Here is a 57,671-nt window from a genome sequence, read left to right as displayed (position 1 = left end):
TCAGGCGCTGGAACCCGGCGAGGAAGCGGCCGGCGCGGGCCAGCTGCGCGACGGACATCGCGATGGCGCATTGGTGGAAATAGGCACCGAGGACAAGCTCGGGCGGGTTCGTCAGATTGCCGTGCGCGCGCAGGAAATGCGCCAGCGCAAAGTTGCGGTGGCCGGTTTCGGTTTCCGACCGGGCGACGGCGCGGTCGATGTGGATGTCGTCGTCGCCAGCGGCGGTGCGCAGGAAGGTCAGAAGCTCGGCCAGGTATTCCTTGGGCGGGCGATGGCCCAGGGCCGCGTCGGTGGTGACGATGGCGCCGGCGTTGATGAAGGGGTTGCGGGGGATGCCGGCCTCGTGTTCCAGCTGCAGGATCGAGTTGAAGGCATGGCCCGAGGGTTCGCGCCGGACGCGGGTCCAGAGCTGGTCGCCCATCCGGCCAAGCGCGATGGCCAGACCGAAGACCTTGGAGATCGACTGGATCGAGAACGGCGCAGCACTGTCCCCGGCAGAGTGCTGGCTGCCGTCGGCAAGGCAGACGGAGATGGCGAACTGGTCCGGGTCGATGGCCGCAAGCTGGGGGATATAGTCGGCCACCAGCCTCGGTCGGTGCGCGCCGCCATCTCGGCTCGGCCGCGATCTCGGCCAGATGCTGCGCGATGTCCTGGGTCACGGCGCCCAGCGGAGGAAATTGCCGATGAGGCGAAGGCCGGCGGCCTGACTTTTCTCGGGGTGGAACTGGGTGCCGAGGATGTTGTCGCGGCCGACGATGGCGGTGATCGGTCCGCCGTAGTCGCAGAAGGCGAGGCGGTGGGCCGGGTCGGTGACGCGGAAGTGGTAGGAGTGGACGAAATAGGCGTGGTCGCCGGTCTGGATGCCGTCGAGAACGGGGTGGGCCTGTTCCACGACAAGGTCGTTCCAGCCCATGTGCGGGACCTTCAGCGTGCGGTCCGCAGGTTCGATCCTGACGACGTCGCCGGGAATCCAGCCAAAGCCCTGGGTCGGGCGGTATTCGTGGCCGCGCGAGGCGAGCATCTGCATGCCGACGCAGATGCCGAGGAAGGGGCGGGCTTTGCGGGTGACCGCCTCTTCGATGGCTTCGAACAGGCCGCCATAGCTGCCAAGGGCCGCGCGGCAGGCCGGGAAGGCGCCGTCGCCGGGCAGGACGATGCGGTCGGCGCGGGCCACGTCCTCGGGGCGGGAGGTGACAAGGATGTCGCCGCCGCCCACTTCGGCGGCCATGCGCTGAAACGCCTTCTCGGCCGAATGAAGGTTGCCGGAATCGTAGTCGACGAGGGCGGTCAGCATGTCAGTATCCGGTGCGCGGGCGGAGGGGTCGGAGCCTCCGGCGGGGATATTTGGGCAAAGATGAAAGGCTAGAGCGCGCCCTTGGTGGAGGGGAGCGCGTCGCCGAGGCGGGGGTCGGGTTCGACGGCCTCGCGCAGCGCGCGGGCGACGGATTTGAACGCGGCCTCGGCGATGTGGTGGCTGTTGAAGCCGTGCAGCTTGTCGACGTGCAGCGTGATGCCGCCGTGGGTGGACAGCGCCTGGAAGAATTCGCGCACAAGCTGGGTGTCGAATGTGCCGATCTTGGGGGTCGGGAAATCGACGGTCCAGATGAGGTAAGGCCGGGCGGAGAGGTCGAGCGCCGTGGCGATCTGCGCATCATCCATCGCCAGCCGGAAATGGCCGTAGCGGCGGATGCCGCGCTTGTCGCCGAGGGCCTTGGCAAGGGCCTGACCGAGGGCGATGCCCACATCCTCGACCGTGTGGTGGTCGTCGATGTGCAGGTCGCCCTTGGCGCGGATGGTCAGGTCGATCAGGCTGTGGCGCGCGAGCTGGTCGAGCATGTGATCAAAGAAGCCGACGCCGGTCTGGCAGTCCTGCGTGCCGCTGCCGTCCAGGTTGACGGTGACCGATATCTCGGTCTCGGCGGTGGTGCGGGTGACGGTGGCCTGGCGCATGGGCATCCCCTTGGTGACGCAGGCGTTATAGGGCGCAGGGCGGGCGAGGGGAAGGCGGTTCCTGGCGGGCGTCCGGGGGTGGTGTGGCGCGGACGCACATCGCCTGGCGCGGCGATGGTTGCAATCGGAGGACAAATGATTATGCCCTTTGCCAGAATCCGGGCTTAATCTGGCCCAGACTTTCGCCAAGACATTGCTGATGCCAAAGTTGGAGTATGCGCAGGTCATGCCTGATATTTTTCCGGTTCTGTTGTGTGGCGGGTCGGGCACCCGACTGTGGCCCGTGTCGCGCAAGAGCTTTCCCAAGCAGTTTGTGCCGTTGGCCGGGCAGGAGACTCTGTTTCAGGCTGCGGCCGAGCGGATGCGGGGTGCCGCGGGCGTGGCGAGCCCGCTGGTGATCACCAACTCGGACTTCCGGTTCATCGTTGCCGAGCAACTGGCGGTGGCCGGGATCAAGCCCGGCGCGATCCTGATCGAGCCTTCGGCGCGCAACACGGGGCCGGCAATTCTGGCGGCGGCGCTGCACCTGGCGGCACAGGACCCCAAGGCGCTGCTGCTGGTGATGCCGACGGATCATTCGATCCCGGACGTCGTGGCATTTCAGGCGGCGGTGGCTGTGGGCATGCCCCGGGCAGAGGCCGGGCAGATCGTGACCTTCGGCGTGCGCCCGGACCGGCCCGAGACCGGCTATGGCTGGATCGAGGTGGCCGGAGCGGTGGTTGAGGGCGAGGCGCAGAAGGTGGCGCGGTTCGTCGAGAAGCCGGTTCTGCAGCGGGCCGAGGCGATGCTGGCCGAGGGGCGCTATCTATGGAATGCGGGGATCTTCCTGGCCTCGGCCTCGGTGCTGATCGCGGCCTTCGAGGCGCATGCGGCGGACCTGGTCGGGCCGGTGCGGGACGCGGTTCAGGGCGCGCGGAAGGATCTGGAGTTCCTGCGGCTGGCCGAGGGGCCCTGGGCGGGCGCGCGGGATATCTCGGTCGACTTCGCGGTGATGGAAAAGGCCGCGAACATCGAGGTGGTGCCGTTCGGGGCGGCCTGGTCGGACCTGGGTGACTGGAACGCGGTCTGGCGCGAGAATGGCAGCGGGACGGTCCGCCAGGGTGCGGTGACGGCCATCGACTGCGAGGGAACCCTCTTGCGGTCCGAGGTCGAGGGGCAGCATGTCGTCGGCATCGGTCTGAAGGATCTGGTCGTCGTGGCGATGCCGGATGCGGTGCTGGTGGCCGACCGGTCGCGGGCGCAGGACGTGAAGGCGGCGGTGACCGAGATGAAGGCCAAGGCGGTGCGCCAGGCCGAGGTCTTCCCGCGCGACCACCGGCCCTGGGGCTGGTTCGAGACGCTGGCCCTGGCCGACCGCTTCCAGGTCAAGCGGATCGTGGTCAAGCCGGGCGCGGCGCTAAGTCTGCAAAGCCACATCCACCGGGCCGAGCACTGGATCGTGGTGTCCGGGACGGCTCAGGTCACTGTAGGGGACGAGGTGAGGCTTTTGGCGGAGAACCAGTCGATCTATGTCCCCTTGGGCGCCATTCACCGGCTGGCGAACCCCGGCAAAGTGCCGGTCGTGATGATCGAGGTGCAGACGGGTGCCTATCTGGGCGAGGATGACATCATCCGCTACGAGGACATCTATGCCCGGGGCGACGAGAAGGGGCCGGCGCGATGACAGAGGTGGTGCGATGACGGGGGCTGCTCCCGCGCTGTTCGACCGGCTGGCCATCGTGATGGCGCACCCGGATGACGAGGTGCTTTGGGCCGGGTCGGCGCTGCGGGCGGCCGAGAAGATCGTGCTGGTCTATGGCGAGCTGCCCTGCGCGCCGGACCTGACCGAAGGCCGCAAGGCGGCGATGGCGGCGTTTCCACTGCCGACGCTGGATTGGTTGCAGATGGTGGAATCCGGGGTCTTCGACAGCGCCGCGTGGCCGACCCCGCTTGAGACGGACTATGGGGTCTACCCCCACCGGGCGCTGCGGGTCCTGAACAGCTTCGATCCCGACCGCTACCGGCGGCAGTTCGACGAGATGCGCGCGCTGCTGCGCGGGCGGCTGGCCGGGATCAGGAATGTCATCGCCCACGGACCCTGGGGCGAATATGGGCACGAGGACCACATCCAGGTCTTTCGCGTGGTGGCAAGCCTTGCTGGCGAGATGGGGTTTCAGCTGTGGGTGCCGGGCTATGTGGCACCCAAGGCCGAACCGCTGATGGCGAGGAACCTGCGGTACCTGGGCCGACCGACCCAATCGCTGCCGATCGATGCGGGCCTCGCCGATGACATTGCGCAGGTCTACAAGCGCACGAAGACCTGGACCTGGTTCGACGACTATGTCTGGCCCGCGACCGAGCAGTTCTTTCCCTGGCATGCCGAGGGCGCAAGACAAGGTGAGGCGGCGCGGGACGAAGAGATCCAGCGCATCCGTTTGCCCGCCGATTTCGAGAAGAACCGTCGGGCCTGGGAAAGTCGCAAGCGCAGATTTGTGCGCCTGATGCTGGCGTGGCTGAACGGGCGCAAGGCAAGCTAGGTGGAGCTTCTTCAGACGACGCTGACCTGCGCCTTTGCCCGGTGGAGCCCCGGACTTGGCGACAATCATCCGGTGGGTTGGTTAACGGTGCTGGTCTATCTGGCGGCAGGACTTGCGTCGGCCCGCGCAGCCCTTGGCTGCGGGCGCGAGGGCGCCGAGACGCTTGAGCGCCGCTTCTGGTGGGTCACTTCGGCGATCCTGCTGTCCCTGGCAGTCAACAAGCAGCTGGACCTCCAATCGCTGCTGACGATGGTGGCGCGCTGCCATGCCTCGCTGGCCGGCTGGTATGGCGAGCGTCGCGGGTTCCAACGCGCCTTCATCTGGCTGGTTGCCGGGGGAAGCATTGCCTTTCTGGGCCTGTTGGCGCTGCTGCTGCGCCGAATTCTGGGCCGGATCTGGCTGGCACTGGCCGGCCTGGCCTTTGTCTGCAGCTTCGTCCTGATCCGCGCCGCCAGCTTTCACCAGATGGACGGCCTGATCGGCAGCGTCGCGCTGGGGGTGAAGGTGAACTGGCTGCTGGAACTGCCGGGGCCGCTTTTGGTCCTTGCTGTCGCCTGGCACCGTGGACGGGGCGGAAATCCGGCCTGAGTGTGGCGATGACGAATCGCCAATACGGTCTTCGGAAGGCCTCGGATGCATCGGATGCCTTCGGTTCGGGCGGCTCGGGTGGTTAACGGACCACGTTAACAAAAAATTCACCGTTTCGAGATTCAGCATAATTTCGTGCTTAGAACGAGTGTGCAAATGCGCCTTCACCGCGGTTGCATGCCGCACTGCAGCAGCGGCGGCCAGGCCCGCCCGCCAAAACGCGTGGAAAAACATGGCAATGCTGTGGCGAAACTTCGCTTTGTTGCCAAAATCCTCTGGACTCGGGTTCCGAGGACCCGTTTCCAACCGGTGCTCTGCTCGGCTTGGAATACAACCATAGCGTGTAAGCTGATGAGAAGTAACCACTTTCTGTGCGTTTCGTCACTTATGGCGACATTGCGGCACTGGAACCAGAATGGTAGAAGCAGGTTGTGAAGTAGACGGCGTTGCGAGTGTCAGGTTGAGACCGGGTCGGCAGTATAGGGCCGGTTTGGCAGGATTTCGCTCAGCGATTATACCCTTTCGGAGGCGTTGCAGATGGATGTTCGTTCTGAACTAAGCGAGCCCAATTTCGAGCGACCTTCGATCACTGTCGGTCAGGGTTGGGTGCGGGTCCGGAAGGAGCCGCTGTATCGTCGGGTTCTCAAGCGCTGGATGGATGTGGTCCTGGTTGTCATGGTCGCGCCGTTTGTTGTGCCGGTCGTGCTGATCCTTGCGCTTGTCCTGAAGCTGACCGGCCATTCGCCGTTTTTCTTTCAGGACCGCGTTGGCAAGGATGGCCGCATCTTCAAGCTATGGAAGCTGCGCACCATGGTTCCCGATGCTGATGCCCGGCTACGGGCCTATCTGCAAAGCGACGAGGCCGCGCGCCAGGAATGGGACTCCTTCCAGAAACTGTCGTCCGACCCCCGGATTACCGAATTTGGCCAATTTCTTCGCAAAAGCTCGCTTGATGAGCTGCCGCAGCTCTGGAACGTGCTGATCGGCGACATGAGCCTGGTCGGTCCCCGCCCGATGATGGTGGACCAGCAGGAACTTTACCCCGGCAATGCCTATTACGCCCTGCGGCCCGGCCTGACCGGCACCTGGCAGATCTCCGAGCGCAATCAGTCGACTTTCGCGCAGCGCGCCGAGTTCGACGCCGAGTACGAGCGCAACCTGACCTTCTTCAAGGATTTGAAGATCCTGCTGGCGACTGTGGGTGTGGTGCTGCGGGCGACTGGGAAGTAAGCGGCGGTTGCGTCTGCGCATCACGCGGGCTGTTCTTGATCCAGGCGCAAAGGGCGACCCCCGGCAACAGGATCATGGTTCCGGTCGCGGGATAGGCGAGGAGCACAGCCCAGATGGGAAAATCGTAAAGAAACAGGACCACCGAAACGCTGGCAGCGCCAATCATAGCGATCAGTACCAGGCCCAATGCCATCCGTGTCTCCCCGCTCGGAGCAACATCGTTACATAACCCCGATCAATTCTACAACCTAGGCTTCTCGGGGCATAGCGTCGAGAAATTAAGCGTGAATGAAATTGCGACGAATGGGTATTGTGTCTGCGATTGGCAGGACTTGGCCGATCATCTTCCGCCTTGTGAGGCCGTTTCCGCCCGATCAGTCTCGCGAAAGACGCTTTGTGGCGGGTCAGGCCTGGGTGCGGAGCGCCCGCTGATCCGGGGCGGACTGACGGGACCGGATGCTGAACAAGGCGGCTGTCATCAGAAGCGTAAGGCTGCACACGGCCGGGTAGCTCATCACGACGGCCCAGGTCGGAAGCGACAAGGCCATTGTCATCGCCACGGCCCCCATACCGACCACTGCGGAAACCAGAACCATCCCTGCCATCATCTCACGCATCCCTTGTGCGGTGTGTGCTGTCAGGGTGTTGGTGCGCCGTGGCAAGATTATGTCCATGAGTTGGAAAATCTGCGTCGCCTTCAGATCGCCGATCTGGCGCATATCGCGACGGCCGGGATCGTTCCGGGGCTGGCTTCCATAACGCGAGCGGGTGGCGGCAGAGTTCGGCTTCAGGTTGAGGCGCGCAGGTATTGCGGGCGGGTGGAAGTCAAGCTATTGGCATCGCAGGGGAATTCGTATTCCCCCGGCCCGCCTGCCCGGTGTTTGTCGCCAGGTGGCGGCGGGAGGATCAGGGGGCGACCGGCAGGCGCGGCGACATGTCGCAAGGCCAAGGCACTGTCTTGGCAGACAAATTCGGAAGTTGCCGAGGAATGCCTTTCTTTTGTCATTCCGGGACAGCAAGGTGGGCCCGGAAATCGGGGTGAAGTGCATTGATCGCGACATATCGCAAGCTTTTCGCATTATTTGACCGGGTCGAGCGCAAGCGATTCTGGCTGCTTACGGCGCTGATGGTCATGGTCGCGGTCGCCGAGATCATGGGTATTTCGGCGGTCATGATGCTGCTGAATGTCCTGTCTTCGCCAGATATGGTGCAGACCAACGCCCGTATGGCGGCTGTTTACGATTGGGTCGGTTTCGACAGCACCTTCTCGTTCCAGGTCTGGCTTGCCGTTGGTGTCCTGGTGGTGGTCATGGCCGGATTGGCGGTGAAGGCGCTTGGGACCTACGCACTGATTCGCTTTTCGACCATGCGCGGTTACACGGTATCCACGCGTCTCTTGTCGGCCTATCTTAGCCAGCCCTATCCCTGGTTTTTGGACCGCAACAGTGCCGAACTTGGCAAGAATGTCCTGAACGAGGTCGATGGCCTGGTGGCCCGCGTGATCCAGCCCTGCCTGCGCCTGGTGGCCAACAGCCTGCTGGTTCTGGCGATTCTGTGCTTCCTGATGGTGGTGGACCCCTTGGTCACGGTGTTCTCGGCCCTGTTGCTGGGTCTGGGCTACGGGCTGATCTATCTGCGGTTCCGCGGCCGGCTGCACGGCCTGGGCGAGGACATGATGAACGCCTTCGAGGACCGCTTCGTCGTCGCGCAAGAGGCGACTGGCGGGATCAAGGATGTCAAGGTGATGGGCCTGGAGGCGACCTATGTCAGCAGCTACGCCACCGCCGCATACAAGGCCGCACATTCCGGCGCGACGATGGGGGTGATGGCGGAACTGCCCCGCTTCATCCTGGAGGCGATCACCTTTGGAACGCTGCTGGGGCTGATCCTGCTGCTGTTGTTCCGCAACGAGGGCAACATCACGGCCATCGTCCCCACCCTGGGGGTCATCGCCTTTTCGACGATGCGTCTTCTGCCGTCGCTGCAGCAGATCTATCACTCGCTGGTGTCGATCCGCGGGGCGACCCCGATTCTGGACACGATCGTGCAGGACATCGCGGCAACGCCGCCGCGGCCGATCCTGGAGGCGCCCACGCCGAAACCGATGGCGCTGGAACGCTCGCTTGAGCTGTCGAAGATCAGTTTCGCCTATGCCAATGCCGAACGGCCAACGCTGCGGGGCGTGGACCTGGCGATTGGCGCGCGCACCACGGTGGGGATCGTCGGAGGAACGGGGGCGGGCAAGACGACGCTGGTTGACCTGGTATTGGGCCTGCTTACGCCGGATGAAGGGACGATCCGGGTGGACGGGGTCCCGATCACCGACGAGAACCGGCGCGCCTGGCAGATGACCCTGGGCTATGTGCCGCAGGCGATCTTCCTGACGGATGACACCATTGCCGCCAACGTCGCCTTCGGCGTGCCCAAGGACCAGATCGACATGGCGGGCGTCGAGCGGGCGGCGCGCACGGCCGCGCTGCATGACTTCGTCATGTCCGACCTGCCGCAGGGCTATCAGACCCTGGTGGGCGAGCGTGGCGTACGCCTGTCGGGCGGCCAGCGCCAGCGGATCGGCATCGCGCGGGCCCTGTATCGCGACCCGACGCTTCTGATCATGGATGAGGCGACCTCGGCCCTGGACAACATCACCGAGCGTGTGGTGATGGAGGCGGTGCAGAACATCCGCGCCGACAAGACGATCATCCTGATCGCGCACCGGCTGAGCACGGTGAAAAGCTGTGACACGATCTTCCTGATGGAGCGTGGCAAGCTTTTGGCCCAAGGCAGCTATGACGAGCTTCTGGCCGGGAACGAGGTTTTTCGGCGGATGGTTTCCGGCGGGGTGGAGGAAGCCCATGCCGAAGTTTGAACGTTCCACCATTTATCCACACCCGGGCTGCCTTCCGGCCCGCGTGTCAGACTAGACTGAGAGGTTATCATGTCCGTCAATTCCCTGGTCATCGACCCTGAAACGCTGTTGATCTCGGCCGATGAGGCGCGCGAGTTCGGCAAGGCGGCTGCTGCCGAGTATCGGAGCCGGACCCCCTATCCCTATGGCTGCTTCGACAACTTCATGCCGCCCGAGATCCTGGACCGGGTCCGCGAAGAGCTGCGCAACCTGCCTGCGGCCGAGAGCTTCTTCAACCGCCCGCAGGAAAAGCTGAAGGCGGCCTACATGCCCGAGCGCCTGGGCCCCTATACGCGCGCGTTGTTCCATTCGCTGAACTCCAAGGCCTTCCTGTCGTTCCTTGAGGAGCTGACCGGAATCGAAGGGCTGATCCCCGACCCCTATTTTGCGGGCGGCGGCATCCATGTGGTGTCGAACGGCGGGCACCTGGATATCCACGCCGACTTCAACCACCACGGCAAGCTGAACCTGGAACGCCGGATGAACGTCCTGATCTACCTGAACAAGGACTGGAAAGAAGAATACGGCGGGTCGTTCGAGGTCTGGAACGACGACATGACCGCAAAGGTCGCGGGCTTCGTGCCGCTGTTCAACCGGATGTGCTGCTTCAACACCGGGTCAAGCACCTGGCATGGCAACCCCGAGCCGGTGAACCACCCGAACGGCGAGCCGCGGATGTCGATCGCGCTGTATTATTACACGGCAACCTGGGATTCATCGCGGGAGTCGCACACCACGCTGTTCAAGCCGCGCCCCGGCACCAAGGACAAGAAGGACCGGCTGGAGGCGCGGCACCGCTTCCTGAGCAATGCCTTGCCGCCCTTCATCTGGCGCCGCCTGGACGGACGGCTGCGCAGGCTGGGAATCTGAGCCTTAGCTGCGGCAGATCCGCGCGAGGAAGGTCGCAACCTCGCGCGCGATCACCTCGGGCGTGAAGCGTTTCTCGACATCGGCCCGGGCAGCCTGGCCCAGGCGCAAGACCAGAGCGGGATCGGTCAGCAGGCGCAGGCAGGCATCGGCCATTGCGGCTGCATCTTCGGACGGCACCAGAAGACCCGTCTCGCCGTCGCGCAGAATCTCGGCGCAGCCCCCGGCCCGGGTGGCGACCACGGCGGACCCCGCCGCCAGGGCCTCGATCAGGGCGACGCCGAAGGTTTCGTAGCGCGAAGCAATCAGTGTGATCGGGTAGTGCCGCCGAAGTTCGGCGATTTCGTCCCGGGTGCGATGTCCCAGGACCTCGATCCGGTCACGGGTTGCGACGGGCAGGCGCGCAAGGGCCTGCGCCAGGTGCAAGCGGGACCCGTCTGGCTGCGGGATACCGATGTCGGGGCCGACGAAGGTCAGGCGGGCGTCCGGGCGGGTTGCGGCGATGCGGGAGAAGGCATCCAGAAGGATGTCGGCGCCCTTGATCCGGTCGAAGCGCCCGATGAACAGCAGCCGGGGTTCGGTGGACTGCGCCGCAGGCCGGTCCAGTGCGGGAAGTGCCACGGCATTGCCGATCACAGTGGTCGGGACCTCCGGCAGGCCCCATACCGCCCGCGTCCGGTCAAGCACATCGCGCGAGGGCGAGATGATCGCGTCGACGCGTTGCAGTCCGGCCTGCTCCCAGCTTTCGCGGCGGGCTTCAGGTCCGCGCCGTTGCGGGGCGGGCGAGACACGGTGCAGCCATTGCGGCCCGTGCAGGGTCGCAACGACCGGGATCTGAAGGGCCGCGCGGACTGCTCCGGCCCAGCCGTAGGATTCCTCCATCAGCAGGACCTCGATGTTGTGGTCGGTGATCGCCTGCTGCGCGCCAAGGATCAGTTTGCGGATGTTCACCCCGCGCAAGCCCCTGTCCGGGAAGAAGCGGCCGGTAAGCCGTTCGGGCAGGCTGAAGGGCAGGGGCGCAAGCTGCACTACCCGCGGATGCCGGTGCGGCCCGTCGATCAACCCGGTCAGGATCGTGACTTCGTGTCCGATCGCGCCAAGGCCCTGTGCAAGGTGCGCAGTGGCAGAAGCGATGCCGTTGGCGGTGGCCGTGCCGGGCCAGGCCGGGGTCAGAAGCCCGATCCGAAGCGGTCGGGCGGCAGGGGGGAGGCTCATCGCGCGGTTCCCCGAGGCTCCGACCGTTTCTGGCGCAGGGGTGGGGCCGTTTCTTCGGTCATCAGCCAGGCCGCCCGGAAGTTGGCCCCGGCAGACGAGCCGACAAGCGCGTCGCCGTCTTGTGGTTCGCGCCAGAGCACATGGCCAAGAATGGCCCCGGCCATGAGCCAGACATAGTTCACCAGCCCCGCGTTGGGCAAAAGGTCGATCAGGTTCGCCGCCAGCACGATCATCAGGCCGGGAGTGATGAGCGAGGCGCCAAGTTGTCGATGGCGCAAGGCGAAGAACAGGATCGGGGCGGTCAGAAGACCGAAGCGGCCGATGTAACCGATCCAGCCGAACATGCCGATGAAGATGATCCACATCCCGTCGGTCGTGCTGATCATCTCGCCGCTCGCGGGATCGTAAAGCTGATTGCGACCCCAACTGCCCCATCCAGACAGCGGCTTCTTGTTGGCGTGTTCAAGCAGCGCGTCTTCATTGTCCAGCCGGAACCGCAGTGAGGCGGCGCGATCCTCGCTGATCGACAGGGCGAAGTTGTAGACCGTTTCCACCGGAATCCAGCCGGCGCCGCGCAGCATCGGGTAGAACATGACGACGACCGCCACGACGACGGCCAGCATCACCTGCAGCCGACGACCGAGGAACAGCACGGCCGATCCGAAGATCACGGTCAGGATCAGCGCCGAGAGGGCCTTGGACAGGACGAGAACGCCCGCCAGCCAGAGCATCGCGATGAACCATTTCCAGGACGGGCGGCCTTCGCGCCGGGTTTCGCGGAACAGGACCGCCGCCGAGATGACCCCAATGCAGAAGTAGATGCCGACCATCAGCCCGTGGTTCAAAAAGACCACCGGACGGAAACCGCCGTCGCGGATATGCTGGACGAAGTCATGCGGGAAGAAGCCGTAGATCCAGCTGTGCAACTGGGGGCTGAGACGGATCTCGATCAGTGCCGGGAAGGTATAGAGCACGGCAGAGATCACGAAGGCTTCCAGGAGGGCCCGGTGACCGTCGCGCGTGTTTAGGTAGCGCAGGCCCAGCCAGAGCGGGATCAGGGTCGCCAGGATCGTCGAGATCATGCTGAACGCGTCGTAAAGGCTGAGACCCGGCAGGTAGCTGCGGCCCTGGATCAACGGCTCGGTGTTCTGAAGTACGGTCAGGAAGGGCGTCAGCAAAGTCATCGCCAGCAGAACGAAGATCACCTGCCTCCCGAAGCGGGCTTGTAGATTGGTGGCGATCTGCTGCCGCGGCGCCATCAGGGCACAGAGGACCAGCGCCGTGACGGCGGGCACCAGCGCCCGGTCGATCAGCGGCACCATCGGAATCTTGATGTGCATCGACGAGGGCAGCAAGAGGTGGCCCGAGATCATCGTCCAGATCAGGGCGCGCTGCAGCGGCAGAAGCCGGAACAACACCACTGCGAACAGCGGGAAACTTAGAAGAACCAGATAAGCAAATGCGTTCGGCATCCGGGCCCGTTCGGCAGCGGTTGGAATGACCTCTTCTAGCCGGTCTGGCCAGCGAAGGAAAAGGCCAAGTCAGCCCCTGGGGCATATCCTGAGCAATTTTCGCAGTCTGCCTGCCTTGGAAGCCCGCTGGATTTCCGTCAGTGTGCCGCCATGACCGCCCCGGATCCCGAATCCCGCCTGTGACCGACACTGAACGTACGCCTGGCCGTGTGGGTGCGGTGGTGATTGGCCGCAACGAAGGCGCGCGACTCATCGCCTGCCTAGCCTCGTTCCCGGTCTGGGTGCGCCCCCTGGTCTATGTCGATTCCGGTTCGACCGACGGCAGTGCCGCGGCGGCGCGGAAGGCGGGTGCCGAGGTGGTGGCGCTGGACATGAGCCAGCCCTTTACCGCGGCGCGTGCCCGGAACGAAGGCTTCGCCCGCCTGCGGGAGCTGGGCGCGCCCGAGTTTGTGCAGTTCGTTGACGGGGATTGCCGGATGCAGCCCGGCTGGCTGGAGGCGGCGGTAGCCTTCCTTGCAGCCCGCCCGTCCGTTGCTGTCGTCTGCGGGCGGCGGCGCGAGGTCCATCCCGAGGCTTCGGTCTGGAACCGGCTTTGCGACGCGGAATGGGATACTCCGCCCGGTCAGGCCAAGGCTTGTGGCGGCGATGCCTTGATGCGGGTAACGCCGGTGGCGGAGGTGGAAGGCTACGATTCAAGCCTGATCGCCGGCGAGGAACCGGAGCTTTGTATCAGGTTGCGCCGGGCCGGGTGGGAGGTCTGGCGGATCGACCAGGAGATGACCCTGCATGACGCGGCGATGACGCGGATCGGCCAATGGTGGAAGCGCACACGGCGCGGCGGGCATGCCTTTGCGGAAGGGGCTGCGATGCACGGAGCGGCGCCGGAACGGCACTGGGTGGCCGAAACCCGGCGGGCAGTCCTGTGGGGGGCGGTCCTGCCGCTGGTCACAGGGCTGGGGCTGGTTTTGACGCCGTGGGCCGGGAGTCTGCTGCTGGCCTATCCGCTTCAGATCCTGCGGCTGTCTCCCAGTCTGGGCTGGGAACGTGCGACCTTTCTGGTGCTTGGCAAGGTCCCGGAAGCGCAGGGCGTGCTGGAATTCCATCTGAACCGCCTGCGGCGGCGGCGGGCCGGGCTGATCGAATACAAGTAGCGACTGCTCCTCGTGCGACTTCGTCTTCTCGTCGCGAGATCTGGCGACAGCAAGGAGCGGCGGAAGCGACGCCTAAGGCCGCAGTCGACCCTCTGGCCCACCCTGACGAAAAAGCTGTGCCAGCCAGGCGCCTTCCCGGGCGATGTCGAACTGTTGCTCGACCGCGCTGCGTCCGGCGAGGCCCATGTCGCGGGCGGCGTTCGGGTTGTCCATCAGCCGGATGATCCGGTCGACCAGCGTCGGCAGGTCACCCGGCGGGACGGCATAGCCGGTCACCCCGTCCTCGACCAGTTCCTGCACCCCGGCCACGCGGCTGGCGACGACGGGGATGCGCGAGGCCAGCGCCTCCATGTAGACCACCGGGAGCCCTTCGGCGAAGGAGGGCAGGACCAGCATGTCGGAGTTGGCGAGGAGGTCCGCGACCTCACCCTGGGTCAAGAAGCCTGCGAAACGGACCGCGCCGTCGATGCCAAGCGCCCTGGCCCGTGCTTCGGCCCCCGCGCGCGCGGGTCCGTCTCCGGCGAGTGTGAGGGTCGCGTCGGAGTGGACCTTTAGCACCTCGGCCATCGCCTCGATCAAAAGGAGCGCGCCCTTGACCGGGTCCAGCCGTCCGACGAAGGCCACCCGCTTGCCATTGCCGCCGGGATCGCGCCGGTAGGCCGAGGGGGTCACGCCGCAATGGACGATGCCGATCTTCGGCCAGTCCGCGGGTTTGGAGAAAAGCATCAGCTGCGCCCGGCAGAAATGGGTGATCGCCACGACGAACTTGGCGCGCGCGATCTTTTCCGGCAGCGACCAGCGGTCGACCTCGAAGAAGATCGCGGGGCCGTGTTCGGTGAAGCTGAAGGAGATGCCCGCCAGTTTCGCGGCCAGAACCGCGACCGAACAGCTGGAGTTGGCGAAATGGTTGTGCAGGTGACGGACGTGATTGCGCGCCAGGTGGTCGGCGAGCACCCCGGCTTCGAGGAAATAGAAGACCTGCCAAATCAGCGCCTTGAGCCCGGGCGAGCGCATGCGAACCGCCAGCGCCAGGGTCGCTGCCCAGGTGCCGGGGCTGCGCAAGAGCGCGCGGCCATGCGCGCCCAGCAAGCGGAGCGGGTTCTTTGCGGTCTTGATGACGTAGAAGGTTTCGGCCCTTGCGGCGATTTCTTCCTGACCCTTGAACTCCGATTCCGGAGGCTGACGGATCGAGCAGGTGAGGACCTTTAGTCCACTGTCCCGGACGGCCTGCACTTCGCGCTGGATGAACGTATGCGAGACCTTGGGGTAGTCGCCAGTCAGATAGGCGATGGGGCCGGACATCGGGGTTTCGGTCATGCGCGCACCTTTCGCCACCACCACAGAAGCTTGCCCGCCCCGCCGGTAGCCGCCAGGCGATAGCGGATGGACCGGGCCTGCGCGAAAGGGCGGGTCAGAATCGCTGCCAGTCCAAGAACGACGAGTTGCGTCGCGCCAACCGCCATCCATAAGGCGACACGGCCTGCGGCCCGAAGTCCCCCGGCATCGCTTTCGACCAGGCAGCGCAGCTGGCCGTCACTGAACCGCCGATGGCGCAGGAAGGACAGGGAAGCCCGGTGCGGTGGAACGATTTCGTGCACAAGAGCGTCCGGTCGCCAGACCATCGGCACGCCGTGGCGATCCACCAGTTGCCGGAAGAGCCAGACATCCTCTCCCCCCGCGTTGAAGGCGGTATCGAAGGGCGGATCCACCAGCGCCAGCGTTGCGCGCGAGAACATCGAATTGCCCGATCCCAGATAGGCACGCAGGTGCTGCACCTCGGCGCCCGGAGCGGCAGACAGGCGACGGCTGAAGACCCGGTCAAGCGGAGCGCGCAGGGCAGGTGGCGGATCCTGGGGATAAAAGGGCTCGACCGCGCCGAAGGAAGCGCGGATGCCATGAGCGGCGGCATCCGCAAAGGCCACCAGCCAGCCAGGGGCCGGCGTCTCATCATCGTCAAGGAAGATCACATGGCCGCCCCTTGCTTCGGCCACGCCCCGATTGCGGGCATGGGCAACGCCGGAGCGGGGTTCGTGGATATAGCGGACGAAGTCAGGGGCGGGGACGGCACGCGCCGACCCTTCGGGCGAATTATCGACCAGCACGAGTTCAACCGGAACGGCGACCGTCCCGATCTGCGCTGCGACGGCCTGAAAGAGCGGGGGCAGGAAATCCTCGCGTCGAAAGGTGGGTACAACGATGGACAAGGCTGGGGCATGGGCAGTGGAAAGGTCCGGTCGCTCCGGTGTCCCTTGAAATGCCTCATCCGCGAATGTCACGAAAAAACCCTGCCAATCCTGTCTTGCAGGAGACTATCCGCTTGACGCGGAATGGACAATCGCCTGCAAGTCTGGATCATGATCAGAGACTTGTGACGACAGAATGGCATAGGGAGAGCAGGATTTGAACGACCGTGCCGACGCAGGTGCCGACGCTCTGGCACTGGTCAATTTCCCGACAGAGGCCGCCTTGCTGGCCGATGTCGAGGCGCGACTGACTGCGGGGCGGGGCTTCGCCATCGCGACGCTGAACCTTGACCATGTGGTCAAGATGCGCCGCGATTCCGGGTTTCGCCGGGCCTATGGGGCGCATAGCCATGTGGTGGCGGATGGCAACCCTATCGTCTGGCTTTCGCGGTTGGCGGGGCGCCGTCAGGTCGCGCTGGTGCCAGGGTCGGAGTTGATCGAGCCGGTGGCGGCGCTTGCGGCGCGGCTGGGGACTCCGCTCGCGTTCCTGGGGTCGACCGAGACGGTGTTGCAGGCCGCCGCGGCGCAGTTGAAGACGGATCATCCGGGGCTGGAAGTCGCAGCCTGCCTCGCGCCGCCCTATGGGTTCGATCCTGAAAGTGCGGCGGCGGATGCGCTGCTGGACCAGGTTGCGGCCTCGGGTGCGCGGATCTGCCTTCTGGCGCTGGGGGCGCCCAAGCAGGAGGTGCTGGCGGCGCGCGGGCTGGCGCGGCATCCGCAGCTTGGGTTCCTGTCGATCGGCGCGGGGCTGGATTTCATTGCCGGGCACCAGGTTCGAGCGCCGGTCTGGGTGCGGAAGATCGCGATGGAATGGCTGTGGCGGATGCTGAGCAATCCCCGGCGGCTGGCGCGGCGCTACCTGGACTGCGCCTTGGTGCTGCCGTCGCTGACCGGCGCGGCCCTGACGGAGCGCAGGCGGAAATGACGGGGGCAGGGATGACAGGTGGACCGACCGTCCTGACGGTGCTGCTGAACTGGCGCACGGCGGAGATGACGCTGAAGGCGGCAGAGTCGGCCGAGCGCGCGATGGAGGGCATCGCGGGCGCGATCGTGGTCGTGGACAATGATTCCGGCGATGGGTCCTTTGAACGGATGTCCGAAGCCCTGGGCGACCGTCCGCGCTTTCGCGTGGTGCAGTCGGGCTGGAACGGCGGGTTCGGGGCGGGCAACAACGTCGGTATCCGGCTGGGCCTGCCGGATGGCAGCCGGCCAGATTATGTCTACATCCTGAACTCTGACGCCTTCCCGGCCCCGGACGCGATCCGGCTGTTGCGGGACTATCTGGAAGCGCACACCAAGGTCGGTTTTGCCGGCAGCTACATCCACGGCCCGGACGGCGAGGCGCATCAGACCTGTTTCCGCTTCCCCTCGGTCGCGTCCGAGCTGGAGGTGGCGGCGCGGACCGGCCCGATCTCACGTCTGCTGGCGCACCGGACGGTTGCCCTGCCGGTGCCTGAGGCGACGGGGCCGGTGGACTGGCTGGCCGGGGCCAGCATGATGATGCGCGACAGCGTGTTGCGCGACATCGGCCTGTTTGACGAGACCTTCTTTCTGTACTTCGAGGAAACCGATCTTTGCCACCGCGCGGCCCAGGCCGGGTGGCCCACGCATTTCGTCCGCGAAAGCCGGGTGGAGCATATCGGGTCGGTGTCGACCGGCATGAAGGCCTGGCGCCGGGTGCCGGGATACTGGCTCGACAGCCGCTGGCACTATTTCAGGAAGACCGGCGGCACGTCGCGCGCAGTTGCGGCGACGCTGGCGCACGTGACTGGAGGGCTGATCCTGCGGCTGCGCCGCCTGGTGCGACCCAGCATCCCGCCAGGGGCGCCACATTTCCTGCGGGATCTGATGGGGCATGCGGCCCGCCAGCTGATGCGGCCGACCCGCAAGGGGTAGGGGTCAGGGGCGAACCTGGAACTCGCGGCTGAGCGCGACAAAGACACCGGGTGAGCGCGCCCGACCATCGGCATCATCGCGCACCCGATATTCGACGCCGGTGTCAAGGTTCCAGTCCTGGGTCAGCTGCTGGCTGTAGCCCGCGCCGAACGAGACCTGCTGGATCGTCTCGACGTCCGAGTCGCTTTGCTCGTAGGCGACATCAAGCGAGATCGAGGAGACTTCGTTGATGTTCTTCAACCAGGTGACGCTGACAATCGAAGTTCCAATCTCGCCATCGTCGTCGTCAAAGCTGACGCGATGGGCCAGTTCCAGACCCAGGGACCCGTCGGGCAGGTCCCGGTCCCAGAGCAGGCTGCCGACCAGATCGGTGCCGGTCGTGTCGGCCCGCGTGACGCCCAGTCGTGCCGAGATCGTATCGCGCGGAGTTTCCATGTCGCGGCCGATCTCGAAGGTTTCGCGCCGGTCATCGTCTTCGTCCGTCGTCACCCGCAACAGCGCGGACAGGGTGCCGACGGGCATGTCGTACGTCGCGCCCAACCGCAGATCGGGGCCGGTTACCCGCTCGACAAGACCGAAATCCTCGGTCTCGATCTCGGCGTAGCCAACCTCGGCGCTGAGGTCGAGGCGTTCGCTGACCGAGTAGTCGAGGCCCGCGTAGGAGACCAGCGTCCGGGTGACGGTCGCGCCGGCGGTTTCTTCCTCGCGTTCGGAGTAGCGCAGGCCCAGCCTGCCGGTCGCCACTTCGGAGAACCGCAGGATCACAGCCGCATCGGCGCGGGCTTCAGTGGTGTCGACCAGGTCAGGGTCCGAGACATCCTGGTAATCCGTGGCCTCGTATTCAAGACCCAGGGCAAGGCCCACGGTCGAAGTGCGGCCAATTTCAAGCCGGGCAGCCAGCCCATAGTCGGTCTGGGTGCCGCTTTCGTCCGCCGCTGCCAGATCTTCGAAGCTGCCGACATCATCGTTGCGCAGGGAGGCGTTGAGTTCCAGAAGCGCCGATGGCACTTCGCGGCGATAGTCCAGCGCCACGGTGGCACGACCGAAGTCGAGTTCGGTGCCCGAGTCGCCTGCCGCATTTTCGACGATCGCCGCGCCCGAGGCGAAAAAGGCCAGCCGGTCCAGTGCCGTTTCGCTGCGCAGCCCGAAGGACAGGAACGTGGCGTTGGCCACGTCTGTCCCGTCCGCCGGGACGGAAAGCGCCTCGTTGCGTATGACTTCCAGACGGTTCTCGATCCCGAAGGTCAACAGGACACCGCCCTCTTGCGCGACTGCAGCCAGAGGCGACAAGACTGTGGTGACGGCGCAGACCCCGCCGAACGCGATACCGGACCGGCGCATTCTGGCTTACTCGAACAGTTTGCGCTGCGGGATGACGATCACGTCGCCGCTGACCAGACGGGTTGCACCGCCACCTGCGGCTCCACGTTCGATCGCGTCGAGGTCGAAGTTGTAGACCTTCTCGGCCCCCGACTTGTCGACACGCCGCAGCTGGACACGCTTCTTGGCGGCGAAAGGTGACAGTCCACCCGCCTGAGCCAGTGCCTGAAGCAGGGTTGCACCCGGCTTGACGTCGACCCGGCCCGGAGCGTTTGCGGCCCCCAGCACGTAGACATCCATGGTGCGTTCGGCTGCTGGCGCCGATGGCACGCGTTCGGCAAGCGCGCTGAGCGTCACGAAGACGGTCGGCGGCGAGGCGAAGTTGGGCGCGAGACGCGCGGTCAGTTCTTCCTGGACCTGGGCCAGGCTACGGCCCGCAGCCCGGACCGACCCGACGAGAGGCAGAGAAATCTGTCCGTCGGGCAGCACGATGGAACTGCGGTTCAGCGTTCCGTCTTCCAGCACTTCAATCTGCAAGACGTCGCCCGACCGGACACGGTAATCCTGGGCCCAGGCCGTGCCCGCCAGAATCGGCAGGACGAAGGCGAGGGCAAGCAAGCGGCGAAGGATGGACATCGAAAAAACTCCCATGCGACCGACAAAGCGGGGCGCGACTGCTACCTTGCAACAGTATTTGCCGCGCGCGCCTTCGGAAAGAGGAAATGCACCCTAAATCCGGCTGAATCGGGGTAGGGACGTGGTGCGATGCCCGTTTGAGCGCCTGGGTGGCGCAAATGCCACATCAGGCAGAAAGGCCGGACAACCCCAGGCTGTTTACGACGTCGCGCGTCACTTCCTGCATCAAACGGGCGACTTCGGGCTCTGGGGCGACTGCGGGCGAGCCGTCAGCCCGGGTCAGCCTTGCCGCCAGGCCCACCGGATCGGCCTGATAAAGCACGGCGTAGTGGACCAGGGCGACCAGGTAGTTGCCAAGATCGTTTAGGTGGATCGGGTCCAGTTTGCCGTCGTCCGACCGCTGGAAGAGGTCGGTCCGGTCGCGGACATTGCCCAGTCCGCCCCGAGTCTCGATCTTGCGGACAAAGGCGGCCAGCACCTGTCCTGCGGGAATCACCCAGATCTGAGCGGCTTGTGGCAGGTCCTTCAGGGCCGGACCAAGCACCCGCGATAGCCAGTAGCGGTCAAGGTCACGGTCAAGGCGTTCGAGCCAGCCGTCGGGGTCGTCCAGCGGGTGCCAGGTTTCATAGAGGTAAAGGCGGACGTCGGGGCGCGCCTCGATGGCCTTGCGCATCCATTTTGCAAGGTAGCGGGGGCTTTCGTAATACCGGATCGAAGCGCGGATCTCGACCATCTCGGTGAGGACGAGGGCGTCGAACTCGCCACTTGCCACTGCTTCTTGCGCCGCACGGAAGCGGGGATGGGCGTTCTCGGAGTCGAACCCGGCGATGGTTGCGTCGCCCCAATGGGCCTGGAGGGTCGTGCCCCAGCCGAGTTGGCTGTTGTAGCTGTGGCCTTGCGGGGCGAGTTGCGCCAGCATGGCCGGCATGTCGCGGTTCACAAGGCTGTGGCCCAGGTGGAAGACGTTCAACGCCCCTTGCGGCGCGGGCAAAGACCCCGCGATTCGTGCCCGGACCGAAGCGGCCGAGGGAGGCCGGGTCAGCGTCCAGTAGAGCGAGCCCGCCACTGCCGCCCCTGCACCCGCCAGACTTGCCAGTATCGCCATCCGCCGCGTCATCTTTACCATGCCACCCCCGCAAGAATCACGCCATCCACCAGCGCAAGCCGCCCGGTGAGGAGCTGTCCGGCCCGGAACGGCCCAATGCTAGCACGGAACTGGGCATTGAAGGCGCCTTCGGCAAGGGTCACCGCCAACGCGTCGAAGCCGAACATGGCGCGGGCGTCGGGGGGCTGCGCCTTGAAGACCGCCTCCTTGGCGCAGAAGACCTGCCGGACAAGGCGCGCGGTGTCGCCCTCCAGCCGCCGCAATTCGTCCGGTGAACAGAAGACGGGCCAAAGCTCGGGCTCAAGCGGTGCGTCAGGTTCCAGATCGACGCCCAGGGGTGCGCCGTGGCGGCCCACCGCGACCGCAAGATCAGCGTCATGGGCAATGGACCCGCAGAGGCCCGGGGGCCAGAGTGCCGCGCGGTCTGCGCCCATCGGCAAGGCTGCGGGCGGGTGTCCAAGCGCCGCCAGGACCCGGCGCGCGGCGGTGCGACCGGCTGCAAACTCGGCCAGGCGCCGGGGGACCGCACCGGCCACCGCCGACTTTTCCTCGGGCCAGAGTGATGCGGGCTCTGCCCGACCGATCCGCTCGACGGCAACAGCGACACTGGCCGGGAAGAGCGCGCGCAGTGCCACCTCGACCGCCGGGGCCGAGGTCATCCCATCGCCTTTTCCCGCGCTTCGCGCATCGCCCGGCGGCGGGCCATCGCATCCGTCCGGGTATCGGCCACGGGGTCGGCAGGGACGGGCGCGACTGCCGCAGGGGGGGCGGCCACGGCGGCGTGGGCGGTCGGTGCCGGGATCATCTTGCCAAGATGCGCGGCCAGTGCCGAGACAACCGGGAAGCGGAAGATGTCGGTGATGGCCAGCCGGTCGGAGTTGAGGGCCACCTTCATCTCGCGGTGGGCCTGAACCGCCAGCAGTGAATGGCCGCCGAGGGTGAAGAAGTTGTCCGATCTTCCGACCTGCGGCACGCCCAGGACCTTGGCCCAGACGGCGGCGATGGTTTCCTCGATCCCGCCTTCCAGCGCGACGGGTTTTGCCATCGCCTGGGGTGGGCCAACCGGGGCGGTGGCAAAGGGAGCGGGAAGGGCCTTGCGGTCGACTTTGCCGTTGGGAGTAAGGGGAAAAGCGTCAAGTCTGACGATGTGGGCCGGGACCATCACATCGGGCAGATGTTCTGCGAGCGAAGCCTTCAGCTTTGGCTCATCGATCGTGCCGTCTGCGGTGACATAAGCCACAAGACGCACATCGCCCGGCTGGTCCTCACGCGCGATGACCACGGCTTGCCGGATGCCGGATGCCGCTTCGAGAGTGGTTTCTATTTCACCAAGTTCGATACGGTGGCCGCGAATCTTCACCTGGAAGTCGGCGCGACCCAGATAGTCGAGCTTGCCGTCCGGCCGGCGGCGGACAAGGTCGCCGGTCCGGTACATCCGGCCCTTGCCCGCAAAGGGGTCGGGGCGGAAACGGTCGGCGGTCAGGTCCGGCCGCTGGAAATAGCCCTGCGCCACACCCTCGCCGCCGATCCAAAGCTCTCCGGCGTCGCCAGCGGACACCGGCGCCTGTGCGTCATCCAGGACATAAAGCGACGTGTTGGCAATGGGTTGTCCGATGTTGACCACGCCCTCGGCGCCGGTGGTCGCCTCGACCGAAGACCAGATCGTCGTCTCGGTCGGACCATACATGTTCAGAACCGGCGCGCCGATGAGGGTCGAGAGGTCACCCGCCAGACGACCCATCAGAGCCTCGCCACCGACGAGCATCCGGTTCAGGCCTTTCAGCGCAGAGCGGGCGCCGTCGTCTTCAGCCAGCATCCGGGCCATCGAGGGCGTGCATTGCAGATGCGTGACACGGTGGCGCTGGATCAAGCCGGCCATCGTGGCGTCGTCTTCAGCGCCGGAATTGGTGATCCGCAACACCTCGGCCACCAGTTTCAGGCCGTCAAGCACCACTTGCGTCGGGATGCCGTAGTCGATCAGGCAGGCCACCTCGTCCACGTCGATGGCTTTCAGCTCTTCGACCCGCCGCACTGCGTCATCGACTGTGCCGAAGAGACCTGAATCGTCGAAGTAGCGCAGGAAGGCGAAGTCGAGGATCGCCTCCAGCTCGTCTGCGGCGAGGGAGCCAAGGTCGATGTCCATCGGGTTCGCCACGCCCTGCGGCTTCTTGAAGGCCGGGAAGGCCCAGGCGTATTGCTTGATCAGGCCTGCCGCCGAGCGGAGGTAGTTCTTCATCGGCTCGCGTGCGACCTCGCGCGCGGCCTCACGGTCCGACGCCAGGAAGGTGTGCAGCATCAGCGTGACCTTGAACTTAGACGGGTCATGGCCCGCCTCCGCCAAGGCCTTGCGGTAGAGCTTGACCTTGCCCGCGACCTCCTCGATCGACTGGCCAAGGAGGTGGGTCAGGACATGCGCGCCCATCTTCCCGGCCTCACGCCAGGTTTCGGGGTTGCCTGCGGTGGTGACCCAGGCCTCAACCTCTTTGGACACCGGACGCGGCTGGGTCTTCACGGCGAAGGGGGCGCCGTCCTTGCGGGGGAATTCCACCGCCTCGCCGCGCCAGAGCCTGCGGACGGCGTCGAGGGAAGCGAACAGCGCCTGGCGGTTGGCGGGCGGCGTGTTTTCGGGGCGGAGGACAAAGTCATCCGGCTGCCAGCCCGAGGCGAAGGCCAACCCTGCGCGACCGTTGGTCAGGTTGTCGATGACCGCCCATTCCTCGGCGATGCGGGCGGGGTGGTGCAGGGGGGCGACGATGCTGCCTGCACGAACACCGATGTTCTTCGTGATCGCGGCTGCGGCTGCCCCGGTTACCGAGGGGTTGGGGTAGGGGCCGCCAAAGGCGTGGAAGTGACGTTCCGGGGTCCAGACGGCGACGAAGCCGTTCTGGTCGGCGAACCTGGCTCCTTCAAGAAGAAGCTCGTATTTCGCAGGGCCGGGCAGGTCGTCATTGCCCCAGTAGTAGACCGAAAACTCCATCTTGCGGGGGTTGATGCCGCCGCCGCCGCCTGATCCTGCCGAGGGTCGCACGCGGGCGGCATCGTCTGCCAGGACCACGGTGAAGCCGTTGGTCAGGGTCCAGAACAGCTCCAGCACCGAGATGTCGAAGCTGAGAGAAGTGACGGCAAGCCAGGTGCCGGGGTCGGTGCCAAGGACGTCGTCCATCCCGGCGAAGAAGTTCAGCGCGTTGCGGTGGGTGATGACGACACCCTTCGGGCGGCCGGTGGAGCCGGAGGTGTAGATGACGTAGGCCGGGTCCTCGGCTTCGGGGCCGGAGGGAGCGGTCGTCTCGGCTGACATGAGACGCGGGTCGGTGTCGAGGATCAGAAGCTGCGGCCCTTGCGGCAGGGCCTGGGCCACCGTGCTTTCGGTCAGGATGACGGGGCAGCCCGAATCGTCGGCGTAAAGCGCCAGGCGGTCGGCGGGGTAGGCAGGGTCCATCGGGACGTAAGCCGCGCCCGCAAGCTGGATGCCAAGCGCGCCCGCGACCATGTCGGGGGTGCGGCGGCACGCAAGGCCGACAAGGGTGCCGTGCCCGACGCCCATGCTGCGCAAGGTGTTGGCAATGCGCGCGGCGCGGGTGGCAAGGTCGGCGTAGGAAAGCTGCGTCTCCCCCGCGATCACGGCGGTGGCGTCGGGTGTCCGGGCCGCCTGGGCCAGGATCGCGGCGGGAATCGTCATGCTGCGGTTGTAGTCACGGGCGGTGGCGGCAAGTGTGCCCCGGTAGACCTGCGTCTCGGCGTCTGAGAGGGGCGAAAGGCTGGCGAGGTCGGCCTGCGGTTGGGCGGCCATCTGGGCCAGAAGGCGTGTGATCCGCGCGGCGAGGCGCGCGGCCTGATCCCCGGTCATGCGGGTCGCGTCGTGCCAGAGGGTTGTGCCGGTCAGCGTCACCGTCGACCCGACAAGGGGGGCCGAGCCTTCGGTCACGGCAAGGCCCGCGGGTGCGAGGGCGGACAGGCCGGGCTCGCGCAGGGCAAGGTCTGCGGCAAGGCCGGTCGCGGTGCGGGCGGCGGACAGGGCCTGGGCGGCCTGGGTTTCGGCGGCGGTCACCGGCCCTGAAGCGTCCAGACGGACCGGGACCCAGGGCAGGAGATAGCCCGGCGCGGGGTCTTTGCCGGTGGCAAAGGCGATGTCACCGCCCGACCGTCCAAGCGCACGGATTGCGGCCAGGGCAAGCCACGTCGGGCCAGTGGCGGGCAGCGGGATTTCGCGCCAGTCGGGGGTGCTGATCGCTGCGCGATCCAGCACCGGGTCGGGTTTCAGAAGGAGGCCGCGCAGGCGTGTTTCGGCGTCGGCCGCCGGTGTCAGGGCGGCATCCAGGGCCGTGGCCTCGGCCTCGGTCGGGGAGGCAAGGGCGGCCCCGGCGCGGGCGGTGTCGACGGGAAGGCCCTTGAGGCAGGTCAGGCCGGACAGCTTCACCGCATTGGTTCCGCAGGCCACGGTCAGGCTGTCGGCATCGCGTGCGAGAATGGTGCCGGCCACGCCGGTCGCGACGACGACCTCGGCCTGGCCGACGGCCCAGACTTGACCCGAAACGTCGATCTTCGCCACCGCCAGCGGGTTGCGATAGCCGCCGTGGTCGAGCGCACGGACGGTGCGGGACACTGCCCCGGCAGGTTGGGTGAAGTCCAGGCGACCGTTGGCCCGAGGCCGATCGGCGCGGCGCCAGACATGGCGGGCGCCCTGGGCCTGTGGCTGACGCGGCTGACCGCCGGCTTCCATCGCGGTGATCACCTCGGGGAAGCTGTCCACCGCCGCGGCAAAGCAGCGCGCGTTCAGGGTGAAGGCGGTGTCATCGGCGTCGATGGCAAAGCTGCGGGTGGCCAAAACCTCGCCCTCGTCGATCCCGGCAGTCATCAGGTGCCAGGTGATCGCGTGGGTCGCCTCTCCGTTCAGAAGCGCCCAGACCGGGGCGTTGAGGCCCGCATAGCCGGGAAGAGGGCCATCGTGGAAGTTGACGCCGCCGTGTCGTGCGAGCTGCATCAGCGGTTCGGGCACCAGTGACAGGTTCGCGACCGACAGCACCCAGTCGACGGCCAGCCCCTTTGTCCGTTCGACCAGCCCCGCCCCCGGTGCGATCACCCGCAGGCCCGCGTCGACGGCCCAGGTGGCAACCCGAGGCTCGCGCGTGATGACGGCGGCGAGGGTATGTCCCCGCTCCAGCCAGCGCTTGCCACATTCGACCGTCAGGCTTTCGTTGCCGATCAGAAGGGCTGTCAGGGTCATTTGTATTCTCCGGTCACTCGGCAGCAAGGCGTTGATCAGGTTGGCGGAATTCGCCCGCTTCGGCCGCCTGGATCGCGGCCTTCATCCGGGCCGCCAGAACCCGGACGTTCGGTTCCAGCACCATCGAGTCATGGTCGCCGGGGACTTCCACCACGTCCAGACGGGGCGCGTAGGGTGTCCAGAGATTGTCGTGGAAGACATATTCGCGCTGGGAGGACACCCAGTTGCCCCCCGTCACCTTCCAGTGTCGGTCCAGGGGCGGGCGATAAAGGACGACCTTGCCGTTCTCCCAGCCCTTGAGGTCATAGACGCCGATGGCATGGCGGAAGGCGGTCTCGATGGCTGCGTTGTTGTAGGACGGAACGGTCGGGTCGGGCTCGTTCGCGGCCTTGGCGCGGCGCGAGCGTTCCCATTCCCAGCGCCTGCGCGCCCAGTCGGCCAGGAACTGCGGGCCGCCGGCGCGCAGCTCGGCCAGCTTGATCAGCGCCTTGTCGGGCTTCGACAGGAAGGGCCGGACGGGCAGCGGCGTGTCGAGAAGCACCATCAGCGCGACTTCCTCGCCTTGCGCGCGAAGCTGCCGCCCGATGTCCCAGGCTGTAAGGCCGCCACCGGAGAAGCCGCCCAGAAGATACGGCCCCTTCGGCTGCACCTGACGGATCTCGGCCAGGCAGGAGGCGGCAGCATCCTCGATCGTCATATGTGGTTCGTCGTCACCGAACAGACCCCTGGCCTGGAGACCGTAGAAGGGCCGGTCGGTGCCAAGCAGGCTGGCGAGGTGGCGGAGGTTCAGGACGTTGCCGAACATGCCCGCGACAAGGAAGAACGGTGTCTTCGGCCCGCCATCGCCGCGGTGCATGGCGACAAGGTGGGTGAACTTCGGGCCTGCCGGGTCGGCGAGTTGGGTGGGCGCGGGGGCGTTGTCGTCCTGCGGGCCGATGCGGTCGATGATGAGGGCGGCGCAGCGGGCGATGGTCGGGGCCTCGAACAGGACCGAGATCGGGAAGTCGACCTTCCACTGGCGACGGATCATCGCGAACAGGCGCACGGCGATCAGGCTGTGGCCGCCAAGGGTAAAGAAGTCATCCTCGACCCCCACTTCGGCGACGCCCAGAAGCTCGGCCCAGAAGCCGGCGAGGGTGCGTTCCACGCTGTTGCGCGGGGCGACGTAGTCGGTCTCCAGGTCGGGCCGGGCAAAGCCGGGACCTTCGGCTTCGGTCGCCACCGGGGCGTTGGCCTGTTTCACCAGCGCGTCGAGGTCGAGCGAGGAGACAAGGACCTGCGCCCCGTCTGCTGCGATGGCGCGGAGGAAGGCCTCGGCCCCTTCGGCGGGACGGATGCCGCCCGCAAGGGCCTGGGCCAGGCGCTGTTCGGCGGGGGACTGGCCGCGCTGGTCGTCGTCGCGGATCACCTCACGCGGGTTCGGGGGTGCGGGGCGGGCCAGCGCCTCTTCGAAGGCGACCTTGCGGAAGGTGATGCCCTCGACCTCGACCAGCACTTTCCCGGCGGGGTCGGTCAGGGTGACGTCGAAGCTGGCGGTGTCGTCGGCGGGCGTGCCCGACAGGCGGACCCAGCTGCGGATCTCGGCAGGCAGGGGGCCGTGGACCCGGATGGCGGTTGTCATCACCGGGGCCCAGACGAAGCCCTGGGCCACCTTGGGCAGCAGGGCGATGCCCCAGCCGGTGCCGATGTCGTAGAGCGCGGGGTGGATGGTGCAGGTCGCGGTGTCCTGCACGGCCTGGGTGGGCAGGGCGAGAGTCGCCAGCCCCTCACGGGTGCCAAGGGCTGTCGCCCGCAGGACCTGCCAGCGCGGGCCGAAGGCGATGCGGTCTTCCTGTGCCGAGGGCAGGTTTTCGCCGCCCGGCGCGGTGGCCTTGTCGGGGCAGCGGGCGGCGATGGCCGTCAGGTCGATCGAACCCGCTGACGTGGTCAGGGGCGCGATGCCCATCTCGGCGGTCATCGCCCAGCCTTGCGGTTCCAGCGCGCGGGCTTGCAAGCGCTGGCTGCCGTCGCGGGCGCGGGTGAGGCTCACGCGCAGGTCGCGGGGCAGGTCGGCCTCCAGCCGCAGGGGGCGGAAGACGGTGAGGTCGGTGAGGTGCAGGCCGCCCTTGGCCCCGGTCGCCATGAGCGCCTCATGCGCGATTTCGGGCCAAGCCGAGCCGGGCAGGACCGCCGTGCCGTCAAGTAGACGGTGGTCGTCCATCACCCACTGGTCCTTGGTCAGCGTCGCATGAAAACGGGTTTCATCCTCGCCCTTCTGCATCCGCTCCAGCACCAGCTGGCCAGGCAGCGGCGCGCCTGCGTCCTTGCCCTGGCGGCGGGCATCGGCGTCGGCGGCCATGCCGATGCCGGACCAGATGCCCCAGTTGACCGAGGTGACCTTGGTCAGGCCGCCGGAACGGCTGCGGGCAAAGGCGTTGAGGTATTCGTTGGCGGCGACATAGTCGGCCTGACCGGCGGGGGTCAGGACGGTGGAGGTCGAGGAGAAGAGGACGATCCGGTCCACGCTGCCATCGGGCAGGAGGCTGTCCAGAAGCTTCGTGCCGTGCACCTTGGGCGAGAGGACGGCATCGGCGGAACCAGGGTCCTTGCCCAGAAGCGGCGCGTCGTCGACGGTGCCCGCGGCATGGACGACGCCGTAGATCGGGCCGAATTCGGAGCGGATGCGGTCAAGGGCGGCGCGCATGTCTTCGGGATTGCAGACGTCGGCGGCGACGGCCATCACGCGGCCAAGGCGTTCAAGGCGCGACAGGACTCCGGCGCGGACCGATCCCGGTTCCGGGACGTGGCGGCCGATCAGGGCGACCTTGGCATGGCGGTCGCGCATCAGGCGTTCGGCCACGGTGACGCCGATCCCGCCGAAGCCGCCGGTGATGACCCAGACCGAGCCTTCGGGGACCTCGGCCTGTTCCGGCAGTTTCGCGGGGACGAGGCGGGACTCCAGCCTCCGGCTGCCCCGGATCGCGGCGACAGTGTTGGAGGGCGTGGCGAGCATCTCCTCCAGGACCGCCGAGACGGTTTCTGCGGGGATCGCCTTGCGGTCAAGCGTGACGTCGAGAAGGCTGGCGGTGAGGCCCGGCAGTTCGCGCGGCATCACCCGGACGGGGCCTGCGACGGTTGCTTTCTCGGGGTAGGGGAGGGCTTCGGTGCGCACTTGCGCCGCGCCGGAGGTGACGACGGTGAGGTGGGGCAGGGGCTTCAGGCCGATCTCGCCCATTGCCTGACCAAGGAAGAAGAGGCTCCAGAAGCCCTGTTCAAGGTTCCGCTGGAAGAAGGAGGAGCCGGGGCGGAAGGCCTCTTTCTCGGTGACCAGCCAGAAGTGGGCGATGCGGGAGGGGGAGAGGTCGCGCTGGGCAAGGTCGGCGAGGAGGGCGTCATAGCCCTCGCGCCCGTGTTCGGGGGCGAGGGTATAGGTGTCGTCCGAGGTGCGGGCGAAGGCGTCGCCGGCGTGGACGGTGATGACGCGGTGGCCTGCCGCGCGCAGGCGCTGGACGGCGGCACGGGCAAGGCCTGCCTCGTCGGCGAAGACGAGCCAGGTCTGTGGCGCGCCGAGTTCGGTTTCCACATCGACCGGGCAGTCGGCGGGCATCACGCGCCAGCCGATCCTGTAGCCGAAATCGGTCACGTTGTCGTGGCGGGTGGGGGTCAGGTCAGCCTCGGTCACTACGGCAGGCTGGCCGCGTTCGACGAAATAGCGGCTGCGCTGGAAGGGGTAGGTCGGCAGGGGGACGCGGCGGCGTTTCGCCTCGCCCCAAAGCTGGGTCAGGTCGGGTTCCGCCCCGCAGGCCCAGAGGCGGCCGAGGGTGGCGATAAAATGGCGGTCGTCGCTGGTGGTGTCGTCGGGGTGGCGCAGGCTGGCGGGGATCGGCTGGCCGCCCATCGCGCCGTTGGCCTGGGCAAGGGACGCCATCGCGCGGCCGGGGCCGACCTCGAGATACACGCGGTCGGCCTTCTGGCGCAGGGTCGCCATGCCGTCTGCGAAGCGGACTGTATTCCTAAGATGCGCGACCCAGTAGTCGGGGCTGGTCGCCTCGGCGTCGGTCAGGACCTGTCCCGAGCGGTTGGAGATGATCGGGATCTGCGGCGGGGAAAGTTGCATCCCGGCAAGGTGGGCGCGGAAAGCGGCAAGGATGCCTTCCAGCATCTTCGAATGGGCCGCGATGTCGATGGCGATGCGGGTGGTGTCGATGTCATCGGCCTTCAGGCGCGCGGCAAGGTCCTTGAGGCCCGCGTCGGACCCCGAAACCACGGTGAGTTCGGGCGCGTTGATGGACGCGATGTCGAGATCGCCAAGATAGGGTTGCAGCGCGGTTTCCGACAGCGGGACCGACAGCATCCCGCCCGCAGGCACCGTGTCGAAGAGCTGCCCGCGCAGGCGGACGAGGCCGACGGCGGCTTCCAGCGTCATGACGCCAGCGACGCAGGCGGCGGCGTTCTCGCCCATGCTGTGACCGATCAGGACCGAAGGCTTGACGCCCCAGCTTGCCCAAAGCTTTGCCAGCGCCACCTCGACGATCAGGATCAGTGGCAATTGTTTCGAGGGTTGCCGCAGGGCTTCGGCGGCGGCGGCTTCTTGCCCCGGGACGGGGAGCCAGAGGGCGCGGGTCTCGGCCTCGGCATCACCCAAGGCCGCCAAGCCACGATCCATCCATTCCGCAAAGACGGGTTCCGTCTCGTAAAGGTCGCGCGCCATGTTCGGGTATTGCGCGCCGCCGCCGGGGAACATGAAGACGACATCCGGCGCGTCGCCCAACCGGCGCTGGGTGAAGACGCGGCGGGGATCGCCCGCCTCCAGCATCTGCGCGGCTTCCTCATGGGTTTCGGCGACCAGCACGCGGCGGTGTTCAAAGGCGCGGCGGCCGTGCTTCAGGGTCCAGGCCACGTCGGCAAGCGGCTGCTCGGGGTTCGCACGCAAATGGGCGGCGAGGCGGGCAGAGGCTTCGCCCAGGGCAGACTGGCTGCGGGCGGAAAGAGTGATGAGCTGGAATGGCCAGTCCGAGGCCTCAGAGGCAGCAAGGGCGGGCGGTTCCTGCACGACGACGAAGGCGTTGGTTCCTCCGACGCCAAGCGAGTTCACCCCGGCGCGGCGGGGACCCATGCGGCGGGGCCAGTCGGTCAGCCGGTCATTGACGCGGAACGGGCTGTTCTCGAAATCGATGGCCGGGTTCGGAGTCTCGAAGTTCAGGCTGGGCGGCATCTGGCCGTGGTGCAGCGCCAGCGTCGTCTTGATCAGGCTGGCAACCCCGGCGGCGGTATCGAGGTGGCCAATGTTGGTCTTGACCGATCCGATGCGGGCGAAGCCATTGGCGTCGGTCGTCCGGCGGAACGCCTCGGTCAAGGCGGCCACTTCGATGGGGTCGCCAAGGTAGGTGCCGGTCCCGTGACATTCGACGTAATCCACCGTCTCGGCCGGTGTTCCCGCCACGGCAAGTGCGGTTGCGATGCAGGCGGACTGGCCCTCGACGGAAGGCGCCAGATAGCCCGCCTTGGCCGCGCCGTCGTTGTTGACCGCCGAGCCCTTGATGACGCCCCAGATATGGTCGCCGTCGGCCAACGCATCGTCCATCCGCCGCAGAAGGACCGTCCCCGCGCCCGAGCCGAAGACCGTGCCCTGCGCCCGGTGGTCGAAGGCATGGCAGACGCCGTCGGGCGAAAGGACCTCGCCCTCCTTGTAGATGTAGCCGCGACCCTGGGGCAGGTCGATGGTGACCCCCCCGGCAAGCGCCATGTCACATTCGCCGTTCAGCAGCGCCTGGATCGCGTAATGCGTGGCGACCAGCGAGGTCGAACAGGCGGTCTGCAGGCCAAGGCTTGGCCCTTTCAGGTCGAAGACGTGGCTGACGCGGGTCGACAGGAAGTCCTTGTCGTTGCCGGTATGCCGGAGCAGGAACATCCCCGTGCTTTCGACGAGTGCCGGGTTCGAGCAGAGGTTGAAATAGAAATAGCTGCCCATTCCGCAGCCCGCGAAGACGCCGATGCGGCCGTGGAACGCCTCGGGTGTATGGCCGGCGTTCTCCAGTGCCTCCCACGCCACTTCAAGAAACTGCCGGTGCTGCGGGTCGAGGATCGCGGCTTCCTTCGGGGAGAAGCCGAAGAATTCGGCGTCGAAGTGGTCGAACTTTTCCAGCAGGGCGGCGGCGGGCACATAGTTCGGATTGCGCAGCAACGCCGGGTTCTCGCCCGAGGCGAGAATCTCGTCCTCGGTAAGCCGACGCACGGCCGATCGACCGTCGCGCAGGTTTTCCCAATAGGCCTGGATATCTGCCGATCCGGGCAGATGCGCAGCCATGCCAACGATGGCGATGTCGGTTTCTGCGGGAAGGTCCTGCATACCGTCTTTCATGCGACTACCCTCTCGACTGGTCCTTGGCGGCGACTGCCTGGCCGCATGTCCTTAACCGCGTGAACCCGACGTCTTCGCCCGCCGTGGGCAGGGCCGCTGGACGTCCTGGCACAAACACGCCAACCATGCACATGCCCGAAATGTGGCAACTCATCAGGGTCATCAACGATTCGCGCGCCGTTCAAAATTTCCTTGACCTTTCCTACAGCACCTTGTCCGGATACGCACGGACATTGGTCCAGAAAAACGCCATTCCTGCGGCAATAACCGTTCTAGGCTGCTGATTTCCCTACTTTGTTGCCAGACTGGCATCAGTATCGTCGAAGACGTCGCCTTGCCGCGCAACATTGCTTATGAGAGGGGGGCAACTCCCTCCGAGTCCGGGGATTTGCTTAAGGGTGAGTAGATGACGCGTCAAAGATCCCGCAAGTTGTTTTCCCGTATCCTGTGGTTCGATCAGGACGTCGGCAGCGATACTGCTGCCGGAACCGAAGCCGTTTCAAACCCTGCCCCCGAGCCGCCGGCCGCCCCGGTGCCCGAAGTCCGAGCTGATGTCCCGGTCCCGCGCCGGGTCCGGTCGCGCATCCTGTCGATGGAACCGCAGCCCGCGTCGCAGGGCGAGATCTATACCGAGCATTTCGGGCTGACCTCGCGACCCTTCGCGCTGACGCCTGACCCGGATTTCCTGTACTGGCCGCAATCGCACCAGCGGGCCTACACGATGCTGGAATATGGCATCCGTGCCAATTCGCCGATCACCCTGATCACGGGCGAAGTCGGCGCGGGCAAGACGACGCTTCTGCTGCATCTGATCCGGTCGCTGGGACCCGAGATCCGCGTGGGCCTCATCTCGAACCCGCACGGATCACGCGCTGAACTGCTGCGCTGGGTCCTGCACGCGCTGGAGCAGCCGGCCGACCTGAACGAAAGCTATGTCGACCTCTTCTCACGCTTTCAGAACTTTCTCTTGTCGGAATATGCCGCCGGCCGCTCGGTCGTGCTGATCTTCGACGAGGCGCAGAACCTGACCGCCGAGGCGCTGGAAGAGTTGCGGATGTTCATCAACATCAACTCGGGCAAGGACGAGGTGCTGCAACTGGTCCTGATCGGCCAGCCCGAACTGCGCGACCTTGTCTCGCAGCCCAACATGCGGCAGTTCGCGCAGCGTGTCGCGGCAAGCTATCACCTTACCGCGATGGACCTGAAGACGGTTCGCGGCTACATCCCGCACCGGCTGAAGGTTGCCGGGGCCCAGAAGCGAATCTTCACCCGCCCCGCAATCGACCTCGTCCATCAGGTCACCCGGGGCGTTCCGCGCCTGGTGAACCAGTTGTGCGACCTTGCGCTGGTCTATGCCTTCACCCGGGGCAAGCGCACGGTCACCCCGGCGACTGTCCAGCAGGTACTGGACGACGGCGTTTTCTTTTCCGCGAACGCCTCAAGACATACGAGTGAGACCTGAATGACGCTTGACCTGCGCTTCTACCTGTCCCTGATCCTGCGGCGGCTGCCGATCATCCTTGCGATAACGATCACTGCCACGGTGGCGGGAGTGCTTTATGCCATCTCGCTGCCGCCGATCTACCGCGCCGAGTCGCGTCTGTTGATCGAGAACGCGCAGATTCCCGACGAACTTGCGGCCTCGACGGTGCGCTCGACGGCGGATGAAATCCTGCTGTCGATCCAGCAGCGCATCCTGACGCGTGAGAACCTTCTGACGCTGGCCGACCGGCACGGCCTGTTCGCCGACGTGCCAGGCATGGCGCAGAACGTGCAGCTGGAACAGGTTGGCAGTCGCATCGCGATCTACATGCCGACGACGCAAGGCAACACTGGCGTCGTCCATGTCTCGTTTGCGGCGGGCGACCCGGAGCTTTCAGCCGTCGTCACCAATGACATCGCCGAGCAGATCCTGCAGTGGAACACCGAACTGCGGACCCGCGCCTCGGGCAGCACCCTAGATTTCTTCGACCAGGAAGTCCGCCGCCTGACCGACGAGCTGTCCCAGCAGAACGCCAAGATCCTGGAGTTCGAACAGGCCAACCGCGATGCGCTTCCCGAAAGTCTGGAATATCGCCGCACCCGTCAGGCCAGTCAGCAGGAGCGTCTGTTGCAGGTCAACCGCGAGCTTGCGTCGCTGCGCGACCGCCGCGACCGGCTTACCGAACTTTACGACAGGACGGGCCGGCTGGTGACCTCGGACACCGACCGCACACCCGAGCAGGAGCGGCTGGAGCAGGCGCGCCAGGAACTTGCCTCGGCGCTGGTGGTCCTTGCTCCGTCCAATCCCCGGCTCAAGGCCCTGCAGACCGAAGTGGCGGCGCTGGAAGAACGGGTGAAGGCGCAGCTTGGGGCATCCGGGGGTGGCCAACTCTCGGCGTTCGAAGTGCAGATGCTGGACATCGACGGCCAGATCACCTTCCTTGCCGAACAGAAAAGGCTGCTTGAAGAGGACCTGGTCAAGCTTGAAGCCTCGATCGAGGCGACACCGGGCAACTCGATCCGGCTTGCAGAATTGCAAAGCAACTACGAGACGCTGCGGGTCCAGTACGAGGCGGCCGTTGGCAGCCTGTCCGAGGCGCGGATGGGCGACCGGATCGAGGTCACCGACCGTGGTCAGCGGATCAGCGTGATTGAGAAGGCCGTGCCGCCGCCATTCCGGGCCGAGCCAAACCGCAAGCGCATCACCATAGCGGCCCTTGGTGCCGGGGTGATCCTGTCGGCCGCGCTTTTGGTCCTGCTGGAGATCCTGAACCAGACAGTCCGGCGTCCGACCGAAGTGATCAAGACGCTTGGCGTCGCGCCGTTTGGCACCGTCGGCTACCTTCCCGGACCGCCACAGCGGTCGGGACTGACTTTGAACCGCGTGGCCGTGCTTCTGGCGCTGCTGATCAACATACCGATGATCCTTCTGGCGGTGCATCTTTATGTTGCCCCGCTTGGAACCCTCCTGGGCTTGACGCCCGATGCTGCCGCCGAGGCTCCCGCCTCTCTTACCGAGTAAGCTGACATGGAACGGATACAATCCGCCCTCGCCAAGGCGCGTTCTGCGCGTGACCGCAAGCTGCAGGGCACGAACCCGACCACCGGGAAGAAGTCGACCGAGAGCGGTCCCTGGCCTGGCCTGGCCGAGCTGAAGCTCAACCCCGGCCACCTGGAGCGCAACCGGATCGTGGCCATGCACCCTGGACCCAATGCGTCCAGTTTCGATGTCATGCGGACGAACCTGCTGCGGACCTTGCGCACCAACGGCTGGACCCGCGTTGCGATCACTTCGCCCACGCCGGGGTGCGGCAAGTCCACGGTGGCCGCCAACCTTGCCTTCAGCCTGGCGCGCCTGGCAGATACGAGGGTCCTGGTTATCGAACTGGACCTGCGGCATCCGTCCCTTATCCGTATGCTGGGCGTGGGGTCTGAACAGAATTTCGCCGGCATGCTGGCCGAAGGGAAGATCGACTACACCCAGATCCGTCGCGCCGGCCCGAACCTCGCCTTTGCGCTCAGCGCATTGCCGAAGGAGAACCCGGCCGAACTGCTTTCCGCCGCCCGTACCGCCGACATGATCGACGAGATCGAGACCCAACTGCGTCCCGACGTGGTGCTTTTCGACCTGTCGCCGGTTCTTGTCAGTGACGATGCGATCTCGTTCCTGGACCAGGTGGACTGTGCCCTGATGGTTGCAGCCGCGGACGAAAGCACGGTTTCGGAGATCGACAAATGCGGCAAGGACCTTGCCAAACGGACTCAGGTCCTTGGGGTGGTGCTGAACAAGTGCCGGCACATGGAGCAGGAAGAGTCGCTGACCTATCCCGAATAGGGCGCCGGTAAACGACAAAGGGGCCCACAAGGGGCCCCTCGTCTGATCCAGTTGGAGCGGGCGATGAGATTCGAACTCACGACCCTAACCTTGGCAAGGTTATGCTCTACCCCTGAGCTACGCCCGCACCGTCTGGACAAGCGGGGATTTATAAAGAGGCGCGGGGGGCCGCAAGAGGGAAAGTGACAGCAGGGCGAAAATTTCTGCACCGCGGCCCCGCCCACGGGCTTTGGCTTTGGTCCGCTGCAGCGGCATCATCCTTGAAACGCTGAACATTCGTCGCCGGTCCCGCGTCCCGTGGTCATGGCGATGCTCGTCCACCGGCAGTCTTCCGCCTGTTCGCCGGGATTTCTGGAACCGTTGCGCGGTTCGGGCGTCGTTCCCTGGTAGGGGCCGCGCCTGCTGCGCGGCTGACAGACAGGAGAACCATGATGAACAACGACCAGATCGCCGGCAAGTGGAAGCAACTGAAGGGCGAAGCCAAGGTCATGTGGGGCAAACTGACCGATGACGAGCTTGACCAGGCCGAGGGCCACAAGGACAAGCTCGCCGGCATGATCCAGGAACGCTACGGCAAGACCAAGGAAGACGCGCAGCGCGAAGTCGACGACTTCTTCTCGCGGTACTGATGCGCAGGGGTAGGGTGGGTGATATCGCCCACCCTACGCTTTTACTCCAGCTCGATCAGAAGGTCCTTGGCTTCGATCTGGCTGCCCGGATGAACGTGGATCGCCTTGACCGTGGCCTCGCGGTCGCAGTGCAGGCCCGTCTCCATCTTCATCGCCTCGATATTCAAGAGCAGGTCACCCGCCCGGACTTTCTGGCCCAGCGTCACCGCGATCGAGGCAACGGCTCCCGGCATCGGCGCACCGACATGGGCCGGATTGCCGTCCTGCGCTTTCGGCCTAGCGGCGGTCTTTGCTACCATCGCCCGGTTTGGGACGCGGATTACCCGAGGCTGGCCGTTCAGCTCGAAGAAGACCTTGACCTCGCCTTCTTCAGTGGTCTCACCCACGGCCTGCAGGCGGATCTCCAGTGTCTTGCCGGGGTCGATTTCCAGCGACACTTCGTCGCCGGGCTGCATGCCATAGAAGAAGACCCGGGTCGGCAGCGTCCGCACCGGACCGTACTGCTTGTGGCGGCCCATGTAGTCCAGGAAGACCTTTGGATACATGAGGTAGCCGTTCAGGTCCTCGTCATCCACGGTGATGCCGTTCATCTCTTCCGAGACCTTCTTGCGGACCGCTTCAAGGTCCACCGGCGGCAGGGTCTTGCCCGGCCGGTCGGTAAGGGGTGTCTCGCCCTTGAGCACTTTTTTCAGGATGCCCTGCGGCCAGCCGCCATGCGGTTGCCCGAGGTTGCCCTTCAGCATGTCCACCACGCTGTCGGGGAATGCCACGTCGACGGATGGGTCCTCGACCTGCGCGCGGGTCAGGCCCTGCGCCACCATCATGAGAGCCATGTCGCCGACGACCTTCGAAGACGGCGTGACCTTCACGATGTCGCCGAACATCTGGTTGGCATCCGCATAGGCCTGCGCGACTTCGTGCCAGCGCTCTTCCAGTCCCAGACTGCGGGCCTGGGCCTTGAGGTTGGTAAACTGGCCGCCTGGCATCTCGTGCAGGTAGACCTCTGATGCCGGGGCAGGGATGCCGCTCTCGAAAGCCGCGTACTGCTTGCGCACGCTCTCCCAGTAGTCCGAAATCTGTCGGACCGCAGCGATGTCGATGCCGGTATCGCGGTCGGTGTTCCGCAGAGCTTCCACGATCGAACCCAGGCAAGGTTGTGAGGTCCCACCGCTGAAGGCATCCATCGCCGCGTCCACGGCGTCGACGCCCGCATCGCAAGCCGCCAGGATTGTCGCCGCCCCCGCGCCCGAGGTGTCGTGGGTGTGAAAGTGGATCGGCAATCCGATTTCCTGCTTCAGCGTCTTGATCAGGATGCGGGCCGAGGCCGGTTTCATCAGGCCCGCCATGTCCTTCAGACCAAGCACATGGGCGCCTGCCAACTTCAGTTCCTTGGCGCGGTCCAGGTAGTACTTCAGGTCATACTTCGACCGCGCCGGGTCCAGCAGGTCGCCGGTGTAGCAGATCGTGCCTTCGCAGACCTTGTTCGCCTCCAGCACCGCGTCCATCGCGACGCGCATGTTCTCGACCCAGTTCAGGCTGTCGAAGACACGGAACACATCGACCCCGGTCTTGGCGGCCTGCTTGACGAAGGACTGCACCACGTTGTCGGGGTAGTTCGTGTAGCCGACCCCGTTTGACGCCCGCAGCAGCATCTGCGTCATCAGGTTCGGCATTGCCGCCCGCAGGTCCCGCAGCCGCTGCCAGGGACATTCCTGCAGGAAGCGGTAAGCCACGTCGAAAGTGGCGCCGCCCCAGCACTCGACGGAGAAAAGCTGCGGCAGGTTCGCGGCATAGGCCGGGGCCACCTTGATCATGTCGATCGACCGCATCCGGGTCGCCAGAAGCGACTGGTGCCCATCGCGCATTGTGGTGTCGGTCAGCAAGACCTTCTTCTGTTCCTTCATCCAGTCGGCGACGGCCTGCGGGCCCTTCTGCTCCAACAGGTTCCGGGTGCCCATCGATGGCTGCGCCTTCGGTGCGGGCGGCTTCGGGGCCTTCGCCTCGGCCGGAGGCTTCGGACGGCCCGCTGTTTCCGGGTGGCCGTTCACCGTGATGTCGGCGATGTAGAGCAGGATCTTGGTCGCCCGGTCGCGCCGCTTCTTGAACGCGAACAGGGCAGGTGTCGTGTCGATGAACTTGGTCGTGTAGGTGTCGTTCAGGAAGGTCGGGTGCTTCAGGAGGTTGATCACGAACTCGATGTTCGTGGCCACGCCCCGGATGCGGAATTCGCGCAGGGCGCGGTCCATGCGGGCGATGGCTTTCTCGGGCGTCTGGGCATGGGCCGTGACCTTGACCAAGAGCGAGTCGTAGTATCGCGTGATCACCGACCCGGCATAGGCCGTCCCGCCATCGAGGCGGATGCCGTTGCCGGTGGCCGAGCGGTAAGCGGTCAGTCGCCCATAGTCCGGGATGAAATTGTTGAGCGGGTCTTCCGTCGTCACCCGGCACTGCAGCGCGTGGCCGTTCAGCTTGACCTCGGCCTGGGAGGGCACGCCGGTCGCCTCGGGCAGGGACTTGCCTTCCTCGATCAGGATCTGCGCCTGGACGATGTCGATCCCTGTGACCTCTTCGGTGACGGTGTGTTCGACCTGGACGCGGGGGTTCACCTCGATGAAGTAGAACTGCTCGGTGTCCATATCCATCAGGAACTCGACCGTGCCCGCACATTCATAGTTGACGAAGGCGCAGATGCGCTTGGCCATCTCGCAGACGTCCTCGCGCTGGGCCTGCGTCAGGTAAGGCGCGGGGGCGCGTTCGACGACCTTCTGGTTGCGGCGCTGGACGGTGCAGTCGCGTTCCCACAGGTGCCAGACGTTGCCCTGCTTGTCGCCAAGGATCTGCACCTCGACGTGGCGGGCGCGGAGGATCATCTTTTCCAGATAGCCTTCGCCGTTGCCGAAGGCGGATTCCGCTTCGCGCCGACCCTCGCGGACTTTCCCCTCCAGCTCCTCCTCGTTCAGGATCGGCCGCATCCCGCGACCGCCCCCACCCCACGAGGCTTTCAGCATCAAGGGATAGCCGACTTCCGCCGCCTGCTTCTTGATGAGGGCCATGTCCTCGCCCAGCACTTCGGTTGCGGGGATGACAGGGACACCGGCCTCCATCGCCACGCGGCGGGCCGAGGCCTTGTCGCCCAAGGCGCGCATGGTTTCGGCGCGCGGACCGATGAAGGTGATCCCGGCCTGGTCGCAGGCATCGACGAAATCGGGGTTCTCGGACAGCAGGCCATAGCCGGGGTGGATCGCATCCGCCCCCGCCATCCGCGCGACGCGGATGATTTCGGGGATCGAGAGATAGGCGCCCACGGGGGTCATACCTTCGCCGATCCGGTACGCCTCATCCGCCTTGAAGCGATGGAGGCTGAGCTTGTCCTCTTCGGCATAGACCGCGACGGTCTTCTTGCCCATCTCGTTGGCCGCTCGCATCACGCGGATCGCGATCTCGCCGCGGTTGGCGACAAGGATCTTCTTGAACTCGGGCATTGCGGCACTCCCCAGGCAGCAGGACGTGTGCACATTAGGGGTGCTGCGCTGCAGCGCAAGAGACTTTGACGCCCTTTCCGACAGTTTTACGACAGAATACAGCAATTCTGTGTTAGCGCAAACATTGCGGGGAAAAGCCCGTGAACATTCATGGAACGCAGGGCCTTTCCCCCCGCGCCGAACGCGATATACTGCGGCGATGAACTCCTGGGACGAAGATCAGGCCTTCGAGGCCGCCGCAGCGCCGGTACCACTGTCGCAGCGCGCGATGGCGTCGCGTGGAACGCCGTATCTGGACGACCTTAACCCGGCGCAGCGCGCGGCCGTCCTGGCACTGGACGGGCCGGTCCTGATGCTGGCCGGTGCGGGGACGGGCAAGACCAAGGCTCTTACCACCCGGATCGTGCATTTGCTGAACCAGCACAAGGCCCGCCCGAACGAGATTCTGGCCGTCACCTTCACCAACAAGGCTGCGCGCGAGATGAAGCTGCGCGTGGGCCGCATGCTGGGCGAAGTGGCCGAGGGGATGCCCTGGATGGGCACGTTCCATTCGCTGTCGGTCAAGATCCTTCGCCGCCATGCCGAGCTGGTCGGGCTGAAGCCGAACTTCACCATCCTTGATACCGACGACCAACTGCGGCTTCTGAAGCAACTGATCCTTGCAGCCAACATCGACGAAAAGCGCTGGCCTGCGCGGATGCTGGCGGGCCTGATCGACGGCTGGAAGAACCGAGCCTGGGTCCCAGAGAAGGTCCCGTCTTCTGAGGCGGGCGCCTACAACAACCGGGGAACCGAGCTTTATGCGGCCTACCAGGACCGGCTGAAGGCGCTGAACGCGACCGATTTCGGCGACCTCCTGCTGCATTGCGTGACCATCTTCCAGACCCACCCGGACGTGTTGCAACAATACCAGCGCTGGTTCCGCTATATCCTTGTCGATGAATATCAGGACACCAACGTCTGCCAGTATATGTGGCTGCGGCTTCTGGCGCAGGCGCACAAGAACATCTGCTGCGTGGGCGACGACGACCAGTCGATCTATGGCTGGCGCGGGGCCGAGGTTGGCAACATCCTGCGGTTTGAAAAGGATTTTCCCGGCGCGCAGGTGGTTCGGCTGGAGCAGAACTATCGCTCGACCGGCCATATCCTTGCGGCCGCCTCGGGGGTGATTGCAAAGAACGCCGGGCGGCTGGGCAAGACGCTGTGGACGGCGGGGGCGCTGGGCGAGAAGGTGCGCCTCATCGGCCATTGGGACGGCGAGGAAGAGGCACGCTGGATCGGGGAAGAGATCGAGGCGATCCAGCGCGGCACCCGGGGGATGGACCCCGTGGACCTGAACCGCCAGGCGATCCTGGTGCGGGCGAGCCACCAGATGCGTGCCTTCGAGGACCGGTTCCTGACCATCGGCCTGCCGTACCGCGTGATCGGCGGCCCAAGGTTCTACGAACGCCAGGAAATCCGAGATGCGATGGCCTATTTCCGGCTGGCGGTCTCTCCCGAGGATGATCTCGCGTTCGAGCGGGTGGTGAACCTGCCGAAGCGGGGCTTGGGCGACACGGCGCAGTCCAAGATCAATGTGCTGGCGCGGGGGGCGGGGGTGTCGCTGCTGGATGGAGCGCGCGAGGCCGTGGCGAAGGGTGTAATCGGCGGCAAGGGCGCGTCCCAACTGCGGGCCTTTGTCGATGGGGTGGACCGCTGGCACACGGCTACGCTGCACCCGGAGTACGATCACATCCGCCTGGCCGAGACGATTCTGGACGAAAGCGGCTACACCGAGATGTGGCAGAACGACAAGACGCCGGAAGCGCCGGGGCGGCTGGACAACCTCAAGGAACTGGTGAAGGCGCTGGAGCAGTTCGACAATCTGCAGGGGTTCCTGGAGCACGTCTCTCTCATCATGGACAACGAGACCGAGGGGGCGGAGGAGAAGGTCACCATCATGACCCTTCACGCCGCCAAGGGGCTGGAATTTCCGGTGGTCTTCCTGCCGGGGTGGGAGGATGGGCTGTTCCCCAGCCAGCGCAGCATGGACGAGAGCGGGCTGAAGGGGCTGGAGGAGGAGCGGCGGCTAGCCTATGTGGGGATCACCCGGGCCGAACGGCTCTGCACAATCAGCTTTGCGTCGAACCGCCGGGTCTATGGGCAATGGCAGTCGCAGCTGCCCTCGCGGTTCATCGACGAACTGCCCGCTGAGCATGTCGAGGTGCTGACGGCCCCCGGCCTTTATGGCGGCGGGTTCGGGGCGGCGGCCTCGGTGGGGTTCGGGTCCAGCCTTGAGGAGCGGGTTTCGAAGGCGGACGTCTACAACTCACCGGGGTGGCGACGGCTCCAGGAGAATTCCGGCGCGCGCCCGATGCGGCAACCGCAGGAGGCGCGGCATGTGGTGATCGACATGGAGGCGGTCTCTCCCTACGTGATCGGGGACCGGGTCTTCCACCAGAAGTTCGGCTACGGCGAGATCATGGGGATCGAGGGCGACAAGCTGGACATCGAGTTCGACCAGGCCGGGTCGAAGAAGGTCGTCGCGCGGTGGGTGATCCCGGCCGATCAGGTGGACGACGTGCCGTTCTGAGGCGACGAATTTCAATCGAAATCAATCCCTTCGCGGCAGGTTGACCGCTGGCGTCCGCAGGTGGCGCGACGAGTGCCAGGGGGGCGGGCCGCGCAGTCCAAGCCCCGGCATTAACCGAATCGTAGTCGCATCCGGCCATACTTCCAGGACAGCCCTTGGGCCGGACGCCCCGTCCGCCCTTCGCCTGGCTGTCGCAGGATGAATTGGTTCGGGGGTCCGGGTCCGACATGGCGACATTGCACGACTTTATCGAGATCGCCTCGGTCAGCCCGAACACCACCTATTCCTTCGACAATGGCAATCTTCTGGGCGTGGTCGACAATGTCTCTGGCCAGTCACTTGACGATGGTGAGTTCGACATCGGCGACACGATCCAGATTGCAGGCGTTGTCTATCGGATCGACGCGATCCGCGAACCCGACAGCACTGGCAGCTTCACCCTTGGCGACGGGACGACACGCACCTTTGTTCCGGGGTCCGAATCCAATCTGGACGTGGTGTTCCTGACCGTTTCGTCGGGCGGAACTGTGCGGCATTTCGCCGTGCCGAACGACAAGTATGGCGCGATCGACGTGCAGTCGATCAAGACCGGGGCGCTGACCAATGTCGCAGGCAGCGATGCGGCGATCATCTCGACCCGCAACGATCAGGTGAACACGGTCTGTTTCACCCGCGGGACCTTGCTTTGCACCGAGCAAGGACTGCGGCCGATCGAAACCCTGCAGGCGGGCGATCTGGTCTGGACGGCCGACCATGGCTTGCGTCCGGTCCTGTGGGTAGGGTCGCGCAGCCTGACGCGGGCCGAGCTTGCCGCAGAGGCGCGGCTGCGCCCGATCCGCGTCTCGCCCGGCGCTTTCGGGTCGGGGATGCCCGCGACGGATATCACACTTTCGCCGCAGCATCGCGTGCTCGTCCGATCGCGCATCGCCGAACGGATGCTGGGTGCCGAGGAGGTTCTGGTGGCTGTCCGGCACCTGCTGGACTTGCCGGGGATCGACATGGTGCTGCCCGATGCGGGGGCGGAGTATTTTCATCTGCTCTTCGACCGGCACGAGATCGTGACCGCGAACGGTCTGCCCTGCGAAAGCCTGTTTCTTGGCCCGCAGGCGCTGCTGGGCCTGGCCCCTGGCGCCCGGACAGAGGTGCTGACGCTCACGTCCCGCCCCGGGGCGCATTGCGGCCTGCCAACCCCGGCGCGGCAGTTGGTCACGGGCCGCGAGGGGCGCAAACTTGCCGAGCGGCATGGCCGGAACCGCAAGCCGCTTATCGAGCCGGTTGCCGTGGCCGAGCTTTCCCTGTCACACGCAGCCTGAGTTGAGCCGGGGCAGGCCGCAGGTCAGGCCTTGGCCGCCAGCCCGCCGATCACCTTGCGCATCGTGTGACGCATCATCGGGCGCAAGAGGACCGGGTCGATCAGTTGGCCGAATAGGCCCCAGCGCGGGCTGTAGGTCATGGTCATGCGCAGGGTCGACCCTTGCGGTTCCGGCGCGACGGCCAGTTCGGCGGTGATGTTGTCCATCGGCATCGTGCCGCCGAAGACCTCGATCCGGTAGGACCGCCCCTCCTGCCAGTCCACCACGCGTTCGTGGATATAGTTCTTCCCGTCCTTCAGAGTGCACTGCCGCTCGGCTCCGAGACCGATCTCGCAGGACCCGTCCAGCAGATGGGATTCCTTCAGGGTCGGATTGAAGGCGTCGATGGCGCCGAAGTCGGACATCAGGTCCCAGACCCTTGCGGTGTTGGCTTTGGACTTGCGGGTGACAGTGATCGTTGGCAATGTAGCCTCCTGAGAATGATCGTTCTCAAGGGTTGGAGAATGACTGTTCTCTTGTCAACCGGGTGAATGACAATGACCGAAAATGTGACCGGAGCGGACAGGGAGCTGCATGCCGCGCTGAATCTATTCTGGGCCTCGGGGGCCGAGACGACCTCTTACCCCGAGATCGTCGCGGCCACCGGCCTGTCGCGGAAGGCGCTTTATGCGCGCTGGCCCGACAAGCAGGCGCTGGTCGAGGCCACGCTGGAAGGCTACCGCCGCACGGTGCTGGCCGGGATGCTGGAGACCCTGACCAGAGAAGGCCCTGCGGCTTTCTGGGATCGGCTGGAGGAAGCCACCCGCGTGCCCGGGTGGAACGGATGCTATCTGATGCGCACCGGGTCAGGTCCGCTGCGAACCGAACCGGCGGTGGCTGCGGCGCTTGCCGAATATCTGGATGCGCTGCACGAGGCCTTCCGCAGGAGACTGAGGGAAGCGTCCCTTCCCGTCCCGCCCGATCTGGCCGCAAAGCAATGCGTGGCGCTGCTGGCGCTGATTTCGCAACGTGGGGCGGCCGAGGGCGCAGGCCCAGCCGTTGCAGATTTGGTTTCTGCGGGGCGCCGCACCTGCGGGATGTCGCAGGCTGCGGGAACGGGGGGTGTTGCGGACCGGGACGCAGGCTAGGCCGCCCCATCACCACCTTGCACCGGTCGCCCCCTCGTGCACAGTCTGGGCTAGACCCGGGGAGGAGGGCCAAATGGGACAAGAGCCTGTCGACGTCGCACGTCTGGCCGACATTTTGGAGGCCCGCGCGTCAGGCGGTTTGCGGGTCATCGCGGCTATTGCGGGCGCTCCGGGTTCGGGGAAGTCGACCCTGGCTGAGAAATTGGTCGGCAAGCTGAACGCCCGCCAGCCGGGACTGGCGGCGGTATTGCCGATGGACGGCTACCATTACGACGATCTCTATCTGGTCCCCGCCGGGCTGCGACCAAGGAAGGGCGCGCCTATGACGTTCGACGTCGGCGGGCTTTACCACACGTTGAAGCGGCTGCGCGACCGGGACGAGGCCGAGGTCGCGGTGCCGGTCTTCGACCGCAAGATCGAGATCGCCCGGGCCGGGGCGCGGCTGATCCCGAGGCAGGTGCCGGTGATCGTGGTCGAGGGGAACTGGCTCTTGTTGAACCAGGCACCCTGGGACCGGCTGCGGCCGGTGTTTGATGTGACGGTGATGGTCGAGGTTCCCGAGCATGTCCTGCGCGCGCGGTTGCGCGGCCGGTGGGAGAGGTTGGGGCTGACGGAAGCGGAAATTGTTGAGAAGCTTGAGGAAAATGATCTGCCGAACGGGCGCTGGGTCCGTGATGGTTCGGTCGTGGCGGACCACGTGATCCGCAACGGCTGACCCCCGAATTCCCGGCGCAGGACCCGACTTCCCGCTGGCCTTGCGAATCGATTGGCGCTACTCTGCGCCCTGAGGACTTGGGGGATACACCCGGGCTTCCAAAGGCAGAGCAGGCGTAACAGGCGGTTTTCCATGACTGAAATGGTCTATGGCTCCAATCCCGTTCGGGTGTCGGAGCCGGTCATCCCAAGGTGGTGGCGCACGATCGACAAGTGGACATTGACCTCGGTCTTCGTCCTGTTCGGGATCGGACTGCTGCTGGGACTGGCCGCATCGGTGCCGCTGGCGTCACGAAACGGGCTGGAACCCTTCTACTATGTGCAGCGACAGGCCTTCTTCGGAGGGATCGCGCTGGTCGTGATGATCGGCATCTCGATGATGCCGCCGGACATGGTGCGCAGGCTGGGCGTACTGGGCTTTGCGGTTTCGATGGTCGCGCTGATGCTGCTGCCGCTGTTCGGGACCGACTTCGGCAAGGGCGCGGTGCGCTGGTTTTCCTTCGGCTTTGCGTCGGTCCAGCCTTCGGAGTTCCTGAAACCCGGCTTCGTTGTCGTGGTGGCCTGGCTGATCGCCGCAAGCCAGGACTTGAACGGGCCGCCGGGCAAGTCGATCTCTTTTGCGCTGACGCTGGTTGTGGTCGCTTTCCTGGCGATGCAGCCGGATTTCGGGCAGTCGGCGCTGATCCTGTTCGCCTGGGGCGTGGTCTATTTCATTGGCGGCGCTCCGATGCTGCTGATCGGGGTCGTGGGCGGCCTGGTCGCATTGGGGGGGCTGGTTTTCTATGAAAGCTCCGAGCACTTCGCGCGGCGTATCGACGGGTTCCTGTCGCCGGACGTGGACCCCAGGACGCAGCTTGGCTACGCGGCGAACGCGATACAGGAAGGTGGGTTCTTCGGCGTGGGCGTGGGCGAGGGACAGGTGAAGTGGTCGCTGCCGGACGCGCATACGGATTTCATCATCGCGGTGGCGGCCGAGGAATATGGGCTGATCCTGGTGCTCTTGATCCTCGCGGTGTACGGGCTGATCGTCGTCCGCTCGCTGTGGCGGCTTCTGCCCGAGCGTGACCCGTTTGCACGGCTGGCTGGCGCCGGACTGGCCTGCATCTTCGGGGTGCAGGCGATGATCAACATGGGCGTTGCGGTTCGACTGCTGCCCGCCAAGGGGATGACTTTGCCGTTTGTCAGCTATGGCGGGTCGTCGGTCATAGCGGCCGGGATCACGCTGGGGATGCTTCTGGCGCTGACGCGGGAGCGGCCGCGCGGGCAGATGAGCGACGTCTTCCGGCGGGGGCGGTGATGGCGGACGTGGGCGCGCGGTCTCTTTCCCCTCACCCCATCCCTCTCTCCCAAGGGGACAGGGGCGCGCTTGCGGCTGGCGCCGGGAGGACTGGCGGATGACGGGCAAGCTTCTGCTGATCGCGGCGGGGGGCACGGGGGGGCACATGTTCCCGGCCCAGGCTCTGGCCGAAGCGATGCTGGCGCGGGGCTGGCGGGTCAAGCTGTCCACCGACGACCGGGGCGCGCGCTTTGCTGGCGGTTTTCCCGAAGCGGTGACGGTCGAGCGGGTGGCCTCGGCCACGTTCGCGCGGGGCGGGGTGGCGGCGAAGCTGTTGGTGCCGTTCCGAATTCTGGGCGGCGTCTGTGCGGCGATGATGGCGCAGCTTCGCGACAAGCCGGCCGTCGTGGTCGGTTTCGGTGGTTATCCGTCGATCCCGGCGCTTTCGGCGGCCTGGGTGCTGCGGCGGCCGCGGATGATCCATGAGCAGAACGGGGTGCTGGGCCGGGTCAACCAGGTCTTTTCGCGCCGCGTCGACAAGGTGGCCTGCGGGACCTGGCCGACGGCCCTGCCTCAGGGGGTGGCCGGAGAGGCCACTGGCAACCCGGTGCGGCAGGCTGTGCTGGACCGGGCCTCGGCGCCCTACATCCCTCCGGGCGATTACCCGATGGCGATGGTGGTGATCGGCGGTAGCCAGGGCGCGCGCATCCTGTCGGATGTGGTGCCTGCGGCATTGGCCTTGTTGCCCGAGGCGCTGCGGGCGAACCTGAGGGTGGCGCATCAGGCGCGGGACGAAGACGGCGCGCGCGCCGCTGCGGCCTATGAGGCGGCAGGCGTTCGGGCCGAGATCGCGCCGTTCTTCGCGGATATTCCGCGGCGGTTGTCAGAGGCTCAGCTGGTGATCAGCCGGTCTGGGGCCTCGTCCGTGGCGGATATCAGCGTGATCGGGCGGCCCTCGATCCTTATTCCCTATGCGGCGGCCACGGGCGACCATCAGACGGCGAACGCCAGAGGACTATCTGACGCAGGTGCCGCGGTTGTCATCCAGGAGAAGGCGCTTGACGCGGGCGCGCTTGCGGGCCACATCGCCGCGATCCTGGAAGACCCCCACAAGGCCGAAGGCATGGCGCGTGCCGCGCTGGGCGAAGGCAAGCCGGATGCGACGGCGCGGCTGGTGGCGCTGGTCGAAGACTTGGGCGGAGAGACGCTATGAACGCAGCAACGAAGCTTCCGCTGGAGCTGGGCCCCATCCACTTCGTAGGCATCGGCGGGATCGGCATGAGCGGGATCGCCGAGGTCCTGATGACTCTGGGCTATGCGGTGCAGGGGTCGGACGCGAAGGCGTCGAAGATCACCGAGCGGCTGGTCACCCTGGGGGCGCGGTTCTTCGAGGGGCAGCGGGCCGAGAATATCGGAGATGGCGTTTCGGTCGTGGTGATCTCATCGGCGATCAAGAAGGGCAATCCCGAGTTGGAGGAGGCGCGTCGCCGGAAGCTGCCGGTGGTGCGCCGCGCCGAGATGCTGGCGGAGCTGATGCGGCTGAAGTCGAACATTGCCATTGCCGGCACGCATGGGAAGACGACCACGACGACGATGGTGGCGACGCTTCTGGACAAGGGCGGGTTCGATCCGACGGTCATCAACGGCGGCGTGATCCACGCCTACGGCTCCAACGCGCGGGCGGGCGCCGGGGAATGGATGGTCGTCGAGGCGGACGAGAGCGACGGGTCCTTCAACCGGCTGCCCGCGACCATTGCCATCGTAACCAACATTGACCCCGAACACATGGAGCACTGGCACACTTTCGACGCGCTGCGGAAGGGGTTCCTGGACTTCGTCTCGAACATCCCGTTCTACGGACTTGCGGTCTGCTGCACCGATCATCCCGAAGTGCAGACGCTGGTCGGGCGGGTGACGGATCGCCGCGTGGTGACCTTCGGCTTCAACGCGCAGGCTGATGTGCGGGCGGTGAACCTGACCTATGAAAACGGCGTGGCGCATTTCGACATCGCCTTGCAGGCCGAGGGGCAGGTGATCGAGGGCTGCACCTTGCCAATGCCGGGGGACCACAACGTGTCGAACGCGCTGTCAGCGGTCGCGGTGGCGCGGCATCTGGGGATGAAACGCGACGAGATCCGCGAGGCCTTGGCCGGGTTTGCGGGGGTCAACCGGCGTTTCACCAAGGTGGCCGAGGTCAACGGCGTCACGATCATCGACGATTACGGCCACCACCCGGTCGAAATCGCGGCGGTTCTGAAGGCGGCGCGGCAGGCGACGAAAGGCCGGATCATCGCTGTCCACCAGCCGCACCGCTATACGCGCCTGTCCAGCCTGTTCGAGGAGTTCTGCACCTGCTTCAACGAGGCCGACGTGGTCGCTATCGCTGACGTCTATTCCGCTGGCGAGGACCCGATCCCGGGCGTCAGCCGCGACGATCTGGTCGCGGGCCTCATTGCCCACGGTCACCGCCACGCCCGCGCCTTGCAGGACGAGGGCGAGCTTGCCCGGCTGGTGAAGGAACAGGCGCGGCCCGGCGACATGGTGGTCTGTCTGGGCGCGGGCACGATCAGCGCCTGGGCCAATGCGCTGCCCGCAAAGCTGATGGGCAAGGCAGCATGACCCGGCGCGCAGGTCAGGGTTTCACGGTATGATCTGGGGTGTCGTCACACCCCTGTTCTTCGGTTGCCTCTGGATCGTGCTGGCCGCCGTTGTGGCGATGCTTCCGATGAAGCGGCAGATGGTGCCGGGGCTGATCCTGCTGATCATCGCGCCCTTTCTGCTGACATGGATCGCCTGGTTCCACGGGTGGGGCTGGGCCGTGGCCGGAATCATCGGCTTTGCGTCGATGTTCCGCAACCCGTTGATCTACTTCGTCCGTCGCGCCGTTGGCAAACCGGCGCCCTTGCCGAAGGACCTTGAGAAGTGACGCCCCTGGTGGGCACCTTGGGTGGCGCGGATGGCTGACGCGCTGGAACGCAGCCTGGGCTTGGGCCTGCTGACCGCCTACGGCGTCGGCGTGATGGTCGGAGCGGGAATCTATGTTCTCGTCGGTACCGTCGTCGGCCATGCCGGAGTCTGGGCCCCGCTTGCCTTTGGGTTGGCCGGGTTGGTCGCGTTGTTCTCGGCCCTTTCCTATGCCGAATTCGCCACCCGCCTGCCCGAGGCGGCCGGGCAGGCAGCCTATGTCGAGCGCGGGTTTTCCTCGCGCAATCTGGGGGTTGTCGCGGGTCTGGCCATCGCGGTGACGGGTATCGTCTCGGCGGCGGCGGTCCTACGGGGCGGGGTCGGCTACCTGATGGCTTTCGTCGGCTGGCCCGAACCCTGGCTGATCGTCGGGATCGGCGTGGCGCTGACCGTGGTCGCGCTTGTTGGCGTCCTGGAAAGCCTGGCCTTGATCGCGGTCCTGACCGTGGTGGAGGTCGGCGGTTTGCTGGCCGTCGTGATGGTGGGTTTTCTTGCGCCGCCTGGCCCCGACTGGAGCAGCCTGCCTGATCTGCCCACGCCGCCCCTGGCCGGGATCGCGGCCGCTATCTCCCTGTCGGTCTTCGCTTTCATCGGCTTCGAGGATCTGACGAACATGGCCGAAGAGGCGAAGGATCCCGACCGCGTCATGCCCAGGGCGATCCTGCTGGCGCTGGCAATCACGGCGGCACTTTACCTGCTGGTCAGCCTTGCCGCGGTCCGGGTCGCGCCCCACGCCGAACTTCGCACCAGCGCGCAACCTGTGGCGCTGATCTGGGAACGGGCGACGGGCACATCGGCGGCGTTCCTGTCGGCAATTGCGGTCGCGGCGGCGCTGAACGGAGTGCTGGCGCAAATCGTCATGGCGTCGCGGGTCCTGTTCGGGCTGGGCCGCAGGACCAAAGTGCTTTCCACATTCGCCCGGTCGCATCCTCGCTTCGGCACGCCGGTCCGGGCGACGCTTCTGGTCGGGGCGGCGATGCTGGGCGCGGCGCTGGTCATCCCGGTCGAGACTCTGGCCGAGACGACATCGATCGTCCTGCTGGCCGTCTTCGTCCTGGTAAACGCAGCGCTGATCCGGCTGCACCGCCGGGAACCCACGGCGCCGTTCCGCGTCTCGGCATGGGTGCCCTGGGCGGGGCTTACGACCGCGCTTGCGGCGCTTGTCGCGGCGCTGTTCGTCATTCTGTCAGGAGAGAGCGCATGATCGGAAATCTTGGCGCAGATCCCGAATACTGGCCGCTGGTCCTGAGCTTGCTGTGGCTGGTCGTGGCCAACGTGATCGCGATGTTCCCGTCGAAGGACAAGCACTGGCGGGTGGCCTATGTGCTGATCGCCCTTGGTGTGCCGCTTCTGGGCTGGGTAACCTGGGTGGCGGGTCCGATCGTCGGGCTTGTGCTGCTGGCCGCGGGGGCCTCGGTCCTGCGCTGGCCGGTGGTCTTCTTCTGGCGCTGGCTGCGCCGACAACTGGGCTAGGCAATGAACGCGGTCTTCTGGGCAATCGGGGGCGGAACGGTGCTGTTTGTCGCGGTCATCTCCTATGCCGTGACCCGCCGCTATGGCTGGGGACAGGCGCTGGCCTTGCCGGTCATGGCGCTGGCGGCGATGCTGGCGATGCAGTGGCAAGAGCGGGCGAGCTCTGGCCATGAACTGAGCTGGTCGTCGCTGGCCTTTGCGGCCCCGGTGCTTCTGGGCGCGGTGGCAGGCATCGCCGTGGCGCGGCTGCGGCGGGGCTGACGGGTCTTGCAACGCGGGCGAAAGCGCCGCAGAACCGGGCCATGATCAAGCTTCCCGACACCCGTGGCGTGCTGACGCCGAACCGCCCTTTGGCCGACCTGACCTGGCTGCGTGTGGGCGGGCCTGCCGATTGGCTGTACCAGCCGGCCGACGAGGCGGACCTGGCTGCGTTCCTGGGCGATCTTGACCCTTCGGTGCCGGTCTTTCCAATGGGCGTTGGGTCGAACCTGATCGTGCGGGATGGCGGCATCCGTGCCGTGGTCATCCGGCTGGGGCGCGGGTTCAACGGGATTTCGGTGGAGGGCGAGCGGGTCGTCGCCGGTGCGGCGGCGCTGGACGCGCATGTGGCGAAGCGCGCGGCAGAGGCAGGGCTGGACCTGACCTTTCTGCGCACCATTCCCGGCAGTATCGGCGGCGCGGTTCGGATGAATGCCGGGTGCTACGGGTCCTATGTGGCCGATGTGCTGGAGGAGGTCCGCGTGATTACTCGCGATGGACGGATTGAGACGCTCCCCGCCACTGCACTGAACCTGCGCTATCGGCAAAGCGACCTGCCCGAAGGTGCGGTGATCGTCTCGGCCACGTTCCGCGCGCCAAAGGGCGACCCCGAGGCGCTTGAGGCGCGGATGGCTGACCAGATTGCCAAGCGCGATGCCAGCCAGCCCACGAAAGAGCGCAGCGCGGGGTCCACCTTCCGCAATCCGGCGGGGTTTTCCTCGACGGGCAAGGCGAATGACAGTCACGAGCTGAAGGCCTGGAAGGTCATCGACGACGCCGGGATGCGGGGCGTAAGGATTGGCGGGGCGCAGATGTCCCCCATGCATTCCAATTTCATGATCAACACCGGAGGGGCGACGGCCGCCGATCTGGAAAATCTGGGCGAGGACGTGCGAAAAAAGGTTTTCCAATCAAGCGGTATCACGCTAGAGTGGGAAATCATGCGGGTCGGAGAATACCCGCAGGACTAACAATATCACGGGTCGGACAAGACCTGGATGAGGCAGTGTATGGCGGGCGCATCGAGCAGGATGGCCCCCGAAGTGGCGGTACTGATGGGTGGGCTTTCCGCTGAGCGGGAAGTGTCACTTGTCTCTGGGCGCGAATGTGCCAAGGCCCTGCGGGAGGCTGGTTACCGGGTGACGGAGGTCGATTGCGGCCCCGATCTGCCTGCGCGCCTTGCTGATCTGCGCCCCGATGTGTGCTTCAACGCGCTCCACGGCCGCTGGGGTGAGGATGGCTGCGTCCAGGGCATCCTGGAATGGCTTAAGCTCCCCTATACACATTCCGGGGTGCTGGCCTCGGCGCTGGCGATGGACAAGGTCAAGACCAAGGAGGTCTATGCCGCCGCCGGTCTGCCAGTGGTGGACAGCGTTCTGGCCACGAAAGAGGAGGTCGAGGCGGGGCATGTCCTTCCCGCCCCCTACGTGGTCAAGCCATACAACGAAGGGTCCTCGGTCGGCGTCTATATCGTCCGCGAAGGGTCGAACGCGCCGCGTCTGGCAGCCTCGATGCCTGATGTGGTGATGGTGGAGACGTATGCTCCCGGCCGTGAGCTGACGACGACGGTGATGGGCGACCGGGCGCTGGGGGTGACGGATATCCTCACCGACGGCTGGTACGACTATGACGCCAAGTACAAGCCGGGCGGCAGCCGGCATGAGTGCCCGGCGCAGCTGCCGGCGGACATCGAGGCGGCTTGTCTGGATTATGCCCTGCGGGCGCACAAGGCGCTGGGGTGCCGTGGTGTCTCGCGGACTGATTTCCGATGGGACGAGGCGCGCGGGCTGGCGGGACTGATCCTCTTGGAGACGAATACCCAGCCGGGGATGACACCCACATCGCTTGCCCCCGAACAGGCTGCGCATCAGGGGATTGGCTTCCCCGAGTTCTGCGACTGGATGGTGAGGGACGCATCATGCAATCGCTGATCGCTCGCCGTCCCGCGTCCCGCGTTCGCCGCGACCCTGCCCCGTCGAAGTGGTCCTATCGTGTGCAACGCTGGATGCTCACGCCCTATGTGCGCAGCTTCGTGCTGAAGGGCCTGCCGATGCTTATGCTTGTGGGGGCAGGTGCGCTTTGGCTGAGCCATGAGCCGAACCGGCAGGAGTTGATCGGGCAACTGACCCATCTGCGGGAAGAGTTCGAAGCGCGACCCGAGTTCCGGGTCAGCCTTGCCCGCGTCGAAGGGGCCACGGACGATCTGGCCGAAGCGGTGCGCCTGAAGCTGGCGCTGCCTTTGCCGATGTCGTCCTTCGACATCGACCTTGACGCCGCCCGCGCCCGGATCGAGACGCTGGATGCGGTGCAGAAGGCTGACTTGCGGGTCCGCTCTGGCGGGGTGCTGCAGGTGCTGATCACCGAACGCGTCCCTGTCGCGGTCTGGCGCACCGAGGATGGTCTGACCCTGGTCGACGAGACCGGCCACCGCGTTGCGGGCCTGCTGTCGCGCGCCGACCGGGCCGACCTGCCGCTGATTGCAGGGCTTGGCGCCGACGAAGCCACGCCGGAGGCGCTGGATCTGATCGCCGCTGCGGGACCGCTGACCCCGCGCCTCCGCGGCCTTGTCCGCATGGGCGAGCGCCGTTGGGATGTTGTGCTTGATCGCAACCAGCGCATCCTTCTGCCCGAGCAGAAGCCGGTCCAGGCGTTTGAGCGGCTCCTGGCGCTGGACCATGCCCAGGACCTGATGAACCGAGACATCCTGACCGTAGACCTGCGGTCAGACCATCGCCCGACCCTTCGCCTTACCCCCAATGCCCTTGCCGAAATCCGTCGCGCGCAGGGCCTAGAAACCGTGGAGAACGAACTGTGACCGATCTCTATACTTCCCAGCGCGCCATGCGGAACATGCGTCGGGCTGCCATGCAGCGCGGCGTGATCGCCATCCTGGATGTCGGCACCTCGAAGATCGCCTGCCTTATCCTGCGCTTCGACGGACCGGACCGCCTGCGCGAGCAGGACGGGGTCGGGCCGATGGCCGGGCAAAGCCAGTTCCGGGTGATCGGGGCGGCGACAACCCGCAGCCGTGGCGTGCGCTTCGGCGAAATCGCCGTGATGAACGAGACCGAGCGGGCGATCCGCACGGCGGTTCAGGCGGCGCAGAAGATGGCCAACGTGCGGGTCGATCATGTGATCGCCTGCTTCTCGGGGGCGGAGCCGCGCAGCTATGGGCTGGCGGGAGAGCTGGACCTGCAGGATAGCGTCGTGACGGAACAGGACGTAAGCCGCGTGCTGGCGTCCTGCGATGTGCCGGACCTGGGGCAGGGGCGCGAGGTCCTGCACGCCCAGCCGGTGAACTTTGCGCTGGACCATCGGTCGGGCCTGGGCGACCCGCGCGGACAGATCGGGCACAGGCTGGCGGTCGATATGCACCTGTTGTCGGTCGACGGCGACGTGGTGCAGAATCTGCTTTACTGCATCAAGCGCTGCGATCTGGAACTGGCGGGAATTGCCTCCTCGGCCTATGCCTCGGCGATCTCGTCGCTGGTGGAAGACGAACAGGAACTGGGCGCGGCCTGCATCGACATGGGCGGCGGCGCGACCGGCATCTCGATCTTCATGAAGAAGCACATGATCTATGCGGATTCGGTTCGGATGGGCGGGGACCATGTGACCTCGGACGTCTCGAAGGGATTGCAGATCCCGCTGGTGACGGCCGAGAAGATCAAGACGCGCCACGGCGGACTTTACGCCACCGGCATGGACGACCGCGAGATGATCGACATTGGCGGCGACAGCGGCGACTGGGAAAAGGACCGCCGCCAGATCAGCCGGACCGAGCTGATCGGGATCATGCGACCGCGCGTCGAAGAGATCCTGGAGGAAGTCCGCGCCACGCTTGATGCGGCGGGGTTCGATACGCTGCCAAGCCAGCAGATAGTACTGACGGGCGGAGGAAGCCAGATCCCGGGCCTTGATGGCATCGCGACCCGCATACTAGGGCAACGGGTGCGTCTGGGTCGTCCGCTGCGCGTTCAGGGCCTGCCGCAAGCGGCGACGGGGGCGGCTTTTGCCAGCGCCGTGGGTCTGTGCCTTTTCGCAGCGCATCCGCAGGACGAATGGTGGGATTTCGAGATTCCGGCCGAACGCTACCCGGCACGCTCGCTTCGACGGGCCGTTAAATGGTTCAAGGATAACTGGTGACCACAATATCCGGCCGCAAAGGGCGAAATACCGCTGAATACGGGGAATTGGCCCCCAGATTTCGTGGTTCGCCACGAGTTTTTGCGTGACCTTTGGAAGTGTTGTGGATAGAATCGGGGATAAGTCGGCCTTCTGCGGGGTTTAGCAGCGGAAAGGACCGGTAAACAGGCGGCGGACAAAGGGACAGGCAAACCCATGGCACTCAATTTGACGATGACTTCGGAGCGTGAAGAGCTGAAGCCGCGCATCACCGTGTTCGGTGTCGGCGGTGCGGGTGGCAACGCGGTGAACAACATGATCGACAAGATGCTGGAAGGCGTCGAGTTCGTCGTTGCTAACACCGATGCGCAGGCCCTGCAGCAAAGCCGGGCAGGCGCGCGCATCCAGATGGGTGTCAAGGCGACGGAAGGACTTGGGGCAGGGGCCAGGCCGACGGTGGGGGCCGCTGCGGCGGAAGAGACGATCGAAGAAATCGTCGACCACCTGGCAGGCGCCCACATGTGCTTCATCACCGCCGGCATGGGTGGCGGCACCGGGACAGGCGCTGCCCCGATCATCGCCCAGGCCGCGCGGGAGCTGGGCGTGCTGACGGTGGGCGTCGTGACCAAGCCCTTCCAGTTCGAGGGGGGCAAGCGGATGCGCCAGGCCGAAGAAGGCATCGAGGCGCTGCAGAAGGTCGTCGATACGCTGATCATCATCCCGAACCAGAACCTGTTCCGGCTGGCGAATGAGCGGACCACGTTCACCGAAGCCTTCGCGATGGCCGACGACGTCCTGTATCAGGGCGTCAAGGGTGTGACCGACCTGATGGTGCGGCCGGGCTTGATCAACCTCGACTTCGCCGACGTCCGCGCCGTGATGGACGAGATGGGCAAGGCGATGATGGGCACCGGCGAAGCCCAGGGCGACGACCGCGCCGTTCAGGCGGCGGAGAAGGCGATTGCCAACCCGCTTCTCGACGAAATCAGCCTGAATGGCGCCAAGGGCGTGCTGATCAACATCACCGGCGGCCATGATCTGACGCTGTTCGAACTGGACGAAGCCGCGAACATCATCCGCGAGAAGGTGGACCCCGAGGCGAACATCATCGTCGGCTCTACTCTCGACACCGCGATGGAAGGCCGTATCCGTGTCTCGGTCGTTGCAACCGGCATCGATGCTTCAGCCGCCAACAAGGCCGATACTCCGGTGGCCCGCCGCTCGATGGGCGCGCCTCTGACGCTGAATTCGGAAGCCCCC

The 57,671-nt window shown here is 65.9% G+C and carries 45 protein-coding genes and 1 tRNA gene (2 of these 46 running past the window's edge); 29 read left to right on the top strand and 17 right to left on the bottom strand.

Annotated features, from left to right (window positions below; all coding sequences use genetic code 11):
- From Q8M85_RS05705 to hisB, 3 genes are all read right to left on the bottom strand, one after another.
- Positions 1 to 583 carry the 5' portion of a glutaminase gene (locus tag Q8M85_RS05705; protein WP_305541431.1) on the bottom strand. Its footprint begins 254 nt before the window's first position, so 583 of the gene's 837 nt are visible here — the first part of the coding sequence; the start codon lies at positions 581 to 583; its stop codon lies off the left edge, out of view.
- A gap of 72 nt (positions 584 to 655) precedes the next feature.
- The gene (gene hisH, locus Q8M85_RS05700; protein WP_305541429.1) at positions 656 to 1,294 is read right to left on the bottom strand and encodes an imidazole glycerol phosphate synthase subunit HisH; all 639 of its coding nucleotides are present in this window, start codon (positions 1,292 to 1,294) and stop codon (positions 656 to 658) included.
- Positions 1,295 to 1,362: 68 nt separating this feature from the next.
- The gene (gene hisB, locus Q8M85_RS05695; RefSeq protein ID WP_305541426.1) at positions 1,363 to 1,950 is read right to left on the bottom strand and encodes an imidazoleglycerol-phosphate dehydratase HisB; all 588 of its coding nucleotides are present in this window, start codon (positions 1,948 to 1,950) and stop codon (positions 1,363 to 1,365) included.
- A 226-nt stretch (positions 1,951 to 2,176) separates the two neighbouring features.
- Between hisB and Q8M85_RS05690 the strand changes: the two genes are divergently transcribed.
- The 4 genes from Q8M85_RS05690 (at position 2,177) to Q8M85_RS05675 (ending at position 6,284) form a co-directional block, all read left to right on the top strand.
- Positions 2,177 to 3,613 (top strand): mannose-1-phosphate guanylyltransferase/mannose-6-phosphate isomerase, encoded by a 1,437-nt coding sequence (locus Q8M85_RS05690; RefSeq protein WP_305541423.1) that lies wholly within the window; start codon positions 2,177 to 2,179, stop codon positions 3,611 to 3,613.
- 13 nt (positions 3,614 to 3,626) lie between these two features.
- The gene (locus Q8M85_RS05685) at positions 3,627 to 4,466 is read left to right on the top strand and encodes a hypothetical protein (RefSeq protein ID WP_305541420.1); all 840 of its coding nucleotides are present in this window, start codon (positions 3,627 to 3,629) and stop codon (positions 4,464 to 4,466) included.
- Positions 4,467 to 5,054, top strand: coding sequence for an isopropylmalate isomerase (locus Q8M85_RS05680; RefSeq protein WP_305541417.1), 588 nt, complete (start codon positions 4,467 to 4,469; stop codon positions 5,052 to 5,054).
- A gap of 537 nt (positions 5,055 to 5,591) precedes the next feature.
- A complete protein-coding gene (locus tag Q8M85_RS05675) occupies positions 5,592 to 6,284 on the top strand; it encodes a sugar transferase (RefSeq protein ID WP_371135215.1) in 693 nt (230 codons plus the stop codon).
- 404 nt (positions 6,285 to 6,688) lie between these two features.
- Here Q8M85_RS05675 and Q8M85_RS05670 read toward each other — a convergent pair whose 3' ends face one another.
- Positions 6,689 to 6,946, bottom strand: a complete 258-nt coding sequence (locus Q8M85_RS05670) for a hypothetical protein (protein WP_305541411.1) — start codon at positions 6,944 to 6,946, stop codon at positions 6,689 to 6,691.
- A gap of 386 nt (positions 6,947 to 7,332) precedes the next feature.
- Here Q8M85_RS05670 and Q8M85_RS05665 point away from each other — a divergent pair, with 386 nt between their 5' ends.
- Positions 7,333 to 9,153 (top strand): ABC transporter ATP-binding protein, encoded by a 1,821-nt coding sequence (locus Q8M85_RS05665; protein ID WP_305541409.1) that lies wholly within the window; start codon positions 7,333 to 7,335, stop codon positions 9,151 to 9,153.
- Between the two features lie 69 nt (positions 9,154 to 9,222).
- Entirely contained in the window at positions 9,223 to 10,062 is an 840-nt protein-coding gene (locus tag Q8M85_RS05660; RefSeq protein ID WP_305541407.1) for a 2OG-Fe(II) oxygenase, read from the top strand.
- 3 nt (positions 10,063 to 10,065) lie between these two features.
- On the opposite strand, the gene Q8M85_RS05655 is transcribed toward Q8M85_RS05660, so the two are convergent.
- Both Q8M85_RS05655 and Q8M85_RS05650 read right to left on the bottom strand, forming a co-directional pair.
- Positions 10,066 to 11,274 carry a glycosyltransferase family 4 protein gene (locus Q8M85_RS05655; protein ID WP_305541404.1) on the bottom strand — a complete coding sequence of 403 codons (1,209 nt, stop codon included), beginning with the start codon at positions 11,272 to 11,274 and terminating at the stop codon, positions 10,066 to 10,068.
- A complete protein-coding gene (locus Q8M85_RS05650; RefSeq protein ID WP_305541401.1) occupies positions 11,271 to 12,746 on the bottom strand; it encodes a hypothetical protein in 1,476 nt (491 codons plus the stop codon). Before Q8M85_RS05650 ends, Q8M85_RS05655 begins: the two co-directional genes overlap by 4 nt.
- A gap of 179 nt (positions 12,747 to 12,925) precedes the next feature.
- Between Q8M85_RS05650 and Q8M85_RS05645 the strand changes: the two genes are divergently transcribed.
- The gene (locus Q8M85_RS05645) at positions 12,926 to 13,897 is read left to right on the top strand and encodes a glycosyltransferase family 2 protein (RefSeq protein ID WP_305541398.1); all 972 of its coding nucleotides are present in this window, start codon (positions 12,926 to 12,928) and stop codon (positions 13,895 to 13,897) included.
- Between the two features lie 72 nt (positions 13,898 to 13,969).
- On the opposite strand, the gene Q8M85_RS05640 is transcribed toward Q8M85_RS05645, so the two are convergent.
- Positions 13,970 to 15,214: a glycosyltransferase gene (locus Q8M85_RS05640; protein WP_305541396.1), complete on the bottom strand. Its 1,245-nt coding sequence runs from the start codon at positions 15,212 to 15,214 to the stop codon at positions 13,970 to 13,972.
- Positions 15,211 to 16,173, bottom strand: a complete 963-nt coding sequence (locus Q8M85_RS05635) for a glycosyltransferase family 2 protein (protein WP_305541394.1) — start codon at positions 16,171 to 16,173, stop codon at positions 15,211 to 15,213. The genes Q8M85_RS05640 and Q8M85_RS05635 overlap by 4 nt, the downstream gene beginning before the upstream one ends.
- A 124-nt stretch (positions 16,174 to 16,297) precedes the next feature.
- Here Q8M85_RS05635 and Q8M85_RS05630 point away from each other — a divergent pair, with 124 nt between their 5' ends.
- Together Q8M85_RS05630 and Q8M85_RS05625 are read left to right on the top strand one after the other, a co-directional pair.
- The gene (locus Q8M85_RS05630; protein ID WP_305541392.1) at positions 16,298 to 17,065 is read left to right on the top strand and encodes a WecB/TagA/CpsF family glycosyltransferase; all 768 of its coding nucleotides are present in this window, start codon (positions 16,298 to 16,300) and stop codon (positions 17,063 to 17,065) included.
- Between the two features lie 11 nt (positions 17,066 to 17,076).
- On the top strand, positions 17,077 to 18,036 hold the full coding sequence (locus tag Q8M85_RS05625; protein ID WP_305541390.1) for a glycosyltransferase family 2 protein: 960 nt from the start codon (positions 17,077 to 17,079) through the stop codon (positions 18,034 to 18,036).
- Positions 18,037 to 18,039: 3 nt separating this feature from the next.
- Here Q8M85_RS05625 and Q8M85_RS05620 read toward each other — a convergent pair whose 3' ends face one another.
- From Q8M85_RS05620 to Q8M85_RS05595, 6 genes are all read right to left on the bottom strand, one after another.
- Positions 18,040 to 19,377, bottom strand: coding sequence for a hypothetical protein (locus Q8M85_RS05620; RefSeq protein ID WP_305541388.1), 1,338 nt, complete (start codon positions 19,375 to 19,377; stop codon positions 18,040 to 18,042).
- A 6-nt stretch (positions 19,378 to 19,383) separates the two neighbouring features.
- Entirely contained in the window at positions 19,384 to 19,992 is a 609-nt protein-coding gene (locus Q8M85_RS05615; RefSeq protein WP_305541386.1) for a polysaccharide biosynthesis/export family protein, read from the bottom strand.
- 166 nt (positions 19,993 to 20,158) lie between these two features.
- On the bottom strand, positions 20,159 to 21,118 hold the full coding sequence (locus Q8M85_RS05610; RefSeq protein ID WP_305541383.1) for a hypothetical protein: 960 nt from the start codon (positions 21,116 to 21,118) through the stop codon (positions 20,159 to 20,161).
- Positions 21,112 to 21,756: a 4'-phosphopantetheinyl transferase gene (locus tag Q8M85_RS05605; RefSeq protein ID WP_305541380.1), complete on the bottom strand. Its 645-nt coding sequence runs from the start codon at positions 21,754 to 21,756 to the stop codon at positions 21,112 to 21,114. Before Q8M85_RS05605 ends, Q8M85_RS05610 begins: the two co-directional genes overlap by 7 nt.
- Positions 21,753 to 26,321: a MupA/Atu3671 family FMN-dependent luciferase-like monooxygenase gene (locus tag Q8M85_RS05600; RefSeq protein ID WP_305541377.1), complete on the bottom strand. Its 4,569-nt coding sequence runs from the start codon at positions 26,319 to 26,321 to the stop codon at positions 21,753 to 21,755. The genes Q8M85_RS05605 and Q8M85_RS05600 overlap by 4 nt, the downstream gene beginning before the upstream one ends.
- Positions 26,322 to 26,334: 13 nt before the next feature.
- Positions 26,335 to 32,661, bottom strand: a complete 6,327-nt coding sequence (locus Q8M85_RS05595) for a type I polyketide synthase (RefSeq protein ID WP_305541374.1) — start codon at positions 32,659 to 32,661, stop codon at positions 26,335 to 26,337.
- Positions 32,662 to 33,067: 406 nt separating this feature from the next.
- On the opposite strand from Q8M85_RS05595, the gene Q8M85_RS05590 reads away from it, so the two are divergent.
- The 3 genes from Q8M85_RS05590 to Q8M85_RS05580 are packed head-to-tail and all read left to right on the top strand — an operon-like array spanning position 33,068 to position 36,478.
- Complete coding sequence (locus tag Q8M85_RS05590; protein WP_305541371.1) at positions 33,068 to 34,123, top strand: ExeA family protein; 1,056 nt, start codon at positions 33,068 to 33,070, stop codon at positions 34,121 to 34,123.
- A complete protein-coding gene (locus Q8M85_RS05585) occupies positions 34,124 to 35,665 on the top strand; it encodes a Wzz/FepE/Etk N-terminal domain-containing protein (protein WP_305541369.1) in 1,542 nt (513 codons plus the stop codon).
- A gap of 6 nt (positions 35,666 to 35,671) precedes the next feature.
- Positions 35,672 to 36,478 carry a CpsD/CapB family tyrosine-protein kinase gene (locus Q8M85_RS05580; RefSeq protein ID WP_305541366.1) on the top strand — a complete coding sequence of 269 codons (807 nt, stop codon included), beginning with the start codon at positions 35,672 to 35,674 and terminating at the stop codon, positions 36,476 to 36,478.
- 52 nt (positions 36,479 to 36,530) lie between these two features.
- Here Q8M85_RS05580 and Q8M85_RS05575 read toward each other — a convergent pair.
- Positions 36,531 to 36,605, bottom strand: a tRNA-Gly gene (locus tag Q8M85_RS05575).
- 304 nt (positions 36,606 to 36,909) lie between these two features.
- Here Q8M85_RS05575 and Q8M85_RS05570 point away from each other — a divergent pair.
- Complete coding sequence (locus Q8M85_RS05570) at positions 36,910 to 37,107, top strand: CsbD family protein (RefSeq protein WP_305541363.1); 198 nt, start codon at positions 36,910 to 36,912, stop codon at positions 37,105 to 37,107.
- 41 nt (positions 37,108 to 37,148) lie between these two features.
- Here the strand turns inward: Q8M85_RS05570 and Q8M85_RS05565 are convergent, their stop codons facing one another.
- Positions 37,149 to 40,589 (bottom strand): pyruvate carboxylase, encoded by a 3,441-nt coding sequence (locus Q8M85_RS05565; RefSeq protein ID WP_305541359.1) that lies wholly within the window; start codon positions 40,587 to 40,589, stop codon positions 37,149 to 37,151.
- 199 nt (positions 40,590 to 40,788) lie between these two features.
- Here Q8M85_RS05565 and Q8M85_RS05560 point away from each other — a divergent pair, with 199 nt between their 5' ends.
- Both Q8M85_RS05560 and Q8M85_RS05555 read left to right on the top strand, forming a co-directional pair.
- The gene (locus Q8M85_RS05560; RefSeq protein ID WP_305541356.1) at positions 40,789 to 43,161 is read left to right on the top strand and encodes an ATP-dependent helicase; all 2,373 of its coding nucleotides are present in this window, start codon (positions 40,789 to 40,791) and stop codon (positions 43,159 to 43,161) included.
- A gap of 155 nt (positions 43,162 to 43,316) precedes the next feature.
- Positions 43,317 to 44,474, top strand: a complete 1,158-nt coding sequence (locus tag Q8M85_RS05555) for a Hint domain-containing protein (protein ID WP_305541353.1) — start codon at positions 43,317 to 43,319, stop codon at positions 44,472 to 44,474.
- A 23-nt stretch (positions 44,475 to 44,497) separates the two neighbouring features.
- Here the strand turns inward: Q8M85_RS05555 and Q8M85_RS05550 are convergent, their stop codons facing one another.
- The gene (locus Q8M85_RS05550) at positions 44,498 to 44,938 is read right to left on the bottom strand and encodes an SRPBCC family protein (RefSeq protein ID WP_305541351.1); all 441 of its coding nucleotides are present in this window, start codon (positions 44,936 to 44,938) and stop codon (positions 44,498 to 44,500) included.
- A gap of 72 nt (positions 44,939 to 45,010) precedes the next feature.
- On the opposite strand from Q8M85_RS05550, the gene Q8M85_RS05545 reads away from it, so the two are divergent.
- The 14 genes from Q8M85_RS05545 to ftsZ all read left to right on the top strand — a co-directional run.
- On the top strand, positions 45,011 to 45,601 hold the full coding sequence (locus Q8M85_RS05545; RefSeq protein WP_305541348.1) for a TetR/AcrR family transcriptional regulator: 591 nt from the start codon (positions 45,011 to 45,013) through the stop codon (positions 45,599 to 45,601).
- A gap of 73 nt (positions 45,602 to 45,674) precedes the next feature.
- Positions 45,675 to 46,316, top strand: a complete 642-nt coding sequence (locus tag Q8M85_RS05540; RefSeq protein WP_305541346.1) for a nucleoside/nucleotide kinase family protein — start codon at positions 45,675 to 45,677, stop codon at positions 46,314 to 46,316.
- A 132-nt stretch (positions 46,317 to 46,448) separates the two neighbouring features.
- Positions 46,449 to 47,612, top strand: coding sequence for a putative peptidoglycan glycosyltransferase FtsW (locus tag Q8M85_RS05535; RefSeq protein WP_305541344.1), 1,164 nt, complete (start codon positions 46,449 to 46,451; stop codon positions 47,610 to 47,612).
- A 97-nt stretch (positions 47,613 to 47,709) separates the two neighbouring features.
- Entirely contained in the window at positions 47,710 to 48,804 is a 1,095-nt protein-coding gene (locus Q8M85_RS05530) for a UDP-N-acetylglucosamine--N-acetylmuramyl-(pentapeptide) pyrophosphoryl-undecaprenol N-acetylglucosamine transferase (RefSeq protein ID WP_305541341.1), read from the top strand.
- On the top strand, positions 48,801 to 50,210 hold the full coding sequence (gene murC / locus Q8M85_RS05525; protein WP_305541338.1) for a UDP-N-acetylmuramate--L-alanine ligase: 1,410 nt from the start codon (positions 48,801 to 48,803) through the stop codon (positions 50,208 to 50,210). The genes Q8M85_RS05530 and murC overlap by 4 nt, the downstream gene beginning before the upstream one ends.
- A 28-nt stretch (positions 50,211 to 50,238) precedes the next feature.
- Positions 50,239 to 50,517 (top strand): DUF2484 family protein, encoded by a 279-nt coding sequence (locus Q8M85_RS05520; protein WP_305541335.1) that lies wholly within the window; start codon positions 50,239 to 50,241, stop codon positions 50,515 to 50,517.
- A 30-nt stretch (positions 50,518 to 50,547) separates the two neighbouring features.
- A complete protein-coding gene (locus Q8M85_RS05515; protein ID WP_305541332.1) occupies positions 50,548 to 51,759 on the top strand; it encodes an APC family permease in 1,212 nt (403 codons plus the stop codon).
- Positions 51,756 to 52,028 (top strand): DUF2484 family protein, encoded by a 273-nt coding sequence (locus tag Q8M85_RS05510; RefSeq protein WP_305541329.1) that lies wholly within the window; start codon positions 51,756 to 51,758, stop codon positions 52,026 to 52,028. Before Q8M85_RS05515 ends, Q8M85_RS05510 begins: the two co-directional genes overlap by 4 nt.
- A 3-nt stretch (positions 52,029 to 52,031) precedes the next feature.
- Positions 52,032 to 52,289 carry a hypothetical protein gene (locus Q8M85_RS05505; RefSeq protein ID WP_305541326.1) on the top strand — a complete coding sequence of 86 codons (258 nt, stop codon included), beginning with the start codon at positions 52,032 to 52,034 and terminating at the stop codon, positions 52,287 to 52,289.
- A gap of 41 nt (positions 52,290 to 52,330) precedes the next feature.
- Entirely contained in the window at positions 52,331 to 53,257 is a 927-nt protein-coding gene (gene murB, locus Q8M85_RS05500; RefSeq protein WP_305541323.1) for a UDP-N-acetylmuramate dehydrogenase, read from the top strand.
- Between the two features lie 39 nt (positions 53,258 to 53,296).
- Positions 53,297 to 54,217: a D-alanine--D-alanine ligase gene (locus Q8M85_RS05495; protein WP_305541321.1), complete on the top strand. Its 921-nt coding sequence runs from the start codon at positions 53,297 to 53,299 to the stop codon at positions 54,215 to 54,217.
- Positions 54,205 to 55,101, top strand: a complete 897-nt coding sequence (locus tag Q8M85_RS05490; protein ID WP_305541318.1) for a cell division protein FtsQ/DivIB — start codon at positions 54,205 to 54,207, stop codon at positions 55,099 to 55,101. Before Q8M85_RS05495 ends, Q8M85_RS05490 begins: the two co-directional genes overlap by 13 nt.
- The gene (gene ftsA / locus Q8M85_RS05485; protein ID WP_305541315.1) at positions 55,098 to 56,432 is read left to right on the top strand and encodes a cell division protein FtsA; all 1,335 of its coding nucleotides are present in this window, start codon (positions 55,098 to 55,100) and stop codon (positions 56,430 to 56,432) included. The genes Q8M85_RS05490 and ftsA overlap by 4 nt, the downstream gene beginning before the upstream one ends.
- Before the next feature lie 195 nt (positions 56,433 to 56,627).
- Positions 56,628 to 57,671, top strand: the 5' portion of a protein-coding gene (gene ftsZ / locus Q8M85_RS05480; RefSeq protein ID WP_305541312.1) for a cell division protein FtsZ. 618 nt of this gene lie beyond the right edge of the window; 1,044 of the gene's 1,662 nt are visible here — the first part of the coding sequence; the start codon lies at positions 56,628 to 56,630; the stop codon falls past the right edge of the window.

It is taken from the genome of Tabrizicola sp., from assembly GCF_030694085.1.
Taxonomy (GTDB): Bacteria; Pseudomonadota; Alphaproteobacteria; order Rhodobacterales; family Rhodobacteraceae; genus Tabrizicola.
Note: the sequence above shows the minus strand (reverse complement) of the source record. Positions and strands in the feature narration are given on the sequence as shown.

Bases quoted from the DNA above. Each gene is read 5' to 3' on its own strand.
- hisH (WP_305541429.1), bottom strand. From the start codon at position 1,294: ATGCTGACCGCCCTCGTCGACTACGATTCCGGCAACCTTCATTCGGCC.
- hisB (WP_305541426.1), bottom strand. From the start codon at position 1,950: ATGCGCCAGGCCACCGTCACCCGCACCACCGCCGAGACCGAGATATCG.
- Q8M85_RS05690 (WP_305541423.1), top strand. From the start codon at position 2,177: ATGCCTGATATTTTTCCGGTTCTGTTGTGTGGCGGGTCGGGCACCCGA.
- Q8M85_RS05685 (WP_305541420.1), top strand. From the start codon at position 3,627: ATGACGGGGGCTGCTCCCGCGCTGTTCGACCGGCTGGCCATCGTGATG.
- Q8M85_RS05675 (WP_371135215.1), top strand. From the start codon at position 5,592: ATGGATGTTCGTTCTGAACTAAGCGAGCCCAATTTCGAGCGACCTTCG.
- Q8M85_RS05660 (WP_305541407.1), top strand. From the start codon at position 9,223: ATGTCCGTCAATTCCCTGGTCATCGACCCTGAAACGCTGTTGATCTCG.
- Q8M85_RS05655 (WP_305541404.1), bottom strand. From the start codon at position 11,274: ATGAGCCTCCCCCCTGCCGCCCGACCGCTTCGGATCGGGCTTCTGACC.
- Q8M85_RS05650 (WP_305541401.1), bottom strand. From the start codon at position 12,746: ATGCCGAACGCATTTGCTTATCTGGTTCTTCTAAGTTTCCCGCTGTTC.
- Q8M85_RS05640 (WP_305541396.1), bottom strand. From the start codon at position 15,214: ATGACCGAAACCCCGATGTCCGGCCCCATCGCCTATCTGACTGGCGAC.
- Q8M85_RS05625 (WP_305541390.1), top strand. From the start codon at position 17,077: ATGACAGGTGGACCGACCGTCCTGACGGTGCTGCTGAACTGGCGCACG.
- Q8M85_RS05620 (WP_305541388.1), bottom strand. From the start codon at position 19,377: ATGCGCCGGTCCGGTATCGCGTTCGGCGGGGTCTGCGCCGTCACCACA.
- Q8M85_RS05615 (WP_305541386.1), bottom strand. From the start codon at position 19,992: ATGTCCATCCTTCGCCGCTTGCTTGCCCTCGCCTTCGTCCTGCCGATT.
- Q8M85_RS05610 (WP_305541383.1), bottom strand. From the start codon at position 21,118: ATGGTAAAGATGACGCGGCGGATGGCGATACTGGCAAGTCTGGCGGGT.
- Q8M85_RS05605 (WP_305541380.1), bottom strand. From the start codon at position 21,756: ATGACCTCGGCCCCGGCGGTCGAGGTGGCACTGCGCGCGCTCTTCCCG.
- Q8M85_RS05600 (WP_305541377.1), bottom strand. From the start codon at position 26,321: ATGACCCTGACAGCCCTTCTGATCGGCAACGAAAGCCTGACGGTCGAA.
- Q8M85_RS05595 (WP_305541374.1), bottom strand. From the start codon at position 32,661: ATGAAAGACGGTATGCAGGACCTTCCCGCAGAAACCGACATCGCCATC.
- Q8M85_RS05590 (WP_305541371.1), top strand. From the start codon at position 33,068: ATGACGCGTCAAAGATCCCGCAAGTTGTTTTCCCGTATCCTGTGGTTC.
- Q8M85_RS05585 (WP_305541369.1), top strand. From the start codon at position 34,124: ATGACGCTTGACCTGCGCTTCTACCTGTCCCTGATCCTGCGGCGGCTG.
- Q8M85_RS05580 (WP_305541366.1), top strand. From the start codon at position 35,672: ATGGAACGGATACAATCCGCCCTCGCCAAGGCGCGTTCTGCGCGTGAC.
- Q8M85_RS05570 (WP_305541363.1), top strand. From the start codon at position 36,910: ATGAACAACGACCAGATCGCCGGCAAGTGGAAGCAACTGAAGGGCGAA.
- Q8M85_RS05565 (WP_305541359.1), bottom strand. From the start codon at position 40,589: ATGCCCGAGTTCAAGAAGATCCTTGTCGCCAACCGCGGCGAGATCGCG.
- Q8M85_RS05560 (WP_305541356.1), top strand. From the start codon at position 40,789: ATGAACTCCTGGGACGAAGATCAGGCCTTCGAGGCCGCCGCAGCGCCG.
- Q8M85_RS05545 (WP_305541348.1), top strand. From the start codon at position 45,011: ATGACCGAAAATGTGACCGGAGCGGACAGGGAGCTGCATGCCGCGCTG.
- Q8M85_RS05540 (WP_305541346.1), top strand. From the start codon at position 45,675: ATGGGACAAGAGCCTGTCGACGTCGCACGTCTGGCCGACATTTTGGAG.
- Q8M85_RS05535 (WP_305541344.1), top strand. From the start codon at position 46,449: ATGACTGAAATGGTCTATGGCTCCAATCCCGTTCGGGTGTCGGAGCCG.
- Q8M85_RS05530 (WP_305541341.1), top strand. From the start codon at position 47,710: ATGACGGGCAAGCTTCTGCTGATCGCGGCGGGGGGCACGGGGGGGCAC.
- murC (WP_305541338.1), top strand. From the start codon at position 48,801: ATGAACGCAGCAACGAAGCTTCCGCTGGAGCTGGGCCCCATCCACTTC.
- Q8M85_RS05520 (WP_305541335.1), top strand. From the start codon at position 50,239: ATGATCTGGGGTGTCGTCACACCCCTGTTCTTCGGTTGCCTCTGGATC.
- Q8M85_RS05515 (WP_305541332.1), top strand. From the start codon at position 50,548: ATGGCTGACGCGCTGGAACGCAGCCTGGGCTTGGGCCTGCTGACCGCC.
- Q8M85_RS05510 (WP_305541329.1), top strand. From the start codon at position 51,756: ATGATCGGAAATCTTGGCGCAGATCCCGAATACTGGCCGCTGGTCCTG.
- Q8M85_RS05505 (WP_305541326.1), top strand. From the start codon at position 52,032: ATGAACGCGGTCTTCTGGGCAATCGGGGGCGGAACGGTGCTGTTTGTC.
- murB (WP_305541323.1), top strand. From the start codon at position 52,331: ATGATCAAGCTTCCCGACACCCGTGGCGTGCTGACGCCGAACCGCCCT.
- Q8M85_RS05495 (WP_305541321.1), top strand. From the start codon at position 53,297: ATGGCGGGCGCATCGAGCAGGATGGCCCCCGAAGTGGCGGTACTGATG.
- Q8M85_RS05490 (WP_305541318.1), top strand. From the start codon at position 54,205: ATGCAATCGCTGATCGCTCGCCGTCCCGCGTCCCGCGTTCGCCGCGAC.